Source organism: Parasutterella excrementihominis YIT 11859 (genome assembly GCF_000205025.1).
Taxonomy (GTDB): Bacteria; Pseudomonadota; Gammaproteobacteria; order Burkholderiales; family Burkholderiaceae_F; genus Parasutterella; species Parasutterella excrementihominis.
This window is the reverse complement of sequence record NZ_GL883754.1, coordinates 1-57,671: the sequence shown is the minus strand read 5'-3', so window position 1 is coordinate 57,671 and position 57,671 is coordinate 1. Positions and strand designations below refer to the sequence as shown.

The 57,671-nt window shown below is 48.9% G+C and carries 48 protein-coding genes (1 of these 48 running past the window's edge); 33 read left to right on the top strand and 15 right to left on the bottom strand.

Annotated features, from left to right (window positions below; genetic code table 11):
• Positions 1 to 627: the 3' portion of a chorismate synthase gene (aroC, locus tag HMPREF9439_RS10210; protein ID WP_008864798.1), read on the top strand. Its footprint begins 447 nt before the window's first position; only the last 627 of its 1,074 coding nucleotides appear in the window; its start codon lies beyond the left edge, outside the window; the stop codon is at positions 625 to 627.
• A gap of 45 nt (positions 628 to 672) precedes the next feature.
• Here aroC and HMPREF9439_RS10205 read toward each other — a convergent pair whose 3' ends face one another.
• Positions 673 to 2,106 carry an alanine/glycine:cation symporter family protein gene (locus HMPREF9439_RS10205; protein ID WP_008864797.1) on the bottom strand — a complete coding sequence of 478 codons (1,434 nt, stop codon included), beginning with the start codon at positions 2,104 to 2,106 and terminating at the stop codon, positions 673 to 675.
• Positions 2,107 to 2,497: 391 nt separating this feature from the next.
• On the opposite strand from HMPREF9439_RS10205, the gene leuC reads away from it, so the two are divergent.
• From leuC to purF, 10 genes are all read left to right on the top strand, one after another.
• Positions 2,498 to 3,934: a 3-isopropylmalate dehydratase large subunit gene (leuC, locus tag HMPREF9439_RS10200; RefSeq protein WP_008864796.1), complete on the top strand. Its 1,437-nt coding sequence runs from the start codon at positions 2,498 to 2,500 to the stop codon at positions 3,932 to 3,934.
• Between the two features lie 11 nt (positions 3,935 to 3,945).
• Positions 3,946 to 4,593: a 3-isopropylmalate dehydratase small subunit gene (gene leuD / locus HMPREF9439_RS10195; RefSeq protein WP_008811072.1), complete on the top strand. Its 648-nt coding sequence runs from the start codon at positions 3,946 to 3,948 to the stop codon at positions 4,591 to 4,593.
• Between the two features lie 25 nt (positions 4,594 to 4,618).
• Complete coding sequence (leuB, locus tag HMPREF9439_RS10190; protein ID WP_008864795.1) at positions 4,619 to 5,689, top strand: 3-isopropylmalate dehydrogenase; 1,071 nt, start codon at positions 4,619 to 4,621, stop codon at positions 5,687 to 5,689.
• Between the two features lie 39 nt (positions 5,690 to 5,728).
• On the top strand, positions 5,729 to 6,856 hold the full coding sequence (asd, locus tag HMPREF9439_RS10185; RefSeq protein ID WP_040603610.1) for an aspartate-semialdehyde dehydrogenase: 1,128 nt from the start codon (positions 5,729 to 5,731) through the stop codon (positions 6,854 to 6,856).
• Between the two features lie 6 nt (positions 6,857 to 6,862).
• Positions 6,863 to 7,642, top strand: a complete 780-nt coding sequence (truA, locus tag HMPREF9439_RS10180) for a tRNA pseudouridine(38-40) synthase TruA (RefSeq protein WP_008864793.1) — start codon at positions 6,863 to 6,865, stop codon at positions 7,640 to 7,642.
• Positions 7,643 to 7,740: 98 nt separating this feature from the next.
• The gene (gene accD, locus HMPREF9439_RS10175) at positions 7,741 to 8,613 is read left to right on the top strand and encodes an acetyl-CoA carboxylase, carboxyltransferase subunit beta (protein WP_008811076.1); all 873 of its coding nucleotides are present in this window, start codon (positions 7,741 to 7,743) and stop codon (positions 8,611 to 8,613) included.
• A 42-nt stretch (positions 8,614 to 8,655) separates the two neighbouring features.
• Positions 8,656 to 9,942 carry a bifunctional tetrahydrofolate synthase/dihydrofolate synthase gene (gene folC, locus HMPREF9439_RS10170; protein ID WP_008864792.1) on the top strand — a complete coding sequence of 429 codons (1,287 nt, stop codon included), beginning with the start codon at positions 8,656 to 8,658 and terminating at the stop codon, positions 9,940 to 9,942.
• Between the two features lie 18 nt (positions 9,943 to 9,960).
• A complete protein-coding gene (locus HMPREF9439_RS10165) occupies positions 9,961 to 11,169 on the top strand; it encodes an SPOR domain-containing protein (RefSeq protein WP_008864791.1) in 1,209 nt (402 codons plus the stop codon).
• Between the two features lie 2 nt (positions 11,170 to 11,171).
• On the top strand, positions 11,172 to 11,684 hold the full coding sequence (locus tag HMPREF9439_RS10160; RefSeq protein ID WP_008811079.1) for a CvpA family protein: 513 nt from the start codon (positions 11,172 to 11,174) through the stop codon (positions 11,682 to 11,684).
• 33 nt (positions 11,685 to 11,717) lie between these two features.
• Positions 11,718 to 13,217, top strand: a complete 1,500-nt coding sequence (gene purF / locus HMPREF9439_RS10155) for an amidophosphoribosyltransferase (protein WP_008864790.1) — start codon at positions 11,718 to 11,720, stop codon at positions 13,215 to 13,217.
• 55 nt (positions 13,218 to 13,272) lie between these two features.
• On the opposite strand, the gene HMPREF9439_RS10150 is transcribed toward purF, so the two are convergent.
• From HMPREF9439_RS10150 to HMPREF9439_RS10120, 7 genes are all read right to left on the bottom strand, one after another.
• A complete protein-coding gene (locus HMPREF9439_RS10150; protein WP_008811081.1) occupies positions 13,273 to 14,865 on the bottom strand; it encodes an AAA family ATPase in 1,593 nt (530 codons plus the stop codon).
• Between the two features lie 342 nt (positions 14,866 to 15,207).
• Entirely contained in the window at positions 15,208 to 15,552 is a 345-nt protein-coding gene (locus HMPREF9439_RS10145) for a cytochrome c3 family protein (RefSeq protein ID WP_008811082.1), read from the bottom strand.
• A gap of 57 nt (positions 15,553 to 15,609) precedes the next feature.
• Positions 15,610 to 17,142 carry a flavocytochrome c gene (locus tag HMPREF9439_RS10140; RefSeq protein WP_008864789.1) on the bottom strand — a complete coding sequence of 511 codons (1,533 nt, stop codon included), beginning with the start codon at positions 17,140 to 17,142 and terminating at the stop codon, positions 15,610 to 15,612.
• A 139-nt stretch (positions 17,143 to 17,281) separates the two neighbouring features.
• Entirely contained in the window at positions 17,282 to 18,766 is a 1,485-nt protein-coding gene (locus HMPREF9439_RS10135) for a flavocytochrome c (RefSeq protein ID WP_157645885.1), read from the bottom strand.
• A gap of 28 nt (positions 18,767 to 18,794) precedes the next feature.
• Positions 18,795 to 19,421 carry a response regulator transcription factor gene (locus HMPREF9439_RS10130; RefSeq protein WP_008864787.1) on the bottom strand — a complete coding sequence of 209 codons (627 nt, stop codon included), beginning with the start codon at positions 19,419 to 19,421 and terminating at the stop codon, positions 18,795 to 18,797.
• Between the two features lie 7 nt (positions 19,422 to 19,428).
• Positions 19,429 to 21,315 (bottom strand): sensor histidine kinase, encoded by a 1,887-nt coding sequence (locus HMPREF9439_RS10125; protein WP_008864785.1) that lies wholly within the window; start codon positions 21,313 to 21,315, stop codon positions 19,429 to 19,431.
• Positions 21,316 to 21,483: 168 nt separating this feature from the next.
• Complete coding sequence (locus HMPREF9439_RS10120) at positions 21,484 to 22,125, bottom strand: hypothetical protein (protein WP_008864784.1); 642 nt, start codon at positions 22,123 to 22,125, stop codon at positions 21,484 to 21,486.
• Between the two features lie 307 nt (positions 22,126 to 22,432).
• Here HMPREF9439_RS10120 and HMPREF9439_RS10115 point away from each other — a divergent pair, with 307 nt between their 5' ends.
• The 3 genes from HMPREF9439_RS10115 to HMPREF9439_RS10105 are packed head-to-tail and all read left to right on the top strand — an operon-like array spanning position 22,433 to position 28,634.
• On the top strand, positions 22,433 to 23,608 hold the full coding sequence (locus tag HMPREF9439_RS10115; RefSeq protein WP_244862438.1) for an efflux RND transporter periplasmic adaptor subunit: 1,176 nt from the start codon (positions 22,433 to 22,435) through the stop codon (positions 23,606 to 23,608).
• Between the two features lie 11 nt (positions 23,609 to 23,619).
• Positions 23,620 to 27,123, top strand: coding sequence for an efflux RND transporter permease subunit (locus tag HMPREF9439_RS10110; RefSeq protein WP_008811089.1), 3,504 nt, complete (start codon positions 23,620 to 23,622; stop codon positions 27,121 to 27,123).
• Positions 27,120 to 28,634 (top strand): efflux transporter outer membrane subunit, encoded by a 1,515-nt coding sequence (locus tag HMPREF9439_RS10105; RefSeq protein ID WP_008811090.1) that lies wholly within the window; start codon positions 27,120 to 27,122, stop codon positions 28,632 to 28,634. Before HMPREF9439_RS10110 ends, HMPREF9439_RS10105 begins: the two co-directional genes overlap by 4 nt.
• A 509-nt stretch (positions 28,635 to 29,143) precedes the next feature.
• On the opposite strand, the gene HMPREF9439_RS10100 is transcribed toward HMPREF9439_RS10105, so the two are convergent.
• Positions 29,144 to 30,115, bottom strand: coding sequence for a LysR family transcriptional regulator (locus tag HMPREF9439_RS10100; RefSeq protein ID WP_244862437.1), 972 nt, complete (start codon positions 30,113 to 30,115; stop codon positions 29,144 to 29,146).
• Positions 30,054 to 30,977: a LysR family transcriptional regulator gene (locus HMPREF9439_RS10095; RefSeq protein ID WP_008811092.1), complete on the bottom strand. Its 924-nt coding sequence runs from the start codon at positions 30,975 to 30,977 to the stop codon at positions 30,054 to 30,056. The genes HMPREF9439_RS10100 and HMPREF9439_RS10095 overlap by 62 nt, the downstream gene beginning before the upstream one ends.
• 102 nt (positions 30,978 to 31,079) lie before the next feature.
• Between HMPREF9439_RS10095 and dcuC the strand changes: the two genes are divergently transcribed.
• Positions 31,080 to 32,345, top strand: a complete 1,266-nt coding sequence (gene dcuC / locus HMPREF9439_RS10090) for a C4-dicarboxylate transporter DcuC (RefSeq protein WP_008864780.1) — start codon at positions 31,080 to 31,082, stop codon at positions 32,343 to 32,345.
• A gap of 10 nt (positions 32,346 to 32,355) precedes the next feature.
• Positions 32,356 to 33,624: an amidohydrolase gene (locus HMPREF9439_RS10085; protein ID WP_008811094.1), complete on the top strand. Its 1,269-nt coding sequence runs from the start codon at positions 32,356 to 32,358 to the stop codon at positions 33,622 to 33,624.
• Between the two features lie 79 nt (positions 33,625 to 33,703).
• Here HMPREF9439_RS10085 and HMPREF9439_RS10080 read toward each other — a convergent pair whose 3' ends face one another.
• Positions 33,704 to 35,509: an FAD-dependent oxidoreductase gene (locus HMPREF9439_RS10080; RefSeq protein WP_008864779.1), complete on the bottom strand. Its 1,806-nt coding sequence runs from the start codon at positions 35,507 to 35,509 to the stop codon at positions 33,704 to 33,706.
• A 317-nt stretch (positions 35,510 to 35,826) separates the two neighbouring features.
• On the opposite strand from HMPREF9439_RS10080, the gene HMPREF9439_RS10075 reads away from it, so the two are divergent.
• Positions 35,827 to 36,432, top strand: coding sequence for a DUF2939 domain-containing protein (locus tag HMPREF9439_RS10075; RefSeq protein ID WP_008864778.1), 606 nt, complete (start codon positions 35,827 to 35,829; stop codon positions 36,430 to 36,432).
• 273 nt (positions 36,433 to 36,705) lie between these two features.
• Complete coding sequence (locus HMPREF9439_RS10070) at positions 36,706 to 37,419, top strand: fumarylacetoacetate hydrolase family protein (RefSeq protein WP_008864777.1); 714 nt, start codon at positions 36,706 to 36,708, stop codon at positions 37,417 to 37,419.
• A 62-nt stretch (positions 37,420 to 37,481) separates the two neighbouring features.
• Here the strand turns inward: HMPREF9439_RS10070 and HMPREF9439_RS10065 are convergent, their stop codons facing one another.
• Together HMPREF9439_RS10065 and mltB are read right to left on the bottom strand one after the other, a co-directional pair.
• Entirely contained in the window at positions 37,482 to 37,670 is a 189-nt protein-coding gene (locus HMPREF9439_RS10065; protein WP_021867523.1) for a hypothetical protein, read from the bottom strand.
• Positions 37,671 to 37,805: 135 nt separating this feature from the next.
• Entirely contained in the window at positions 37,806 to 38,933 is a 1,128-nt protein-coding gene (mltB, locus tag HMPREF9439_RS10060; RefSeq protein WP_008864775.1) for a lytic murein transglycosylase B, read from the bottom strand.
• A 245-nt stretch (positions 38,934 to 39,178) separates the two neighbouring features.
• Here mltB and HMPREF9439_RS10055 point away from each other — a divergent pair, with 245 nt between their 5' ends.
• From HMPREF9439_RS10055 to HMPREF9439_RS10020, 7 genes are all read left to right on the top strand, one after another.
• Positions 39,179 to 41,710 carry an ATP-binding protein gene (locus HMPREF9439_RS10055; RefSeq protein WP_008864774.1) on the top strand — a complete coding sequence of 844 codons (2,532 nt, stop codon included), beginning with the start codon at positions 39,179 to 39,181 and terminating at the stop codon, positions 41,708 to 41,710.
• 9 nt (positions 41,711 to 41,719) lie between these two features.
• A complete protein-coding gene (locus HMPREF9439_RS10050) occupies positions 41,720 to 42,427 on the top strand; it encodes a response regulator transcription factor (RefSeq protein ID WP_008864773.1) in 708 nt (235 codons plus the stop codon).
• A gap of 484 nt (positions 42,428 to 42,911) precedes the next feature.
• Entirely contained in the window at positions 42,912 to 44,195 is a 1,284-nt protein-coding gene (locus tag HMPREF9439_RS10045; RefSeq protein WP_008864772.1) for a hypothetical protein, read from the top strand.
• 57 nt (positions 44,196 to 44,252) lie between these two features.
• Positions 44,253 to 45,479, top strand: a complete 1,227-nt coding sequence (locus HMPREF9439_RS10040; RefSeq protein ID WP_008864771.1) for a hypothetical protein — start codon at positions 44,253 to 44,255, stop codon at positions 45,477 to 45,479.
• A 28-nt stretch (positions 45,480 to 45,507) separates the two neighbouring features.
• A complete protein-coding gene (locus tag HMPREF9439_RS10035) occupies positions 45,508 to 46,509 on the top strand; it encodes an asparaginase (RefSeq protein ID WP_008864770.1) in 1,002 nt (333 codons plus the stop codon).
• 253 nt (positions 46,510 to 46,762) lie between these two features.
• Positions 46,763 to 47,695 (top strand): histone deacetylase family protein, encoded by a 933-nt coding sequence (locus tag HMPREF9439_RS10025; protein ID WP_040603607.1) that lies wholly within the window; start codon positions 46,763 to 46,765, stop codon positions 47,693 to 47,695.
• Between the two features lie 3 nt (positions 47,696 to 47,698).
• Positions 47,699 to 48,979, top strand: a complete 1,281-nt coding sequence (locus HMPREF9439_RS10020; protein ID WP_008864767.1) for an MFS transporter — start codon at positions 47,699 to 47,701, stop codon at positions 48,977 to 48,979.
• A gap of 97 nt (positions 48,980 to 49,076) precedes the next feature.
• Here HMPREF9439_RS10020 and HMPREF9439_RS10015 read toward each other — a convergent pair whose 3' ends face one another.
• Together HMPREF9439_RS10015 and HMPREF9439_RS10010 are read right to left on the bottom strand one after the other, a co-directional pair.
• The gene (locus tag HMPREF9439_RS10015) at positions 49,077 to 50,726 is read right to left on the bottom strand and encodes a formate--tetrahydrofolate ligase (protein WP_008864766.1); all 1,650 of its coding nucleotides are present in this window, start codon (positions 50,724 to 50,726) and stop codon (positions 49,077 to 49,079) included.
• A 294-nt stretch (positions 50,727 to 51,020) separates the two neighbouring features.
• The gene (locus tag HMPREF9439_RS10010) at positions 51,021 to 51,662 is read right to left on the bottom strand and encodes a hypothetical protein (RefSeq protein ID WP_008811108.1); all 642 of its coding nucleotides are present in this window, start codon (positions 51,660 to 51,662) and stop codon (positions 51,021 to 51,023) included.
• Positions 51,663 to 51,719: 57 nt separating this feature from the next.
• On the opposite strand from HMPREF9439_RS10010, the gene HMPREF9439_RS10005 reads away from it, so the two are divergent.
• The 8 genes from HMPREF9439_RS10005 to rplS all read left to right on the top strand — a co-directional run bounded on the left by HMPREF9439_RS10005 (position 51,720) and on the right by rplS (position 57,587).
• Positions 51,720 to 52,130 carry a YqaA family protein gene (locus tag HMPREF9439_RS10005; RefSeq protein WP_021867517.1) on the top strand — a complete coding sequence of 137 codons (411 nt, stop codon included), beginning with the start codon at positions 51,720 to 51,722 and terminating at the stop codon, positions 52,128 to 52,130.
• A gap of 189 nt (positions 52,131 to 52,319) precedes the next feature.
• Positions 52,320 to 53,510 carry a nitronate monooxygenase gene (locus HMPREF9439_RS10000; RefSeq protein WP_008864764.1) on the top strand — a complete coding sequence of 397 codons (1,191 nt, stop codon included), beginning with the start codon at positions 52,320 to 52,322 and terminating at the stop codon, positions 53,508 to 53,510.
• Between the two features lie 187 nt (positions 53,511 to 53,697).
• On the top strand, positions 53,698 to 54,450 hold the full coding sequence (locus HMPREF9439_RS09990) for an electron transfer flavoprotein subunit beta/FixA family protein (RefSeq protein ID WP_008864762.1): 753 nt from the start codon (positions 53,698 to 53,700) through the stop codon (positions 54,448 to 54,450).
• Between the two features lie 10 nt (positions 54,451 to 54,460).
• Positions 54,461 to 55,390, top strand: a complete 930-nt coding sequence (locus HMPREF9439_RS09985) for an electron transfer flavoprotein subunit alpha/FixB family protein (RefSeq protein ID WP_008864761.1) — start codon at positions 54,461 to 54,463, stop codon at positions 55,388 to 55,390.
• A 186-nt stretch (positions 55,391 to 55,576) separates the two neighbouring features.
• On the top strand, positions 55,577 to 55,837 hold the full coding sequence (gene rpsP / locus HMPREF9439_RS09980) for a 30S ribosomal protein S16 (protein ID WP_008811113.1): 261 nt from the start codon (positions 55,577 to 55,579) through the stop codon (positions 55,835 to 55,837).
• A 17-nt stretch (positions 55,838 to 55,854) separates the two neighbouring features.
• Entirely contained in the window at positions 55,855 to 56,379 is a 525-nt protein-coding gene (gene rimM, locus HMPREF9439_RS09975) for a ribosome maturation factor RimM (RefSeq protein WP_008864760.1), read from the top strand.
• Between the two features lie 8 nt (positions 56,380 to 56,387).
• The gene (gene trmD / locus HMPREF9439_RS09970) at positions 56,388 to 57,137 is read left to right on the top strand and encodes a tRNA (guanosine(37)-N1)-methyltransferase TrmD (RefSeq protein ID WP_008864759.1); all 750 of its coding nucleotides are present in this window, start codon (positions 56,388 to 56,390) and stop codon (positions 57,135 to 57,137) included.
• A gap of 81 nt (positions 57,138 to 57,218) precedes the next feature.
• Positions 57,219 to 57,587: a 50S ribosomal protein L19 gene (gene rplS, locus HMPREF9439_RS09965; RefSeq protein ID WP_008811116.1), complete on the top strand. Its 369-nt coding sequence runs from the start codon at positions 57,219 to 57,221 to the stop codon at positions 57,585 to 57,587.
• The last annotated feature ends 84 nt before the right edge of the window (positions 57,588 to 57,671 follow it).

The following is a 57,671-nucleotide window of genomic DNA, read 5'->3' as shown; positions in this document are numbered from 1 at the left end:
AATATAAAGATTCGCGCTTGTCTGATTAACTTGGGCGGGATCCCGCTGGAAGTTAAGGATTGGACGGCGCCAGACAACAATCCCTTCTTCACCGCAGATCCGGAAAAAGTTCCTGAATTGGAAGCTTGTATGGATGAGCTTCGTCGGGCCGGAGACTCTGCCGGAAGTGAAATCTATGTTGAAGCACAGGGTGTTCCTCCCGGACTCGGAGAACCCGTTTACCGAAGACTGGATGCTTGTTTAGCCTATGCCTTCATGGGTTTGAATGCGGTAAAAGGTGTTGAGATCGGAGACGGATTTGAAGTTGTAGGCAGTCGAGGAAGTCTGAACGCGGATCGTATGGGTACGCAATACGAAAACGGCTTTGCTAGCAACCATGCGGGCGGCATCTTAGGCGGAATTTCCACAGGGGCCCCGATTACCGCTCGAGTGGCGATAAAACCGACGCCTTCGATTCGTCAGGAAATGTCGACGCTGACCGTCGACGGCAAAGATACGATCGTCTCGACTAAAGGCAGACATGACCCGTGTGTCGGTATTCGTGCGACACCGATCTTAGAGGCGCTGACAGCTTTAGTATTGATTGATCAAGTAATGGCTCAAAGGGGCCAGTGCGGCAGAATTTGAGCTTCTAAAAATAGAAACGGGACCTAAACGGTCCCGATTTCAAACTTAATTGGCCTTTCTGCGGCGATCTTCGTCTCGCGGCCAGCAGTGAACGCCTTTCTTGTCGGGAAGAATTCTGGGATCAAAGATCGGATCCAAAATGCCTCTGCGTTTCTGCGCGTTGTAATCGCGTAAAGCCGCAATGGCGTATTTGCCGAGCATGAAGATAGCAACCAAGTTCACGATAGCCATCAAAGCCATGAACAGGTCAGCCAAATCCCAAACTAATGAGAGTGAAGCGACTGAACCAACGAAGACCATCACGACAACGAATACTCGGAAAATCGGCATCGCATATTTGCTCTTAGAAATGAACGGCATGTTCATTTCGCCGTAGAAATAGTTGCCGATAATGGAGCTGAAGGCAAAGAACAGCACGATGACGGTCATGAAGAAGTTTGTCCATTCACCGAGCTGGCCGGCAACGGATTTCTGAACCAGTGCAATACCTGTCAGCTTGGAACCCATCATCCATTCCGGAGAAAGAAGAACCAGCATTGCGGAGGCAGTGCAGACAAACAGTGTGTCGAAGTAAACGCCCATTGCCTGGATCAGACCTTGTTTTACCGGGTGAGAGGCGTCCGCTGCTGCGGCAGCATTCGGAACCGCACCCATACCGGCTTCGTTCGAGAAGAGACCGCGTTTAATACCGGTCATCAAGGCAACACCGATGGCAGCACCTGTGATGGAGTCAAAGCTGAAGGCCTTGGTCACGATCATGAGCAGAACGCGAGGGATTTCCGTGATGTTCATGCAGGTCACGACAAAAGCAAGCAGCAGGTATGCGCCGGCCATGAAAGGAACCATAAAGCTGGCAACCTTGGCGATACGGGTCATGCCGCCGAAGATCACTAAGCCGGTAAGAACGGCAAGGATCATTCCGGTGTAAGCGGGCTTAAGTCCCGTCGTGGTTTCAATGGACAGAGAAATCGTATTGGCCTGGACGGAATTGAAGATTAAGGCATAAGTGACGGATATCAACACGGCGAACACACCGGCCCAGAAAGGCGAACCTAAAGCGTTCTTGATGTAGTAAGCAGGGCCGCCCATGAAACCCCCGCCGGGTTTCTTTACCTTATAAATCTGAGCCAGTGTGGACTCAATAAATCCGCTGGCTGCGCCTAATGTGGCAATGACCCACATCCAGAAGATGGCGCCTGGACCGCCGGTAACGACAGCGATAGCAATACCGGCAATATTGCCGACGCCGACGCGGGAGGCGGTGGAAATACAAAAAGCCTGGAAGGGAGAGATGTGTCCTTCAGGCCTTGGAGTGCGGGACCCTTCCAGAACACAGCGGAACATTTCTCTGACGTTGGTAATCTGGACAAAACGAGTGCAGAAGGTGAACCAAAGGCCGACGCAGATCAGAAGTCCGATCAGGACGTAGGACCAAAGGACGTTGTTTAAAGAAGAAACGATTGAGGCGAACCAGTCCATTTGATAGTGAAATTAAGCGATTGGAAACGAGAGCGCTCAAGACGTACCTGGTTTGCTTATACTGAGCTCAGGGCCGGATGTTTTTTATCATGGCGGCTGTATTGACATCTAAGAGATCTCAAAGAAGAAACCGAGTAGGACTTTTACGTTCCGCAATGCGGAAAAGCACTGCAGGACAAACACTCAGCCCTCCATTCTAATTGCTCATACCATCCGTCAACGGAAGGGTGCGAAAAAAATCGCAAAAAAATTAAAAATTTCGGAATTCGTTAGCGTCTCGGTGAAATTGCTGACCGAAGACAGTCAGAAAATCTTACAGATTTTTATTCGCCGTGCTTTTCGGTGGCATACTCAAAGAATTACTTCAAAAATTTAGTGATACCAGTAAGAAATGAGAACACCGGAATCTCCTAAAACACTCTACGACAAAATCTTTGACGAACACGTCGTCCGAATGGAAGAAGACGGCACTGCAACCCTCTACATCGACCGTCATCTGGTCCACGAAGTGACCAGTGCCCAGGCTTTTGAGGGACTGCGCATGAACAACCGTCCTTTGTGGCGCAAGAGCTCGATTGTGGCCACAGCCGATCACAACACACCGACGACCGGTTGGGAAGCCGGAATGGAGGGCATTACTGATCCGATCTCCAAGCTGCAGGTCACGACATTGGATGAAAACATTCGTCAAAACGGATGTGCGGCGTTTTTCCCGTTCCTGTCCCGCGGACAGGGCGTCATCCACGTTATGGGACCGGAAGAGGGTGCAACGCTTCCCGGCATGACTGTCGTTTGCGGTGACTCTCACACGAGCACCCACGGAGCTTGCGCAGCAATTGCCTTCGGTATCGGAACGAGTGAAGTTGAGCACGTGATGGCAACCCAGACGCTGCTCACGAAGAAAATGAAAAACATGCGCGTGCATGTGGAAGGCAAACTGCAGCCCGGCGTTTTTGCTAAGGATCTTGCGCTCTACATTATCGGCAAGATCGGAACGGCCGGCGGAACAGGGTGCGCCATTGAGTTTGACGGCCCTGCAATTCGTGCGCTCTCTATGGAAGGCCGCATGACGCTCTGCAATATGGCCATCGAAGCCGGTGCGCGCTGCGGGTTAGTCGCCTGTGATGATAAAACGATTGAATACATGAAGGGCCGTCCTCTGGCTCCGGAAGGCGAGCTTCTGGATCAGGCCATCGAATACTGGAAGACACTTCATTCGGACGAAGGCGCCAAGTTTAGTATCGAAGTCAACCTTCAGGCAGAAGACGTCGTTCCGATGGTCACATGGGGAACTTCTCCCGAGATGGTCGCACCGATCACCGGCTGCACACCGATTCCCGAAGATCAAAAAGATCTCGTCAAACGTGAGGGCTGGGAACGCGCTTATCAATACATGGATTTGAAGCCCGGTACACCGATGACTTCGATCGCTCCGAACAACGTCTTTATCGGTTCTTGCACGAACGGCCGTATTGAAGATATTCGAGCCGCTGCTTATGTGGTGCGCAAGCTTGGTAAGAAAGTGGCTCCTACGGTTAAACAGGCTCTGGTGGTTCCGGGATCCGGACTCGTCAGAGAGCAGGCCGAGGATGAAGGGCTGGACAAGATTTTTATTGAAGCCGGATTCCAGTGGCGCCGTCCGGGCTGCTCGATGTGTTTGGCGATGAATGCCGACCGCTTAGAGCCGGGCGACCGCTGTGCCTCAACCAGCAACCGAAACTTCGAAGGGCGCCAAGGCAATAAGAGCCGCACGCATCTTTGCTCTCCGGCCATGGCCGCTGCGGCAGCCATCGAAGGTCATTTTGTTGATGTGCGCAAACTTTTCTAAGAGAGGCAGAAATGGAAAAATTCACAGTTCTTCAAGGCATTGTCGCTCCCTTAGACCGCTCTAATGTCGACACCGATGCCATAATTCCGAAACAGTTTTTAAAGTCAATTTACCGCACCGGTTACGGTCCGAACCTTTTTGATGAATGGCGTTACCTCGATAAAGGCGAACCGGGGATGGATCCTGCCACCCGCAAGATCAATCCGGATTTCGTTTTGAACCAGCCTCGCTACCAAGGTTCCACGATTTTGCTGGCGCGCAAGAATTTCGGTTGCGGCTCATCCCGCGAACACGCGGCTTGGGCGCTGACGCAGTATGGCTTCAGAGTGGTCATCGCACCGAGCTTTGCCGATATTTTCTACAACAACGCATTTAAGAACGGTTTGCTCCCGATCAGTTTGCCGGAGTTTGTGGTTGACTACTTGTTTGATGAAATCAAAGCAAACAACGGCTATCAGCTCTCCGTCGACCTGGTCAACCGCGTTGTGATTGAACCCAACGGCAAACGCCATGAATTCGAAGTTCCTGAATTCCGCCGTTATTGCCTGCTGAACGGCTTGGACGATATCGGCATCACGCTGCAGCACGCTGACGAAATCAAGGCATTTGAACAGCAGCGTCTGAACCAGAAACCCTGGCTCGCTAAAACAATTTATTAATCAAACCTAAGAGAAGAAAACCAATATGAAAAAAATTGCAGTTCTCGCCGGTGACGGCATCGGTCCCGAGATCATGGCCCAGGCCCTTAAAGTTTTAACGGCGCTCAAGCTTCCTCTGGAATTTGAGGAAGCCTTAGTCGGCGGTGTCGCTTACGCCGCTTTCGGTCATCCTCTTCCCGCTGAAGTCGTGGAACTCGCTAAGAAGAGCGATGCCGTTCTTTTCGGTGCAGTCGGTGACTTCAAATATGACAATCTGCCTCGCTATCTCCGTCCCGAACAGGCCATCCTCGGCTTAAGAAAAGCTTTAGGCCTTTTTGTGAATCTTCGTCCGGCCATTTGCTATCCGGAACTCACAGCTGCTTCTTCCCTGAAACCCGAACTTGTTTCCGGTCTGGATCTTCTGCTCGTTCGCGAACTCACCGGTGACGTTTATTTCGGCCAGCCCAGAGGCAAACGTATCAGCCCGGACGGTGTTTTTGCAGGTACTGAAGAAGGTTTTGACACGATGCGTTACGCTGTTCCCGAAGTTGAAAGAATTGCCCACGTCGCATTCAAGGCCGCGATGGGCCGCAGCAAACACCTTGTCAGCGTAGACAAGGCCAATGTTCTGGAAACTTCCCAGGTTTGGCGTGACACCATGATCAAGGTCAGCAAAGAATATCCGGAAGTCACTCTCGAACACATGTACGTCGATAACGCAGCCATGCAGCTTGTTAAGGCTCCGAAGAAGATCGATGTGATGGTCACCGGCAATCTTTTCGGCGACATCCTTTCTGATGAAGCCGCTATGCTTACCGGTTCCATCGGTATGCTGGCTTCTGCCGCTTTGAACGAGAAAGGACAAGGCCTCTTCGAACCTTCTCACGGTTCTGCACCTGACATTGCCGGCCAGAACATTGCAAATCCTCTAGCCCAGATTTTGTCAGCGGCCATGATGCTTCGTTATTCTTTAGGAATGGAGGAAGCAGCAGTCCGAATTGAAAATGCGGTTAAGAAAGTTCTTGCTCAGGGATACCGCACGGGAGACATCCGCAGCGAAGGCTGCAAGCTTGTCAGCTGTTCTGAAATGGGAGATGCGGTTGTCGCCGCGCTCTAAAGCAAAGTGAAGCACTACTCGATAGGAGAAACACAAATGTTGAAGTTAGGTATGGTTGGCTGGCGGGGAATGGTCGGCTCCGTGTTGATGGACAGAATGAAGCAGGAAGACGACTTTAAGTTTGTCAGCACCACATTCTTCTCTACCAGTAACGCCGGTGGCAAAGCACCGGAAGTCCCTAATTCAGATCCTATTCTTAAAGATGCCAATGATCTGGACGCATTGGCAGCCTGCGACGTAGTCATTTCCTGCCAGGGCGGTGACTGGACAAAAGCTCACTTCAAACCGCTTCGCGATAAAGGCTGGAACGGCTACTGGATTGATGCCGCTTCCACGCTGCGTATGGAAAAAGACGCCATCATCGTTCTCGACCCCGTGAACATGGACGTGATTCAGAAGGGTTTGCGCGAAGGCGTTAAGAACTACATCGGCGGCAACTGCACGGTCAGCCTGATGCTGATGGCCTTAGACGGTTTGATCCGCGCTGATTTGGTTGAATGGATTTCTTCCATGACTTACCAAGCCGCTTCCGGCGCCGGTGCTCCCAATATGCGCGAACTGCTCGAACAGATGGGTGCTCTTTACGGCGTTGTTGCCGAAGATCTGAAGGATCCTCGCTCTGCCATTCTGGCCATCGACCGCAAAGTTACCGAAGAACTTCGTTCTACCGACTTCCCCGACAAAGCTTTCGGTGTACCTCTTGCCGGCAGCCTGATCCCCTGGATCGACAAAGAAGTCGAACACGGACAGAGCCGCGAAGAATGGAAGGGCGGTGCCGAAGCTAACAAGATTCTGGGCAAACCCGCTATCGGAGAGCCCGGATGCATGCCCGTTGACGGTTTGTGCGTTCGCGTCGGATCCATGCGCTGCCACTCTCAGGCTTTGACGATCAAGCTGAAGAAAGATGTTTCCTGCGAAGAAATCGAAAGACTTCTTGCTGAAGCCAATCAGTGGGTTAAAGTCATTCCGAACCGCAAAGAAGATTCTATTCATGAACTGACTCCGGCCAAGGTCTCCGGAACGCTTTCTGTTCCTATCGGCCGTATCCACAAACTGAATTTCGGTCCGGAATACGTCACTGCCTTCACAGTCGGCGACCAGCTCCTTTGGGGCGCTGCCGAACCGCTGCGCCGCATGCTGCGTATTCTCGTTGACTTCAAAGCCTAATTGCCGATGAGAGTCGCATTAGGACTCGAGTACGACGGCCGTTCTTTCGAGGGCTGGCAGACCCAGCCTTCCGGACAAACAGTCCAGGATTATCTCGAAGCGGCCGTTGTTCAGTTTACGGGTGAAAAAGTTAAAGCCGTCTGTGCCGGGCGCACAGACGCCAATGTTCATGCCACGGGTCAAGTGATCCATTTAGATACGGGAGCCGACCGTAAGGAGATTTCTTGGGTTCGCGGCTTGAATTCTTATCTGCCGACGGAATGTGCGGTTCGCTGGGCGAAAGTCGTCCCGGACGAATTCCATGCGAGGTTTTCCGCTTGCAGTCGGACTTATGAATACTGGATCGTCAATGAGCCGGTTCGTTCTCCGATTCTTTCCGGCAGAACCGGCTGGGTCTTCCGTCCGCTCAACGAAAAGAACATGGAAGCCGCAGGCCAGTTCTTGGTCGGCGAACATGATTTCTCCAGTTTCCGTGCCGCAGGGTGCCAGAGCAAGACGCCGGTGAAAAATATTGAATATCTGCATGTCATTCGTCTCGGACGATTCATCAAGATTCGTGTCAAGGCAGACGCCTTCCTTTATCACATGGTTCGAAATATCGTCGGCTGTCTGGTTTACGTAGGCACGGGCGCCAGAAGTGTTGATTGGATGGGAGAAGTTTTGGAAGCAAAAAGCCGACAGGCGGCCGCTCCGACTTTCTATCCAACAGGACTTTATCTGACCGGCGTCGGCTATCCGGAAATCTTTGGCCTGCCTCAGCACGGAGCTTCGCCGTTTCCCGGCTGACAAATTTTTGTTAACGAACTCAATGAGTTTGAGTTCATGCAGAGCGGCTGGATTCGATTAGAATCAGTAGATTCAGTAAAAAGAAACTAATTTGCACTATGAGTTGGCTCGATAAAGTGCTCCCGAAAATCAGTCGGAGTAACGGCGAAACTGCCAAAAAAGATATTCCTGCAGGCGTGTGGACAAAGTGTTCCAACTGCGGAACGACGCTTTACGCTCAGGAGCTTCGCGACAACCTTAACGTTTGTCCGAAATGCAACCATCATATGCGCGTGAGTGCTCGTCAGCGTTTGGATATGATTCTCGACCCTGAAAATCGTCAGGAAATCGGTGCGGAAATTCGTCCTGTCGATCCGCTTGGATTCGTGGACAGCAAAAAATATCCTGACCGCGTTAAGCAGGCACAGTCTGCGAGCGGAGAAACCGACGCTTTAGTTGTGCAGTCAGGCACCATCCATGCTATGCCCGCTGTCGTTGCCGTCTTTGAATTCGGTTTTATGGCCGGTTCCATGGGCTCGGTTGTCGGAGAGCGCTTTGCTCGTGCTGTTCAGGCCGCTATTGATAATCAGGCAGCATTTGTCTGTTTTACCGCTTCCGGCGGCGCTCGTATGCAGGAAGGTCTTTTCTCTCTGATGCAGATGGCCAAGACAACCGGAGTTATCGCTAAGTTGGCAGAACACAAACTTCCGTTCATTTCTGTCTTAACCGATCCGACGATGGGCGGCGTGTCTGCAAGCTTTGCTTTCATGGGCGACGTCGTTATGGCTGAGCCTAAGGCTTTGATCGGCTTTGCCGGCCCGCGCGTCATTGAACAAACCGTTCGTGAACAGCTTCCGGAAGGATTCCAGAGATCCGAGTTCCTGCTGCAGAAGGGCGCCATCGACATGATCGTCGATCGTAAAAACTTAAAGATGGAAATCGCAAAACTCATTGCACTCTTCCAAAAAGAGTCTTTGGACGCGATTGAGTAGCATTCTCCGGACCGCTTCGGCGGTCTTTTTAGTTTATTCACAATGAAATTTGAGACTTTGGATGCGTGGCTTCATCACATTGAGGGTTTGCACGCACAGGCAATAGATTTAGGCCTTGACCGCATGGAAACCATGCTCAAGCGTCTGGACATCCGCTTTAAATGCCCCGTGTTTACCGTCGGAGGCACCAACGGTAAAGGCTCTACCTGCGCTTTTATTGAATCGGCACTGTTAGCCGGCGGCTATTCCGTAGGTGTCCATACTTCTCCGCACTTGATCCGCTTCAACGAAAGAGTTCGAATTAACGGAAAAGACGCTAAGGACGAAGAACTGATTCGTCAGTTCGAGAAGGTCGAAGCCGCTCGCGGCGAGATGACGCTGTCGTACTTTGAATACACGCTGCTCGGCATTCTTCTTCTGTTTGCGGAAAAAGATCTTGATGCCGTGGTGTTAGAAATCGGGCTCGGCGGACGTCTTGACGCTGTCAACACGGTTGAGCCTTCCGTCTCCGTCATTACGAGCATCGGAATTGACCATACGGCTTATCTCGGAACTACCCGTGAATCTATTGGCTGGGAAAAGGCTCACATTTACCGTTCGGGCAAGCCGGCTATCTGCGCTGACGCTAATCCTCCGATTACGGTTGAGCAGTACGCCGATAAAATCGGTGCCGAACTCCTGGTTATCGGAAAGACCTTCAGGTTTGAGCACAATCACGGCGATAAGACCTGGAATTTCTTTGGGTCAAGGGGCGAGCTCAGGAATTTGCCGTTGCCGACGATGCCCGGCGAACATCAGCTGAACAATGCCTCCGGAGCTTTCGAAGCCCTTCAATGCATGCAGGGAAAACTGCCGCTTAAGCGTGAAGCATTTGAATCAGCTCTATTGAATACTCGTATTACCGGACGCTTCTCTAAAGTCAGAAATGCACCGGAGGTCTACTTAGATGTCGGACATAATCCCCATGCGGCCAAAGAATTGGCAAAGACGCTGAGTGGGCTTCCGAAGGCAACACGTCAGGTTGCGGTCTTCGGGATGCTTTCTGATAAGGACCGCGCGCAAGTCTGCCGGATCATGGTTTCGAGCTTTAACAAGTGGTATTTGTCGGATCTGCAAGGTCCGCGAGGCGGAATCGCACAGGATCTCTGCGCTATGCTAAGTGAAGCAGGCGTTCCTCAGGAAAAAATTCAGACTTTCAAGACCGTCGAGGAAGCTCTTCAGAGAGCCATCGAAGAGGCGCACGAGACTGATAGAATAGTCACCTTCGGTTCCTTTTTAACAGTGGCTTCAGCTATTGAATATTTAAAGGAAAAAGTCGGACGAAATTAAAAAGAAAGGAAGAGCAGTATGCCTTTTTGGAAAAAGAAAGAGCCCGAAGTTCCGCTGCCTCATGTGGAACCAGGGATGAGCGCCCCGCAGTCTTCGGAGCCCAACCCTATAAGGTTCTCCGACGAACCGCAATTCGGCACGGTGCATCCTTCGCAAACTGCTGTTCCTCCGACTCGTGTCCGCCAGCCATCTGACGGTGAATTCGCAACGCATCCGTCGGCGATCCAGACTCCGGTGACCTCTTCTCAAAAGGAATCTTTTGCAACGGTCAGACCGACTCCGGCTCCTGCGCAGGAGATGCCGCTTCACATAGAAGAAAATCCTTTTGCCTCGGCTCCTGCCGCAAAAGAATCTCCGACTGAAGTCAAACTCGATCTGGAAACCGCTTCTCATGCCGCCCCTAATGTTGAGTCTGAGCCTGCCGCACCGCAGCCCGAAAAGCGCAGTTGGTTTAAACGTGCGCCTAAAAAAGACGAGCAGCAGCTCGAAGAAGAGGAGCTGCGCCGTCAGAAATGGATTCATGCACGCCGAAGATTTGTTGGTACCCTGATGCTTCTGATGGCTGCGGCGATTGCGATTCCTATTCTTTTTGATAAGGAAGCGCCGCCTCCTGCCGTCACGATTCCGCTTCGGATACCGAAAGAAAATTCTGTTGATGTCACCAAGATCACCGTTCCGCCGGCTCCGGCGCCGGAAGAGGGCGAAGAACCGAAAGAAGCGCCGAAGGTTCCTCCCGTCCCGTCTGTGAATTCCGGTAAAGACCAGGCCGCTGCCGTCGCGCCTTCCGCTTCCGGCAATACCGCCGGTAAGGCTCCTGAAGCCAAGAACGACACTGCGGAAGCTGCTAAGAAAGCAGCAGAAGCCAAGAAGGCCGCAGAAGAGAAGAAGGCAGCCGAAGCTAAAAAGTTAGCTGAAGCCAAGAAACAGGCAGAGGCTAAGAAGCAGGCCGAAGAAAAGAAAGCTCAGGAGACTTCCGCTCCCAAACTTACCAAGGGCCAGTACTTTATTCAGGTGATCGCGCTTTCTAACCAGAATCGTGCTCAAGGCATTGTGGACAAGATGAAGAAGGCCGGAGTGCCTGCCTATCTTTCCCCGATCCAGGCTAAGAGCGGCAGGATTTACCGCGTGCAGGCCGGTCCTTTCAAATCTGCTAAAGAAGCTGAAGCTGCTAATGCCAAGCTCGGTTTGGCAGGTTTGAATACAGGTAAAGTCCAGTCAGTGAGGTAAGTGTGGATTTTTCTTCCTTAGGTCTCGGAGAGCTCGACTGGGTCTTCGTTGTTATCATCCTGCTCTCCACACTTCTTGGGGTTTCCCGCGGCATGGTTCGCGAAATTTTTGCCCTGGTAGGCTGGGTAGCAGCTTTCTTTGTTTCTCTTTATTGTTCTGCCGATTTGGCAGCGATCCTTCCGTTCCAGGCCCACATGGGCCTCATGACAAGGACTTTTGTTTCCATTGTTTTGATTGTGATCGGATGCGTATTTCTGGCCGGTTTAGTCGGTAAAATACTGCGCAGTATTCTCGCCTCTGTTTCTATCGGAGCAGAGGATAGGCTTTTGGGGTGTTTGTTCGGTTTTCTACGCGGATTACTCATTGTCGGGCTGCTGGTCTTTCTCGGCGGAACGACCGAGTTCTTTTCCAAGCAGCTTTGGTGGAAAGATTCTGCGCTGGTGCCGGCGTTTGAGAAGGGCATCACATGGTGCGCTCCTTACATTCCCGATAGTCTGATGGAATTACGTAAATAAAACTTAACCTTTAATCCTCGGAGTTAAATACAAATGTGCGGAATAGTGGCGCTGTACGCTTCCGGTCCCGTTAACCAGAGGCTGTACGATGCACTCCTGCTGCTGCAGCACCGCGGTCAAGACGCCGCCGGTATCTGTACGGTTGAAGGACGTCATTTCCATATGCATAAAGGCATGGGCCTTGTGCGTGACGTTTTTAGAACTCGCAATATGCGAGACTTGCTCGGTAACTGCGGTATTGGACAAGTACGTTATCCTACTCAGGGAAATGCAACGGCTGCGGATGAATCGCAGCCTTTTTACGTCAATGCACCCTTCGGTATTGTTCTGGCTCACAACGGCAATCTGACAAACGCCGAAGAGCTGGCTCAGGAACTTTACGAACTGGACCGTCGTCATATCAATACGACCAGCGACTCCGAAGTGCTTCTGAACGTGTTTGCTAATGAGCTGGCGCTCGCCACTCAGGGTCATCCGCTGGATGAAGAAGCCTTGTTCAAGGCAGTTTCCGGTGTACATAAACGCGTGAAAGGTTCTTATGCCGTCGTCTGCATGATCGCCGGTCACGGTGTTGTGGCTTTCAGAGACCCGTACGGCATTCGTCCGCTTTGCTACGGCACAACGCTCGGAGAAGACGGAAAGAGCGAATATATGATCGCCAGTGAATCCGTGACGCTGGAAGGCAGCGAATTCCAAATTCTGGGTGACGTCCATCCGGGAGAAGCCATTTGGATTGATGAGAACGGCGACCTGCATAAGAAACAGTGCGCAGAACACCCGGTCTATTCGCCCTGTATTTTCGAGTATGTCTATTTGGCTCGTCCCGACTCTCAGCTCGACGGCATTTCCGTTTACGAAGCTCGTCTGAGACTGGGCGAAAACTTGGCAAAAGAAATCAAAAAATCGATTCCTTTGGAAGATATCGATGTGGTCATGCCAATCCCCGATTCTTCTCGTCCTGCCGCAGCTCAGTTAGCTAAGGCTCTGAATCTTCCTTACCGCGAAGGCTTCATCAAGAACCGCTACGTCGGCCGCACCTTCATCATGCCCGGCCAAGCTGTACGAAAGAAGAGCGTTCGCCAGAAACTGAACGCCATGGCGATTGAGTTTAAGGATAAGAATGTTCTGCTGGTGGATGACTCCATCGTTCGCGGAACGACAATTAAGGAAATTGTTCGCATGGCTCGCCAGAGCGGTGCGAAGAAAGTCTTCATCGCTTCCGGAGCTCCTCCTGTTCGTTATCCGAATGTCTACGGTATTGATATGCCGACAACGGCAGAACTCATTGCCGGCGACAATCGTCCTACCGAGCAGATTCGTATCGAAATCGGCGCAGATGCGCTTGTGTACCAGACGATCGAAGGAATGAAAGAAGCCGTCGGCGGATTAAATCCCGAGATCAAGCGCTTTGACTGCTCCTGCTTTGATGGAGACTATGTTACCGGCGATATCACGCCTCAGTACATTGCAGAGCTTGAGAAAAAGCGTTTGGAAGCAAAAGCAGAAGCGAAAAAAGCCGCTTCTGATGATTGATTTCAAAAGCAGTAGTTAAAGAGAAGGCCGAGGAACAGAATTCTCGGCCTTTTAGTTAATCGCATTGGCTGAATTCGATAAACTTTCTTTTTTCCAAAGAAAAGACCAAGGCAACTCGCAGTATTTGCTCTTCTAGCTCTTGAAGGCCGTATTCCTTTCTTTGTAACTGCAAAATAGCTTCTTTGAGAAGCTCTTTGCCGTCGTTTTCGGAATTGCAAACTTTGAATTCGAAAACCCAGTAACGAACACCGACTTTTACCTCGAGGTCACTTCTTCCTTTCGCGTTATGGTGCTCGACTATCGGGTTCAATCCGGCACCAGAAAAGAATACTTGAACGAAAGCTCTAACCGATGCTTCATCTCTTATCGGATACTTTTGATAATCGATAGAGCCGAAAAGCTTGTTTAAGAGATGGAAGATATCCTCAATATTCTCAGATGCAAGTCGGTGCGCTATGTTGTCAGCACCAACCTGTTCAACAGTATGCCCTGCTAACAAACGCTCTGTATATAGTTGTGCCATCGAGGTCTTAACTTCCTCGTTAGGATAACCAACGTAGGCAGTAGTTCCAACTATATTTTTTAATGTCAAATATCCGGCTTGAGTCAGGAGAGCCACATCAGATAAAGTTTTGATGTCGGAAGAGCTGGTAAGTTCAGTTAAAGCAATGCTTTTCAGTTTTCCATATTCTTCGGGATGCCGAAGGGCATGGGACTTCAAATATTCCAGCAAAGCATATGGGCGCCCGCCGCTTTCAAACCAGTAGTTCTTAAAACCTCTTTCAGGTTCTGCGAAAAAGGAAAGAAGTGACCATGGAGCAAAAACTTTTTTGCTGACAGTTTCTTCAAAACAGAAGCCGTCGTATTGGGAAACCAACTTGTCTAATAATTGGTCAGACTCAATACCTAACGCTTTTGCAGAACGATCTAAATAATTTTTAAAATATTCCACAACCTCTTCGTGGGTATAACCAAGAAGACTGCCATAGCGAGGAGATAACGAGATATCGGTAAGTGTGTTCAGTTCAGAAAAAATACTTGTCTTATTAAATTTTGTAATTCCCGTCAAGAATAAGAAGCGAATTACGCCCTCATAATTTTTAAAGCTGGCATAAAGGCGAGAAAGTTTTTTTCTAACGAAATCAAAAAGTTCTGGATTGTTCATACAAACTGTCAAAGGAGCGTCGTACTCATCAATGAGGACTACGACGGAATTTGACGGCTGTAGCCCAAGCCAGTAGATAAAAGAAGAGAATCCTCCGAAATTTGGCTCTTTTGAAACTGTAATTTCATTCTGAGCCATCAAGATCGCGAAGTATTCGTCCAGGAGAATAGAAAACTCTTCTTCTGTTGAGAAATCCTTCAGGTTGGAAAAATCTAATCGGATAACTTTGTAAGTTTTATCATTCCAAAGTTTCTCAATTGCTAGGCCTTTGAAATCTCGCGTTCCATGTTTGAAAAGTGATTCGAACGTAGAGACTAAAAGTGACTTACCGAAACGTCTAGGTCGGGCAAGAAAAACTTTTTCAAAAGTTGTAATAAGTTCATAGAGCAGATTAGTCTTGTCGACATAAATCTTTTCCAATTCTCTTAACTTATGAAAATCTGACACACCTAACGGTAGTTGGGAAAAAATTTTGCTTTCCATACCATCCTCTTAACCTAACCTTGAGGCGACACCCTTCGGTAGAGCTGCACCGGAAAAGACGCGGATTTATCTATCACCTTTACTTCAAGGCTAACCTGAATAAGTCTAACAAGCAATAAGTTACAAAGAAAAAGTCTCGGACGTCATACAAGTCCATGGTTCCTAGGAATTGGATTTTTATATTAAGACAACAAAGATTTCATAGGAAGTTGAGTCAATAAGTCAGCTTTTCAAGTAATTTAGCAAGAATTCAAAGAAAAACTAGCAGAAAAATAAAAAAGGTCGAAGACCCAAACATCTTCGACCCTAAAAAAATTGACCAAGGAGAATTAAACAGACAAGTTACGGAACCTTAAACCCGAAGTTGTGACACTGCTCACAATAGTTTTCGGTTTGGCCGTGCTGCACGTGGCATAACACGCAATCCAGGTCTTTACCATAGTGAGGTGAAACATGCGGATTTTGTGGTTTAACATTGGCTGTTTTTGCAGCAACTGCGTTCGGATCATGGCAGACGATACATTGAGTCTTGTCAGGATCTTTAACTTCATTGTTGGCACCATGGCACTGCTGGCATTGGACGCCTCTTGCAACGTGACGGTCCGCCCCGAAATTGCCGGCAGCGTAGCTCGGCAGTGAGAGAATACAGCCGAAGGTAAGGATCAAAGTTAGAACGGATCTGATCATTTGTAGCTCCTTAGGCAAGCCGAATCTCCGGCTTGCCTATGAGGGGTTTACTAAATCTTACTGTTTGGCGACAGACTGACCGGCAATGCGGCCGTTAACCAAGCAGTCAAGAATAGCGTTGCAGCCTAAACGGCAGTCGCCGTGAACACCGCCGCAAGCTTCACCGGCAGCGTAAAGCCCGGGAATCGGCTTCAGATCGCCGGCGTCAAGGGCTTGACCCTGCGGATTGGTGACGATACCGCCCATGCAGTGATGGATCTTAGGCATAAGTTCTGCAGCGTACCAGGGACCGGTCTTCATCTCTGTGCAGTCGGCGTTATAAGTCTTGCCCAGAGAGTCAACTTCAATCTTGTTGCGGACGTTTGCGTTGTACTGATCTACTTCTCCTTTGAGGACATCATAGGGTGTGCCATAGTACTTGGCGACAGCCTCCAGGGTGGGGAATTCGAGCAGGCCCTTTGTTGCCATCAGCTTGGGAAGCGTTCCGGGGCGGTTCTTTTCAAGCTGCTTGGCACCGCGGACATCCGTTAAAGAAATGCACTTGTGGCCGATATTGTTCAAAGCGATAATTGCATCAGAGCGGACTTTTCGGTTGCCTAATTCATTGATGAAACGTTTTCCGGTGTTGACGTCAACCCAGATGCCGTAAGGAGCGGCACATGTCTGAGAGAACTGCCACATGTTGCCCATGCTCTTTTCATAGGGGCTGCACCAGGGAACAACCTGAACGCGGTCGGCTTGAATCATCAAAACACCGTTTCTTGCTGCTTCCTTCCAAAGTTCACCTGTAGCACCGCGATGGTTAGTAGTATCGAATTTATCAGTCAGTTTCGGATCCTGAACTTGGCGATAGGCAATATCGGCGCCGAAACCGCCATGGCAAAGAACAACACCCTTGTTGGCCTTGATGAGCTGGACGGTACCGCTCTGAGGATTCGGGAAACGGTATCCTTTGCGAACCTGAAGTCCGAGCACGCGGCCGGTTTCCGGATCTCTAATAATTCTTTCAACGTAATTGCGAGTACGCAGCTGAGCGCCGAGTTCTTTGCATTTTGCGAGTTCGGCATTCACAAAGCCGGCGCCGGAACCTTCTTCGGAAATCACGGAACGAGGATATCTGTGACCGCCGTCCTGAGTAATGATCGGACGGAATTTAACGCCGATTTCATTAACCAGCCAGTTGTAGTTATTCAACATGTTATCGGCCAGGACCTGAATTTTTTCGGGGTAGTTGAAGCCCAGGCCTGCTGCGAAGGTATCGGCCTTCCACTGTTCGACGGAGTCCGGGATGTTGGCTGCTTTTTGCTGAGGGCAGCCCACTGCGGTCATTTCTCCGCCGTTGATGATGGAGTTGCCGCCATGAGTCGGCATTTTTTCAAGAATGATAACTTTAGATCCCGCCTTTGCGGCTTCGTAGGCTGCGGCTAAACCAGCAAAGCCGGAACCTACAACGATAACGTCAACTTCTTCGTCCCATTTCTGAGGAACGGGAGCGGGGTTGGCAGATGCCTTGGCTGCGAAGGCAGACGAGGCAAGAGCTGCAACGGAGGCACCGAGAAGGTTGCGGCGAGAAAATTGAATGTTCTTCATTTGTTTCTCCAAGTGAGTTGAGGAAGAATGTTTGTTTAACTTCTGGAGTCATTGTGCACTTGGAGGTGTCCTGGGACTTTTGACAATCGTCAAACTTTCTTCTTTTTTGTGTCCCGGGACAATTGATAATAATCAAAGGTTAATCATTTTCATTCTTCGAATGAGTGTTTTCCAGGATGTGAAGGCCGGCGGCTCGGCCTCCCACAAGAGCATCGATGAGACTATGGCATGGAATTCTGCTGCGTCCGAAAATGCCGCCGGTTGCTTCTCCTGCCGCATAGAGGTTAGGGATGATTTGGTTTTTGTTGTTTAATACCTGCATACTGAGGGTAGTTTTTATGCCGCCCATGCAGTGATGAACCTTCGGCCTGATTTCAACAACAAACCAGTTCGTTCCATTTAACGGAAAAGTGTTGGAAAGATTTCTTTGGAACTCATCAATTACCGCGTTGTTAACGCAGGTATTGTATTTCTCAACCGTCTTGACGAGTTCGGTATAAGAAATACTGCTGTTGACAGCAAGAGCTTCCAAGCTCGGAAATGAGCGAATGATTCCACGAAGTTTTAATTCTTCGGTTGCTTGAAGATCGTCCGGTTGGTGTTCAATTGCGTTCTGAGTCGTAATCCCGAAGATTCTGTGCCCGTTTTTGATTTCTTCTAAAAGCCGCTCCGATCTGAGTCGCTGAGAGCCTCTTTCGTTAACGAAACGCTTCCCCTTGTTATTGACCCAAATACCATAGAACGCTGAGTATTGCTCGATGAAAGGCCATGCATCTCCCAGCCCGATTTCGTCCGCACTAATCCAGCTCAGCGCCTGAATTTGATCTAAATCTACCGTCTTGATTCCTAGTCGCATGGCCATTCGAATGGATTCGGCGGTTGCACCCGGTTGGTTTGTCGTGGCTAATAGTTTTCCCATCGACGGGTTGACCATTTCCCTAAATTCCTCGTCGGCTCCGAAACCGCCGAAACACAGAACAATGGCTCTTCGGGCCCGAATTTTTATCTGAGTGCCCGAGGCCGGATCAGGAAATTTGTAGCGAGTACGTACAAGAAGACCTTGAGCTTCACCGTTGGGTCCGAAAAATATGTCTTCGACCAGACTGTTATTGCGGATCTGAACTTTAAGGTTTCTGGCGTACTCAATACCCGATGAAAATAGAGCAAAACCTGATCGAGGAATGCTGAGCAGCCCCCTGGGAACGCTTTGTCCTTCGTCAAACTGTAATTTGTCAGGATTCCAGCGGGTACCCCATTTTTCCTGAGTCCATTTCCATGTGCTTAAGGCATTTTGCGCTAAGAAACGAACTCTTTCCTTGTCAACAGTCTTGCCTGCGCGTATTAAGTCCTCCGCCATCATCTGCGGGGAATCTTTTATTCCCATTTTTAACTGGACAGGGGATCCCGGAACGGCAACGTCGCCCCCGCTGATCACTGTATTGCCGCCGAGAGAATTCATTTTCTCCAGCATGAGAACGCTTAGACCGCCTTCTGCAAGCGTTGCTGCGGCGGCTAAGCCGGCAGCCCCGCTTCCGACCACGATCGCATCCACGGTCAAATCCCATTTGGGATTCTCTTCGGCATGCGTTGTAGGGCAACAAGTGCCAAACAAAAGAAATTTCAAGAGATCTCTGCGGTGGAACATGGTTAGCTTAATCTTTAAGAATGCTTCGTATTTTTTGCATGAACAGACTGATTTCAGCCGGAGTATTGAGCTGAAGTTTTTGCCGGATATGAACTTTATAGTTCCTGACGGTTTTGCTTGAAACCCCTAACTTTCTGGCAATATCTGAGTTGAGGAACCCTTCTGCGACCAGAAATGCGACCTCTTTTTCCTGAGGCGTAAGATTTTCATAGAAGGAAACCAATTCTCCGGGGGTGTAATTTTTAAATAGCTGATCTGCCTGGCCGTCCGTACCAAGCGTAGAGGAAACAGCTTTTAAAAGTTCCGAGACACCGGTTGCCTTCCTTAAGAAATTCACGGCCCCATGCTTCATGGCTAAAACTGCGCTGTCCACGTCTCCGTGTCCGGAGAAAAAGATGATGGGAAGACGGGAACCTCTTTTGTTTAGCTCAGTCTGAAGCTCGAGCCCGGACATCCCTTCCATTTTCAGGTCAAGAACAATGCAGCCGGGAACGGATATGGCATCTTCTCGTAGCATTTCTTCTGCACTGCAATAGGTAACGCAGTTCCAGCCGTTTTGTTCCAAAACTTCTTTTAACGTCGTACGGATGCTTTCATCGTCATCTACGACCCTGATTATTAACGAATCAAACATATTTTCCTTAGGCCGAAGTGTTTTTAAGTACAGCAGAGGCGGCGGACTGAGACGCTGAAATGAGCTCTCTGTCCGCGCTTCTCAACGTAATTGTGGTAATCAAGCTTCTTGTCTTAGAAAGGGTAAATGCGATTTTTCCTTCGTTTTTTTCGATCAAGGAACAGACAATGTCGAGTCCGAGTCCAAGTCCGTGTGCCTTAGTGCTCACTCGGGACTGCGAGGTGATATTGTCGAAAGCTGCCTTTGTAAGAGGAGAGCCGTTATCAGTAATGGTTAGAACCACGGAATTGTCTGTGCTGTATTTTAATGAGCAGAAAATCATTGATTTTTGCTCAGTGCTAGATGCCTCAAAGGCATTTTTCAAAAGATTGTGGACGACGAGCTCGAGCTCAATCTCATCGAAATGAACATAAACCGGGCCGCTCTTACAATGGTTCTCAAACTTCACATCAGCTTTCTTTGCGTAGACTTCACAAGCTTCTTTGGCAGCCCGCAATAGATCCGAGACGGTTTTCCTTTGTTGATTCGGTTTGGAATAACTTCTTACCTTATCGACAATTTTGCCGGCTTTCAGAGCCTGCGTTTCGATGGATTCCAGCTGCTCCTCAATCGATTCAAGTTCGTCGGAATCGACGGAAGTATTGTTCTCAAGTGCAGAATCGATCCTGCTGCGAAGCATATAGGTAATATTTTGAATGGCAGCAAGAGGGGTGTTTAACTCGTGGGCAACGATGCTCGAAAGCTGACCGACCAGGGAGCGTTTTTCCAAGAACTCTATCCGCTCGGCCCGTTTTTGGGCTTTTCTTTCGGCCAATCGCTGGTTGACAAGCGAGCGTCTTAACTGGTGGGTCCGTTTCTGAACGGTTTTCTCTGTCATCCAGCCGTGCGTCAGAAGCGCAATAATCAGGATAAAGATGACGAAAAAAACGGGCCAAAAGATATCCCATGTTCTCTTGAGTGTCCAGTGCCGCAGGTATTCATAAGAGCCGATTCGGAGCTGCTCGGACAGTTTCTCAATACTGCTCATGTTGGCGGGGGCTGTCCATCTTTGTCCCCAGGAGTCCGGGGGCATAGAAAAGAGCGCTGCCATAATTTCGTGTACGGTTTCTGCAGGCAGTTTTGTATTGGCTACAAGGGTCGGACCGGGATAACTTTCAGAAGACTTCAAAAACGCAGGCCCCGCGTAAGGCCCGGAGAGGACGCGAATGTCTTCCAGAACGTTGGCTGCATTTGCCTTTTTGATGTCTTCTATGAGACCTGCACGAATAAAGCCCGCTGAAGCTCTCCCTTCCGTAACTTCTCGAATGACATTCTTTTCGTTCAAATCTCCTAAGAAATAAACGTGATCCTTTGTGAGTTTGTCCGTATCGGTACCTAATTTTTCGAGCTCCCTGAGACAGGCTAAGAAGCCCTGCACGGAATGTTTGTTAGCTGATGCGATGGGAACGTTTGAAAGCTCACTCAGTGACTTAATCGGACTACTTCTCTTAACAATGACGGCACAGGCGGTACCGGCATCCGGATCGGGCGCTTCTCTTGAAACCATTGTCATCAGCAGACGATGCTGACGAGTTTTCTCATCAATGAGGTAGCCAGAAGGGAAAACGGCTAAATCAAGTTTTCCTTCATCGAAAGCCTTTTCGATGTCATCCACAGAGATCCATTTGGCTTGGAAAGAATAGGTAGGAATTTTCCAATTTAAGTAGTTGAGAGATTGTTCTAAAAATCGGGAAGCTGACCATGGATGAGACACCAAAGGAAAACCGATGGTTATCGGCGCCTCTGAGGCAAAGACCCTCCAAGGAAAAAGGGCGCAGCAGAAGACCAAGGAGGCGATGAAATATTTTCGTTTCCTTTGAAAAGCGGCGTTGCAAAATTCGAAACAAAAAGGCATCACTGCGGTTCAACTGAGGTCAATACGTTTATTTGGACTCAAGTCTAAAGAGAAGAAACATCAAAGAATATTGGTGATTCAACTGAAAGAGAAACTCTGTGTCGTATTAACCTCGGCCGAGACCGAAAGTTCCCTGTGGGTAGCAAGCTGAAATCTGAAAGAAACTCTCTACTGCAAGAAATCGGCTTCTCGATATTGCCTTGACACGGTGTCAGAAGGAACCATAATTGCGTAAATCGCCTTGCGGTCCACAGAGACTTCCTTGATTCTCAGCATGACTTCACTGCCGACCCTAAGGTGACGCGTGTGCCGCATGTTTAAAAGAAAGATCAGCGTCTCATCCATCTTGAGATAGTTCTCGGAAATCTCACTCAGTTTCCCGTGAAGGATGCAGCCGTCGCGCGCCACTTCATTCCAGTCCGGGGATTCTTCCCCGGCCATCTGAACTATTTCGAGAGGAGTCATGATTCGAGCGGGGCGGCGCAGAAATTGCTGAGCTTTTGCGACGGTATTGGGTAATGGCAGTCGTCGCGCAGTAGAAGGGTTTCTTTCTCCGGCAGATATGCTGGGTGCGACAGGTGAGGCCGTACCTGTCTTCGGAAAGGATAAAAAGATCGCGCTAAGCGCTAACGCACGGATTCCGAACGTCGGATCCAACTGGGCAACGAGGGATTTGTGAGGTTGAAGAGACTCATGTTTTGGCTGAATTTCAGCCGCAGAGAGTTCCCGAATCTCGGGCGCTTCCCAGGCTTGAGCAATCGATGCGAGTAGAAGAGCCGGCAGCAGAGAGAATACTTTAAGTTTTGTCATATCAGCTCCTTGCCGATGGTTCGAACTTTGTTCTAATAATTTGTCATTTTTATTTCGAACAATTCAATTTTAGATCTGTACACGGCGATTTGTTAGACAATTTTCTAGGGGTTTTCATCTTCGGGTTTTCCTGTTGTTATTTTGTGAAATAAGCCTGCCTTTAGTCTTGAAATGAGCGAAGGACAACCCTGTCAGGTTCTCTGCCTAGGATACTTACTAAAGTTAGTTACATATTTACTTCCCGTGCTTACAAAAACCAGCTTTGTAGCTTTTTAAGCGACACGGGGTGCTAGAAAAGAGGTACAACGTGACAATCAATCATTTCAGCCGATATTCGATGCTGTCAGCCGCCGTGCTTTGCGGAGTTTTAGCTCTAAGCGGATGCGATAAAGATAAAGAAGGATCTGCGGCGAGAGGCCCGAGCCCGGTTTCCGTTGTCAAAGTAACACGGCATGATGTGCCGGCGGACATGACCTGGGTCGCAAAAACTGAAAGCTCTCGAGCGGTTGAAATCTATAGTCGTGTCAACGGATTTTTGGATGCCAGAAAGTACACCGAAGGCGGCATGGTGAACGCCGGCGATGTGCTTTTTCTGATGGACAAGAAGCCCTTTGAAGTACAGCTCTCCGAAGCACAGGCATCTTTGGATTCGAGTCTTGCAGCTCATGAAGTAGCAAAAAGAAATTTGAATCGTATTCGTCCTCTCGCGAAGCTGAAAGCGCTGAGCCAGACTGATTTGGATCAAGCAATAGGTGATTTTCAAACCACGGCAGCTGCAGTTTCCAATGCTAAAGCTCAGGTGGAAAACGCAAAACTTAATCTTTCTTACTGCACGATCACTTCTCCTGTGACGGGTTACGCCAGCTCTGCACTCCAGACGGATGGTACCTACATCAACATGAGCAACGCACATTTGGCGACTGTTTACACCATGTCTCCGATGTGGGTAACATTTTCCATGTCGGAAAACGAAGAAGCGAAGATTAATCAGGAAGTCAAAGAGGGTATCCTCCGCCGTCCTGAAAACCATGACTACGAAGTTCAGCTCGAACTGGCCGGCGGAGAAATTTATCCGATTACCGGCCGCGTGACTTTCTCGTCACCGAATTTCAACCCGAGTACAGGTACGTTTGAACTCCGTGCTTCTTTCGAAAATCCGAATAATCAATTAAGGCCTCAGCAGTATGTGCGTGCCATCGTGAAGGGGGCGACCTATGTTAACGCGATCGTCGTGCCTCAGGTCGCCGTGCAGGAAGGGAGCAAAGGGCATTTTGTCTGGGTTGTTACCAAGGACAACAAAGCTCAATTTCGTCCTGTCGAAGTCGGCAGCTGGATCGGAAACGACTGGCTGATTAAAAACGGTCTGGAAGAAGGGGACAAGGTTGTGACCGAGGGTATGATGCTTTTGGCTAGCGAAGCTCCGGTAAAGATTGTCAAAGAAGTGGACCAGAAACCTGCTGCTGGCGACAAGGCTAAGAAGTAAAGGGGGTCGGTATGTTTTCGAACTTCTTTATTAAGCGACCGATTTTCGCCATCGTCGTATCGCTGGTGATTGTGATTTCCGGCCTGATTTCCATGTTCCAACTGCCGATTGAGCAATATCCGAACATGGCACCGGTACAGATTATGGTTACAGCCAGTTATCCGGGAGCCGATGCGAAGACCGTGGCCGAAACCGTAGCGGCCCCGATTGAAACGCAGGTTAACGGTGTTGACAACATGATATACATGACGAGTTCCTCGTCATCTACCGGCACTATGATGCTGACCGTTTTCTTTGATATCGGAACGGATCCGGATATTGCCCAGGTGCAGGTACAGAATCGTGTCAATATCGCACAGCCGTACCTGCCGAGCGAAGTAATCCAAAACGGCCTTCAAATTGAAAAGCGCTCTTCTTCAATTCTGATGTTGATCGGTATTTACGGCAAAGGCGACCGTTATAGCCGCGATTACATTAATAATTACGCCAATGTTTATGTTGTAGATGCTATTAAGCGTGTTAAGGGCGCCGGTCAGTCTGCTGTGATGGGCAACGCCAATCAGGCCATGCGTATTTGGCTTAATCCGGACCGCATGGCATCTTTGGGCATTACCACCTCTGATATCAACTCCGCCGTTGCAAACCAGAACAAACGATTCGCAGCCGGTAATATCGGTGCGGCTCCTGCGCTCCCCGGAACTATCCAGACTTTCCCGGTCATTGCTCCGTCTCCCTCGGTTGATCCGAAAGGATATGAAGATATCATCATCCGCTCGAACCAAGATCAAAGCGCCATTGTTCGTCTAAAGGACGTAGCGAGTGTCGATTTGGGGTCTCAGAGCTATGATGTTTCTTCCAATATGAACGGCTTACCGACGAGTTACATTGCGGTTTACCAACAGGCCGGCGCCAACGCGCTGGATGTGGCGAAAAATGTTCGAAAGACATTAGAGCAACTCAAAGCAAACTTCCCAGAAGGCTTAGATTACAAGGTCGCTATCGACACGACAGAGTTTGTTCGAATTTCTATCGATGAAGTAATTAAGACGCTGTTTGAAGCAGTGCTTCTTGTTATCGGCGTGATCTACATCTTCTTGCAAAGCTTTAAATCCACAGCAATTGCGTGCACGGCCATTGTGGTCGCTTTGACTGGTACTTTCGTGGGAATGCTGGCGCTTGGGTTCACGATCAACCTGCTGACGCTGTTTGGTTTGGTGTTGGCGATTGGTTTGGTGGTGGACGATGCCATCGTGGTGGTGGAAAACGTCGAACGCAATATGTCCGAAAAAGCCATGAATCCGATCGATGCAACCATTCTGGCTATGTCGGAAGTCTCCGGCCCGATTATCGCGACGGTTTTGGTCTTGGCCAGTGTGTTCGTTCCGGCAGCCTTTATGGGCGGCACCACCGGTATGCTCTATAAGCAGTTTGCTATCACGATTGCGATCTCCGTTTCGATTTCCGGCTTCGTCGCTTTGACGCTGACGCCGGCCCTTTGTGCTGCTTGGCTCTCCCATGAAGAGCCGAAGACTCACGGCTTCTTCTTCCGTTTCAACCAATTGTTCGGACGCTTGACGGTGAAGTACGGGGAATGGACGAGAGCTTTGTTCCGCAGAACTTTGCTTGTCATTATTTTGTTCGCGGGAATGGGCGTTGCTATTTTTCAGATGTTCCGAGTGCTCCCGACCGGTTTTGTGCCAAGTGAAGACCAAGGCTACGTTCTGGCAGCTATTATGCTTCCTTCCTCTGCCAGCTTGCAGCGCTCAACAGAAGCCATGGATGCTATTGAAAAAGCTTTGGATCCGGTTAAAGGGATTGAAACCAAGAACTCCATCGGTGGTTTTTCTCTGCTCGACGGAGGAGTGAAAACCAATGCCGGTACGTTCTTCATGACTTTGGCTCCGTTTGATGAGCGCTATAAGAATTCTCAAACGGCTAAAGAAATGAGTGCCGATGCGATCATGCAGCAGATGCAGTATCGCGGCATGGCCTCACAGATGCAGGCGTTGGTCGTTCCGATCAACCCGCCGGCGATTCCGGGATTAGGTACGACAGGTGGTTTTGAATTTTGGATTCAGGATACCGGTAGCGGGACGCCTCAGCAGTTAGGTGATGTGCTGAACAATTTTTTGCAAAAAGCTCGTCAGCGTCCGGAACTTACCGGTTTGACCAGTACTTACAACGCCAACAACCAACAGCTCAAAATTAACTTTGATCGTGATAAGGCCCAATTGTTAGGTTTGAGTACTGCAGACGTCTTTAACACGCTTCAAAGCCAGTTTGGCTCAGCAATTTCCAGTCAGTTTAGCCAGTTCTCACGCGTTTGGTTCGTGATTATGCAGTCCGAACCGAAGTATCGTGCAAAACCGGAAGACATTGACAAACTTTACGTTCGCAACAGTAACGGGGAAATGATTCCGCTGAGTGCCGTTATTACGACGGAGTACACGAACGGCGCAACCTCCTTACCGCACTACAACGGTTTCCCGGCCGCTCAGGTGATCGGTAATGCCGCGCCTGGTTACTCTTCCGGCCAAGGTATGAAGGCCTTGGAAGAAGTGGCGGCCGAAGTTCTTCCTCCGGGCTACACCTACGGCTGGACTGGAATCAGCTACGAACAGCAAAGTTCCGGATCTTCTTCCGCAATTGTGTTTGGTTTCGGTTTGCTGCTGGTATTCCTGGTGCTGGCTGCCCAGTATGAAAGCTGGGCGCTTCCGGGTTCAGTCATCTTGGCGGTGCCGTTCGGCGTCATCGGTGCGCTGCTGGCGACATGGGCTCGCGGTCTTGAAAACGACGTTTACTTCCAGATTGGTATGCTGGTGATGATCGGCTTGGCGGCGAAGAACGCAATTTTGATTGTGGAATTTGCGGTTGAACTGAGACATAAAGGCATGGACTTGGTGCGCGCGGCTATTGATGCCGGAGAGCTTCGTTTCCGTCCGATTATTATGACGTCCTTGGCGTTTATCGGCGGTACTATCCCGTTGGCCGTCGCAACAGGCGCCGGCGCTGCTTCCCGTCACTCTCTGGGAACCGGTATTGTGGGCGGTATGATCGGTGTGTCGACGCTGGCTCTGCTGTTTGTTCCAATTTTCTATGTCTGGTTTGAAGGCTGGGCCGAACGCTCCGGAGCGAAGAGCGCTTTGAAACTGGCCGCTAAGCTTTCCTCTAGAAATATTCCGATTACAGACAAGCTTCGTACTGCCATTCTGCGCGGCCCTGGCACCGTTTATGATCCGAATGCAACCGTGAAGGTTTCTCCTTCAGGAGAGTTAACGGTGATCAACTCTCCGGGCTTTAATCCTGAAGGGGTCGAAAATCAGGATATCGGAATCGGAGATCTGACATCGCAGGAGCAGAAGGCGAATGTTGAATCCGCAGACAAGCTGACTGACCTCGAAAGAGAGAAGAGCGTCAAAGAGGATAAGACAGAAATCACGAAGGAAGTTCTATCTGCAAACGAAGTCTCCCAGAAGACAGCCGATGCCAAGAACAATAAAGGAGAGGGCAAATGATAAATCGGCGCACATTTTTAGCCGCGGCGGTCAGCGCCGCAGTGCTGACCGGCTGCGCAGTCGGTCCTGACTATGATCGCCCTTATGTTCCGGTGCCGAAGGATTACCGTCACATCCAGAGCGAGGAAGCGGATCTCGGCCTCTTGAAAGCAAGGTGGTGGACAGAATACAACGATCCTAATTTGGACTTCTTCGTCTCCAAAGCCATTGCCAACAATCGAACATTGCAGCAGACCATGGCAAACGTCGAGAGGGCAGCGGCTCAGCTTACCGTGGCTCGATCCAATCTTTTTCCGCAGCTTAACTACTCGGGCGATCTCGGAAAGTCAAAAGCAAGCTTGAATACTCCGACCGGGGCGGCAATGGGAGATAAGCCGATCAAAAGTTATGAAACTCTTGCCTCGGCCTCTTGGGAAATCGACTTGTGGGGCAAGATTCGGAGGCAAACTGAATCTGCTCGGGCAACTCTGAGAGCCACGGAAGCGGCGCATCGCGCGGCAATTTCATCGGTGATCGGCTCTGTGATCAGTACTTATCTTTCTATTCTTACGACGGAAGAGCAATACAAGATCGCCGTAGAGACAGCGGAAAGCTATCACAAGACTTATCAGCTCTTCCTCCTGCGATTTAAGCATGGCAATGTTTCCGAGATGGAAGTTGCTCAGGCTTGGTCGCAGTGGGAAAGCGCGATGGTGCAGATTCCGCAGATTCGGCAGAACAATACGGAATTAAAGAATTCGCTGTCCGTTCTTACCGGAGTGCCGGTTGACGATTTTCCGAAATTCAAGACGCTAGATGAACTGAACGTTCCGGCAGTCGTGGCGGGAATTCCCAGTCAGCTGCTGGAGGAACGCCCTGACGTGATCCAGGCCGAAGAGCAGCTTAGGGCAGCTAATGCCGATATCGGAGCCGCTAAGGCGTTGTACTTCCCGTCTATCTCACTTTCCGGAGGCCTCGGCTTTTCCAGCGATCAGCTGAAAGAACTGTTTAAAGGTCCGTCCAAAGTTTGGCAGTACGCCGGCAATATCAGCGGTCCAATTTTCCATTGGGGCGCTGTAACCGCCGGAGTCCGCAGTGCCGAGGCGCAGCAAAAAGCGCTTTTGGCCGCTTATCAGCTTGCCGTATCTACTGCATTTGCAGACGTGGATAATGCACTCAGTCGGCGCCAAAACGTGATTGAAGAGCTGCGCAGCAAACGCAGCCTCGTCATGAGCTTGGAAGACTACTCGCGCCTTGCTAACGCTCAGTATCAAGGCGGTTACACGGGATATTTCACTGTCCTGCAGGCAGAACAATCTTTACTGCCGCAGCAAATCTCTCTAGCTGAAGTGAAGTCTCGGGCTTTGAATTCGGTTGCGCAGGTATATCAGGCGTTAGGGGGCGGATGGATTGACCAAGCCTTAATCGAGGAGCAGCAAGCGATTCGAGAAATCGAAGAGGCGGAAAAACTCAAAAAACAACCCATTAAACCAACAACGGCGCAGCCGATGCAGAAATCGGCTGACGGCTAGCCTGCAAAACTAGACGCGGCAGGTCCGCAATAATTTCTTATTTAGAAGTATAGAAAGCGGTGGGTAGGATTAACAGCCCACCGTTTTTTACTAAGGCAAAAAAGAAAAAAATCCGACGCCGCGCAGGCGCCGGATAAGCAAATGAGTTTTAAATGAAGGAGCTCTGCCGTGACATAGGAGGAAAACACGGCGGCTGCAACCTCATCTCATGCAACACCAAAATCTTTCATCCCCTTCAAATGAAAGACTGTGAAGACCCAAACGGATGTCTTCAGCGCGGTAATCTACACTCATTGTCCGAACAATGCCGTCATAAAATGTGTTAGTTGTGACGTTTTGTGTCGAACAGCCCCCCTTGAAAGAAAATGAAAACTCTTTCGAATTATCAAGGTGTTCAGTCTTGTTCAATCATAAAAGTTAAATCAAGTTCAGCTTGGGATGATTGAATTTGATTCAGATTTTTTTTGAGAGTTAAGGAAATGCTGAAAGGGAGGGACCTATTTCTTCGGTTAGTCCGTTTTTGTTAGCGTCGGATGGAAAGTTCCAGTCTTCCTTAAAAACTGTATAAGTTTCTCCAGAGCGGAAATTTTTCGGCCGGGATGCTTTAGAAGCCAAACGGGTGCGTTCGGAATATGCCAATTTGGAAGTAAGTGACGCAACTTACCGTTTTTTGCTAAGGGCTCGGCGGCCCAAAGCGGTATGCGGAGGGCAATACCCAAACCTTCAACCGCGGCACTGATCATAGCTTCATTAGAATTAATTCTTATTTGAGGCTCTACGGTAATGGTTATGCTTTGGAAAGGCCCCTGCAAGAGGACTTTTTCGCTTTTTGAGTGGATTAGCGGAAGTTTTTCTAACTGAGTCGGATCAGAGATCCTTTTGTTTTGCGCAATGAAGTCAGGAGAGGCAAAAATTCCATATGAAATGCTTGCGATATCGTATGCAATCATCCTGACATTTGGCAATGTTTGGAGGCAAACTATGAGATCAAAATTTTCAGGCTGAATATCGTTGATGTTTTGGTAACTGTTGATTTCGATGCGTGTGTGATTAGAAGATTGGAGTTTTTCAAACTCTGCGAGAGGCTTAGCGATAAGCCCTGTCAATGCCCCGGGAACGGCAAGACGGATAGTCGAAGATCTGATTGAAGTATTTTCAGTTTCAGAGAAAGCAGTATTGATGTCATGAAGAATTTTTATGGCTTCTTTGTATTTTTGAGCGCCTAGCCATGTCGGACGAACACCGGAGCGGGATCTTTCCAGTAATGGTTCCTGTAGCAGATGTTCAAGTTTTGTAATTTCTCGGCTGACAACGGCAGCGTCGGTGTTGGCAGCGGCAGAAGCCGCAAGAATGCTTCCTTTTTCAACGGTAAGTATAAAGAGCTGCCATTGACGCAGTGTTGCCCTATGTTCAGAATTATTAGAGACCATGATCGAAGACGAGTTCAGGGTTTGAACGCCATTTTTCAGCAATGAAGTCACACAAGGCTTCCACAGCTGAGGATGGTTTTCGGCCGATGGGAAGAAGCAAGCTAACAGGAGACGGCTCAGGCTCCCAGTCGGGCAGAACGTGTATGAGTAATTTGCGTCGGACTAATTCCATGGTGTCATACCTGAATGCATGAACACTTATTCCGGCGTCAAATAATGCGGCTGTCCTTGCCGCTGTATGATCTTTTAGTCTAAGTTTGGAGTGGATCGGAACGATGACGCGCTCATTGTCTTTCAGGAGAACTAAGGGCGCTCCGTTGACTAAATCATTGCCGCCTAAAAGTTCATGAAATTCTAAATCCTCCGGAGTTTTCGGTACTCCATGTTTTGCCAAATAGGCCGCCGATGCAACCATCATACGGCGCATTTCACCGAGTTTTCTGATGACGGCATTGGAACATGGATAAAGCCCGTGATTGATTCTGATATCACACTCCGGAGGAATGATGTGCATTGGACCAAGAGTCAGCGTTAGGTTAACAAAAAGTTCGGGATTTCTTCTTTGGAATGCAGTGATCCATGGAATGAGCAAACCATTGCCGATAGCGTTGGGCGCTGAAATTCGGATTGATCCGCTGATGCTCCCTTCGGGTCGAGAGACAGGGGCTGAAAGTTTGTGAAATCGCTCTAGGAGGGGTTGAATCTTTTCTAAGAAAAGGCAGCCTAAAGGTGTCAACTCGCTGCCGTTTTGGTTTCGGATAAAGAGCTTTCCAATGGATGTTTCAAGTGAAGAAATGCGGCGTGAGACGGAAGCTTTTGAAATATGAAGCTGCTCAGCGGTTTTTCCGACACTGTTAAGTCTTGCGAGAACAACGAAGGTTTCAAGGGTTTCAATTGTGTCAAGGTTACGCATGATGTTCCGTTTAGATCAAAACGTTGTCACTCTTTGATATCTTACCGTAACGCAATCCAATCTTCACAATGGTGACATAACGATAACCCATAGGAGAAGATTATGACTTGGACTGTCTGGGCAGCCATTGTTATCGTCATTTTGACAGTGGCAGCTCTTATCAAACGCTATGAGACACGCTTGGTTCTGTTAGCCTCCGGCTTTCTTATGACCTGTTTGTCTTTAGATCCGATGCAAGGTCTGAATGCATTTGCAAAATCTATGACAAACAGCGGGTTGATCATGGCAATTTGCTCTGCGATGGGCTTTGCTTTTGTCGTTCAAATGACCAAATGCGATGTTCATTTAGTGAAGCTTCTGTCGGCTCCGTTAAGTAAGCTTGGTTTGCTGCTGATACCTGCTGCTACGGCAATTACCTATTTCATCTGCATCGCGATTCCTTCAGCGGCCGGGTGCGCGGCGGCCGTGGGTCCGACAATGATTCCCTTATTACGCCGAGCCGGCGTCAGCCGTCCCGGAACTGCCGCCGCTATCCTCGGAGGGACGTTCGGATCCATGCTTTCTCCCGGTCTTTCTCACAATGCCTATGTAGCAAAGATGGCGAATCTGGATGTTATCCAGACAATCGGCGTACACATGAATTACACGTTGGTATGCGGCGCCATCTCGATGATAGGTGTGACGATTATGTGCATCTTACTGGGCGACTATAAGCCGGGCTCGGTTTCCGAAACTGAATTAAATGAGGAAAGTGAGGTTCAGCGTGTGAATGTTTTGAAGGCCTTAGCTCCGCTGGTTCCAGTTCTGATTTTGGTTACAGGGAATTTATGGCTTCCCGCCATAAAAATGGGTGTAGCTCAAGCCATGCTTGTGGGAGCTATTTACACGTTGGCGGTTACTTTGGCTGATCCTCAGTCTTTCTCTAAACGCTTTTTTGCGGGCATGGGCAACGGCTATGGTGAAGTTCTCGGCATCATTATTGCTGCCGGTGTCTTTGCTGCCGGTTTGAAAGCGTCGGGCCTTATCGCAGTCTTCATTGAAGTTCTTCGAGGCTCGAATGAGATCGCTCGTTGGGGCGGCTCACTTGGGCCTTTTGTGATGGGTGTTATTACCGGTTCCGGAGACGCAGCAGCATTTGCATTCAATGAAGCCGTTACACCCCATGCACCGAGTTTCGGCATGACCGTTCCGACTTTAGGAACAATGGCCGCTTTGGCCGGAGCTCTTGGAAGAACTATGAGTCCGATATCCGGTGTCGCTATCGTGATTTGCGGTCTGGCCGGGGTCAGCAATCCAATTGAACTTACAAAACGTCTGGCAATTCCGATGATCATTGCCGTCATCTTTGTCGCATTAGCGATGGTTTAAGGAGAACAACATGGATTACATCAAAAACGCAGTCAAACTGAGACGAGAACTGCATCAGATACCCGAACTCGGTTGGGGTGAATTTTGTACTACAGCAAAAATTTTGGAGACAATCGAACCGCTTGGCTGGAAGACGTTTGTCGGCGTTGAGCAGATCGGTCTCGATGCTGTCATGGGCAGGCCGGAAGATTTTGTGGAAAAAAGCAAAAAGAGGGCACTGGAAGAAGGTGTCGACCCGACGCTCATTGAAAGAATGCACGGATATACGGGCACCATTGCGGAATTAGACACAGGCAGACCGGGCCCCGTCACAGCTTTGCGTTTTGATATCGACTGTGTCGGTGTCGAAGAAACGGACTTAAAGGATCATCTTCCCAATAAAGAGAATTTCAGATCCCGTCATGCAGGAGTTATGCATTCGTGCGGCCATGATGGACACACGGCAGTCGGATTGACCATGGCGCAGTGGATTGTCGATCACAAAGATCAGTTGTGCGGAAGAATTAAATTGATTTTCCAGCCGGCCGAAGAAGGTGTGAGAGGAGGAGCGGCTCAAGCGGCTTCCGGCCTCTTAGATGACGTCAATTATTTGTTAGGTGCGCATTTGGCAATGATGTGTCCCACCGGAGAGGTTTGTGTGTACCCCGAGGGCGTATTGTGCACAACTAAGTTAGATGTTCGCTTTAAAGGTCGGCCCGCTCATCCGACAATGAGTCCGCATCTTGGTAGGAATGCTTTGGCTTGTGCCTGTACTTGTGTATCCGAGCTTCTTGGAATGGCACGCCATGGAAAAGGTCTAGGATGCATTAACGTAGGAATGATGCAGGCCGGTGAAGGAAGAAACGTTATTCCGGTACATGCTCAGGTTCAATTAGAAGTACGCGGAGAAACAGCGGAAATCAATGATTTCATGGTCGATCAGGCCAATCGCATTGTTAAAGGCACCGCTTTGGCTTATGACGTGGACTATGAAGTTGAAAAAGTCGGAGAGGCCGGTGAACTCAATAACGATCCTGAGCTTGCTTCTTTAGTGACGGAAGTTGCAGGAAGTCTGCCGAGTTGCGAACGAGTTGTCCAGCATAAAAAGTTAGGTTGTTCCGAGGACTTTACGATGCTTGCAACACGTGTAAAAGCTGCCGGAGGAAAGAGTGAGTTCTTCGTTGTAGGAGCCGACAGAACAGCAGCTCACCACCAGAGAGAATTTGATTTTGACGAAAAAGGACTTGAAACCGCATTTGGAATTTTCAAAGGATGTGTGTTGAAACTTAACGGAATCTAATTCTCTAACTCACCTCAAAACCACAAGAAACGGGCCCAATTTTGGGCCCGTTTTAGTACTTGCTAAGTATTAGAGGAGATTACTTGCGGGATTTTTTGATGGCGGCAGTTGCACCGTCTGCGGCATCCACACCGGAGATGATGGCCCAGGAGTTCATCATAGCGGTCATAGAGTCGGCGCCGTTAGCACCACCAACTACGCAGCCAGCTCCGAAGAGACCGGGGATGGGCTTACCGCCTTTCCCTAAAATCTGCATATTTGCATTGGCTTTCAAGCCGCCCAGTGTTGTGGCAAAACGAGGCTTCTGTTCAACAATGTAATACGGAGCTTTAATGAGCTCTTTCGGATCTTTACGATTGAACTGAGTGTCTTTGCCGGCGCTTGCCATTTCGTTCCACTGTTTGACAGTAGCTTCAAGTCCTTCAGGATTGATACCCATGACTTTAGCCGCTTCAGCCAGATTATCCGATTCAACCATCACCGGTTTCCCGTTGTTCTTAATGGCAAGCCATTTACGAAGAACAGTTTCGTCCGGAACCAGTTTGTCTTCAATGCTCTTAGCCAGATAACGGTCATAGCCTGTTTTATCCATGACTAAGTACATAATCTTGTCGGGCTGAGCTACGGTGATATCTGTGAGTTCTCCTAAAGAGGCGCGCTCATTGATGATACGTTTACCCTGACTGTTGACATAGATTGCACCGGTATCATTGACCGTAGCCGTGGAACTGGCAGTCGCTGCAAGGCCGTGGTTCGGAACGGTCTCAACACCCTGCGGATAGACTTTTACAAGATCCATATTTATGTTTTGCGCGCCGAGTTTTCTGGCCATTTCGTAACCTTGACCGGCATCACTGTCTAAACCGTAGAAAAGGTAGCCTTTCAAAGTCTTCGGGAGCATTTCTGTCTTGGCGCCAAAACCGCCGGAGGCTAGAATGGTTTCTTTAGCGTTGATCGTGATCTTGTCCCCATCGGCGTTGACAGCCTGAACTCCGTTAACGCGGCCTCCCTTGTAAATTAAAGAGGTGGCGCGAGTTTCCATCAAAATTTTGCCGCCGTGGTCCGTAAAGATACGGGCCATTGTTCTGATGAAATTAGGAGAGCGACCTGTTACACCAAGTTGGCGTGAGGCAGAGTGGTCAGGGTATTGGGTTGCCGCAGGACCGTAAGGAATCTTGAGGTCGTCAATCAGCCAGTCGACGACTGAACCTGCTTTTTCAGTGACCATTTTGACTAAAACCGGGTCATTTCGATTCTTGCCGACATGCATGATGTCTTTATATGCGAGTTCCGGAGAGTCCTTGGTTTCTTTCATGACATCGCGTTGATAGCGGGAACCAGTCGCAATTAAGGTTCCGGCATTCAGAATCGTGTCGCCGCCGAGGTACGGCATTTTTTCAATCAGAATGGTGGGATTTCCGTTCAACTGAGACCGAACCGCTGCAGCCATTCCGCTGGCGCCGGAACCGACAACGACAACGGCTGTCTTGTAGCTAATATCAATGTTGGAAGCCGACTTCTTAATCGGCGCCTTGTAGAATTCGTTCGGAGTACCGCCCGCGGCCTTAACCGCGTTTGTCGCAGCAGCTTGAATTGCCATGGAAGACAAAGTGGCACCGGCGACGTTATTTACCCGCAGGGACTGGCGGGCAACGATTTCGGACGGAATGCGAGCAATTGCAGCATCTCCGATCATTGCGGATTCGCCGGATTTTACGACTTTAACATTTGTGATCTTTCCTGCTTTGATGGTTACGGCAACGGTTACGGGACCGTTTTTGCCGTTGGCTGTGCCTTCAAACGTACCGTCCTGAACAGCGGCCTGAGCGTAGGAAGCAACGGCCAAAGAAACGGCGGCAGAAGTCAGCAATGTTTTAAAAATCATTGAGTTATCTCCTTTTCATATGAGGTTGTTAATCTGTGTCGAATTGTAAATGTTTTAGATGAAAATAGATAGAATTTCCTACGTAGTTTCACCTAAAGACCGGGGATAAGCTTCGGAGAATGCGATTAACTTATTAAAAATATAAGAAAAAATTTTTCATCTTTTCGGATTAATATTTTTTGAGTGCGGTGAAAATACAAGTCAATCTTGTGAAAAATACTTTTTAGCAATCCTATTTTGAGGTGATTAGGAGAGTAGGGTTTATACCTAATATAGTATTTTTATTTGGTCTGTAAAGCTCGTCTCAGGTGTTGTCAATGCAGTTACGTTCAGAAGGTTCATCGATTCGATTCGTTGCAATTAGTTTGCTTATATTTACCGCAGCTAGTTTTATCGGATATTGGTATTGGAGTCCGTATTACGCTGCGGATCAAATCAAAAACGCTATCGAGTCCGGAGATACCGCAAGGATGAGTAAATTTATCGATTTTCCGAAGGTTCGCTTAAATATACAACGGCAGATTAATAATCAGATTGATCTAAAACTTCGGGAGTTTCAATCTCAGCCGGTAACGACAAAGAACCAAATCGATCTCTATTCTTTTCAGCTTGTTGACCGCTTAGTTCGAGATCTGGTTACGGAAGAAGGAATCGCAGCCTTAATCAGCGGAAAAAATAAATTAACTCGGAATTCTTCTTTGAATCCCAATGACGGTTTTAAAAACGTTCATCTTCAAGCAAAAGTCGCTGATAAGGGTATGTTAGGAGTGGACGTTGAAAAGAAGTATGGAGACAGTGTCAATCGCTTTTATGTTACTTTGAGCGGGAAGAACAGGCCCGACGATAAGGTTCTTATAACCCTGTCTAGAGAAGGTTTTTTCTTTTGGAGAGTTACAAACGTGCTTCTGCCGTTCGGGACGTAACTTACATCTCTTGAAAAATTCTTAACTCTGTGAAATGGCCGGAACCCTCTTTTAGTTGACCTAATTTCTTTTCCTCGGCTTGACGTCAGCATTGAAAGGAACCAAACTAAGTTTGCTGTTGAGGACACTCCGAAACGAACGAAATCTGTTTTGGGCGCAAAGATGCGAAAGAGGTACGATTTTCCCCTCTATGTAGCCGCTCTCCTAAGGTAGTTAGGATGTGCATTGAAGTTCATCTTCAGCGTAACCGTAAATTTTTTCTAAGGAAGTTGAATGCCGTTTGTATTTGCTCAAGCTTGTGTTCCGGCGGTTCCCGTTTGGGGCGAGAAGGACCGATATTTTCCTGTACATCGTGTTTACGCTATTGCCGGCAACTACGCGGATCATCTAGCAGAAATGGGGCGCGTTGAAAGGGCTGAACCGGTGTTTTTCACAAAGCCTTCTGACGGCCTTGTTGTTTGCAAGGAAGGAAAAAGCGTAGAGATTCCTTATCCTCGAGAAACGAATTCTTTTTGTCTTGAGGTGGAACTCGTCGTTGCGATCGGCAAAACAGCACCTGAAACTGGTTTCATTACGCCTGAAGAAGCAGAAGAATATATTTTCGGTTACGCTGCAGGCGTCGAGTTCACGCGCCGCAATTTTCAAACAATCGCTAGAGAGAACCGCCAACCTTGGGAAAAGGCAAAGTGCTTTGACAACTCAGCATTAATTACCGAGATCAGAGAAAAGCACCGAATGCCGGATATGGATGCGGCAACGCTCTGGCTCTATGTCGATAATCAGGAACGACAACGAGGCAACACAAGTCAAATGATGCACAGCATCCCTGAACTTGTTTCCGAGGTTTCTAAGTATTGGCGACTGACAGCGGGGGATCTAATTTATACGGGGACTCCGAAAGGGAGCGGACCGATTGAAATCGGACAATCCTTTGAAGGCGGCGTAAACGGCGCGGGAAAATTTTCCGGAAAGGTTTTTGGTCGCTAAGACAAGTCTTTGAAGCAGGAAAGGCTAGTTTCGAGTTTTCTAACTAGCCTCTTCTAGAGATGTCAGGAACACACTTTGCAGAATTTTTGTATTCCTTTATCGCTATAAGTAATTGCTTGATTTCCTCTGCGGATGGTTACGGTAGTTCCGGTGTATCCGATAAGTTCGCCAACTTTGCTGAAGAGCATAACGCCGCGCTCGTTATAAACGTTAACGCTATTGCCACGCTGTACTGCACTTCCAATTGCCATCTTTTTCCCCCTTGTCTTCTAACATTCCGAGAGTTCTCTAAGACTCCTGTACGGAATATTCTAGTTCGGAGAGGTAAGGAAAGAAACTAAAGATTATTACCGGAAGAAATCGGTGTTACGGTTTCCTTGATTCCTTTAAATTCCGCTCGACTGCGGCTTAAGATGCGGCGGAAGAAGCTTCTCACCATCGATCAAACCTCTCTTGCCCATCATCTCTGCAATTGCAGAGCCTAGCTCAGCCACAGCACCGGCGTAGAAATAGCTGCTGTTGTAGCGAAGAACTGCTGTGAAATTTTTTGTACCGACTCTATAAAGTTTTTCAAAGTCCAAGGATCCCGGAAGATAAAACGGATAGTCAACAATGAAGACCGGCATATTTCCTGCAAAATGTTCGTCATTGTCCAGCGGCTTCACACCGTTGCTTATCAATTGATTCCAAGTAAAGCGGGGATTGGTGCCGCCCCCGAACTTAGCCGCTTGAGCCGGTGAAATATCCGCCTCAATTAACATGGGCAGCCCTTCTACCCATCCGTGTTTGCTCAGATAGTTGGCAATAGAGCCGATCGTGTCAGCGGTGGAATGATTGATGTCGATTTTTCCGTCACCGTCAAAATCCACGCCGAATCGTTTGATAGAGCTTGGCATGAACTGCGGCAAACCGACGGCACCAGCATAAGAACCTTGTACATCAAAAGGCTTAAGGTCATTTTTGTAAAGGATGACTAAAAATTCTTCCAGCTCTTTCTTAAAGAAGTCGGCTCTGCGTTTGTAGTCAAAACTCAAGGTGACCAAAGAATCGAGAACCTTCCAATTGCCCGTATTTTCTCCATAACGTGTTTCCACGCCGATGATGCCGATAATAACGGCAGGGTCAACATGATAAATCTCACGGGCACGCTCCAAGGAAGTCTCATTGTCTTTCCAGAACTGAACACCTAAATTCAAGCGGTGAGCTCCGAGAAAGATATTTCTGTACTTTTCCCAATCTTTGCGGGTGTCTTTTGTACCGGGCTTGGTACGCTTCGGTGTCATCAGACGCTCAATTTTGGGCTGATAAGTGGCCTGATCAAGAACGGCAGCGACCCAATCCTGGTTGAGTCCGCGGCGACTGCAGACGTCTTGAATGAATTTTTTAACTTCAGGCCTTTTGCTGTAGGGCAGAGCTTTTTCGGCGGAAGTGGAGGACATAGATTGGGCCAAAGCCAACCCGGAAAAAGCGGCGAGCCCTGAAATACCTGAGATAAGAATTGATCGTCTGAGCATAAGCGCCTCCTAAGTCCTAGTTAGATTACCCGAATTTTTTCCGAATTGTACGGGCATGGTGTAACGGTCGGAAGAAAAAACGGACTTCAGCAACATTGCGTGACAACAACGGTCCTAATCGGCCTCCTTAAGTGAGTTTGGCATTTTGAGTTCCGGTAAGTTTTTACTCAACAACTACAATAGCGGCATACAAATCAGTCAAAACAAACAACCACAGAATCTTTTGATTCTGTCCCAGAGAGAACATGGCTTCAAACACTTCAAATTTTGTCGTCCCTCTTCCGCCGGTGGTAAAAGTTGAGGTCGAAGAGCAGGTCGTTCCTAAAGACTTTCGAGGTTATCTGACGCGAGCTTTGGCCTGGACGGCCTTGATGCCGCTATTTATGCTTGCCTTCATGCATTTCTCCCAATTAACGCACACTGCGGCGGTCATTGACGACCAGCAGATAATGAGAACGCAGCAATTTGCAAGAAGCATGAGTGCACGGTTTGTGAGTATCGAAACTTTTTTGAACACGGCATCTGACATGATTTCAGAGTCCATTGGTTCTAAAGTTATTCCGGTCTCACGCCTAAATAAGCTTGCAGAGAAAATGCCTTACCTCACTTCGCTTAAGCTTATCTCAGACACTGGGAGCGTGGACTTTCATCATGGTGAAAGCTCTGTCTCAACGGCTGAATTAATGTCCGCCTTTGCCGGCAGCGAAGTTAACGTTCGATCGTTTCAAAATGAAATTTGTTTTGGTTCGCGTATCCCGGAAGCTGATTCTTACGACCGTTCGTATCTTTTGATTGGCTGTGAGCCGAAGGAAGATATCGCTGCCATCTTCGAACGATCCGTTGGCGCTGAACCTTATTCTTTACAAATATTTGATTCAAAACAAAAGGAAATTTTCTTTACTTCTCTGAACGACAGCGGCAATGTAAGACCGCAAAACTTATCGTCGGAATTTGTGAAAATTTCTGAGCAAATGCTTGGGGCGCCTACACCTTTGTGGCGGACAAATCAAAAACGTAATGACTCAGCGGTTCTTTCAATTGCCGAGATTCCGGATACGGATTGGCGTGCGGTGTTTTCTCAGCGCGTGACATTTCGAGACAAGCAGCTCCTTTCCTCACTGCTGACTTCAGGCGTCTTTCTTGTTTGCGGTGCACTGCTTGCTCTAATTGTCGGAACCTTCTTGGGATTTCGTCTTACAAATTATGTCCAAACCTTAATCGACCAAATCAACGCCTTCAAGAAGGACGGTTCCATTAAGAAACCGGACCGATCTTTTCTTGCAAATGCGCCGATCGAATTGAAGTTGCTTTCGGTCCAGTTTGAAAAGCTGGTTCGGCAGGTTCAATCGACACAGAAGAAATTAGAAGAATCGAACTTAGATTTGACACATCAGGTCAACCTGCGAACCCGAACACTCAATCAGAGAAATCAAGAGCTCAGGGCCCTCCAGTTTCTCTTGGCGCCGCTTCAGGATGAGCCGCATGTTGTGATAAAGCGGACCGTCGAGAGCTTCCGTCTAATCCTCGGACTTAACCAATTGGATTTCGTCGATGAACCGGAAAGGGGTCGTCAGGATCTAGCCAGTTTGCCGGTTAAACTCAGCACGGGAGTTTTAGGATATTTAAGTTTCGAGCGGCCTGACTACACTCAAGAAAATCGAGTCAATACCTCGCTTCAGCGTTTGGCAAATTCGATTGCCATTGTGTTAGAGAACAAAGAGATGTTTTCTTCAGTGAAAGCTTCTCAATCCCGCTTCAATGCCCTACTGGAGTCTATGACGGAAGGGGTGGTACTGATCGGAAAAACCGGCAGTTTGCTGTATTCCAACAAGACAGCAAGAGAGATTCTTTCTATTGCGCCCGGAGACGGTATCGCCAAAGTCGAGAACTATATAGAGGAACACTTTAGAAAGGTTTATTTGGCAGACAGTCCGAATAATCCACAGGATTTCTTTGCGGGCCCCACTCGATATGTTAGTAAAGTAGATTCTGATTTTTTCATTGAAGCTTCCGGTTTTTTAGTGCCGGAATTTCATGGCTATGTTGGCCCGAGAATGGGTTTGCTCCTTCGAGATATTTCGGAAGAAGTTTCCATGGAAAGAATGAAGCGCAATTTGATCTCTGTTGTCGCGCATGAACTAAAGACTCCGGTCACTACGCTAAGACTTCAAAGTGAAACGCTGCAGCGCCAAATTAGATCCGGAAAACTTTCGGACTCTCAGCAGCTTCTGACAGAGATGCTGGAGGAAAGCGAGCGTCTGCAAAACTTGATTTGCGACTGGCTGGATGTTTCCAGACTTGAAGCAGGATCATTGGTGATTAAGCCGAAAGTGCAGACTGTTACCGCAATTTTGAATAAAGCAATGAAGAGCGTTCATCTTCATTTTCCTCACTTGGAGGTTTCGCTGAAAGTTGAGCCGGAAGCTGAATGTGTTTTGGCAGACAAGGATCGTATGACCCAGGTCTTTGTGAATATTTTGGAGAATGCTGCCCGCTACAACGACAAGGAAAAGCCTACGTGTAATGTGAGGTCGGAAAAAATTGATGACTCTGTGGTTATCAGCTTTTCTGATAACGGTATAGGCGTGTCCGAAAAACATCTCTCTAAAATTTTTGATTCTTTTTATCAAGTCGATATGGGTTCGGGACGGAAAGTCGGGGGGACCGGGTTAGGCCTTTCGATTTGCCGCGGTATCATGGCTGCCCATGGCGGAAAAATCTGGGCCGAACAAAATCCCAAAGGTGGAACAGTCTTTAAAATCTCCTTGTCGCTGTAGGAGGGAAGTATGCATCGTCCTTTAATCTTGATCGTTGATGACGAAAGCAAGATCCGCCGTCTTTTGGCTCAAAATTTAGAACTCGAAGGATTTGACGTTCAGACGGCTTCCGACGGAGCTCAGGCACTGGAGGTTTACAACAAGTCGGTTGAGAAACCCGATTTGATTTTGCTTGACTTAATGATGCCTGAAATTGACGGCATGTCCATGCTCAAGAGACTGCGCAAATCATCTGATGTGCCGGTCATCATTTTGTCGGCGAAAGACGAACGTCCCACGGTCATCGAGGGCTTCCGAGAAGGAGCAGACGACTTCGTCTCGAAGCCTTTCTACATTGAAGAACTGATGGAAAGAATTCGAGCCGTGTTGAGACGAGGAAAAACCAGATCACTTGTCCACGCCCCTCAAAGTCAGGAACTTATTTGCGGTGCGCTGAGACTGTTGCCCGGCCCGCGTCAATGTTATGTCAAAGACGCGCTCGTCAAACTGACGGACAGAGAGTTCAGGCTGCTCTTAGAGCTTGTGAAACATCCCGGAGAAGTCATGACCCATGAACGGCTGCTTCGAGCTGTGTGGGGCGACGAGAGCATCGGAGAGGTCCAGTATCTTCGTGTTACTTTTGCAAGGATTCGAAGAAAGCTTGAACAATGTGGGTTGGACGGCGGCGTGATTGCGGCTTATTCCTCCGTGGGATACCTAATTACAGAACCTGATTGACTTCCTCCGCGCCATAAATGAAGAGGATTCCTGCCGCTTCTCCGACAGCCGTGGCTTAATGTCGAAGTTGCCTCGGAGGTTTCTGCTTCAGCGAGATTGCCCAAAGGAGTACAGCTTGGTTTTTGCTCGTTCTCCCAAAGGAGATACGCGCGTGGACACAACCGTATACTCCTTCAGGTCTCACATCTCTCCACAGACTTGACTTCGGGACAGGCCGCCCCTAGATCTGAAAAGATAGGGCTGGTTTAGCCTATCCAGTCCTTTGGACCGGGCCCTTATATCGCCGTCATAAATGACAGTGTTTTACGGGCATACCTGATAAAAAGCTCTTAGTACAAACACGGATCACTTGTAATTTTTCTGCAATATATTTGCTGACAATTGCAATCGCTCTGTTACAGAATGTTGCGAACATTATCTCGTAGAGTTTTTTCTACGCGCGACTCCGAGAGAGTCTGCGTCTCAAATCAAGAGGAGATAGATAATGACAACTCAGATGATCATAGCCCAGTGCTTGATGGTCCTGACGTTGGTGATCATGATTACAGGCATGACGCCGATTTACATCACAGCCATCACAGGTGCGGCTATTTCCGCGATTGTTGCGGGCTTCCCGCTAGCCGGAAGCGCTCCGATGACAATTGCAAAGATGATTAATTCAGGTTTGAATCCTGTGATTGCCGACATGACCGGTATCTTGCTGTTCATCGGTATCATGCAGGCCACTGGCTTCTTGGATGTTATCGTAAGAGATATCGTTCTTTGGGGCAATAAGCTCGGCGGCGGCCCCGGAGTTTGCACGGCCGGCGGTATTGCAGCAGGCGTGATCGGCGCACTGACAGGGTTCACACAGCCTGTGATTACCGCCGTGATTACCGGTCCGGCTGCTGTTAAGCTCGGTGTTGACCCAAATAAAGTCGCCGGTATTCAGGCCCATGCAGGCCACATCGGTAATTTAGCAGGTTTTACACATCCGACTCAGGTTGCAATCCTTGCAACTGCCGGTATTGGCTACGGCTTGTTCAACGTTCTCGGTCTAATCGCTGCTCTCTCTATTTTCTTGATGTCCTACATCCGCGTGATCTATGACATGCATAAGAGAGGCGTTACGGTCAGTGAAGAAGACAGAATCGCCGTTATGGACGAAATCAAAAATAAAGAATATAAGACGACATCTGGAAAAGCATTCTTCCCGTTCTTAGTTCTCTTAGTCGGTTTCATCTGCGGTCTGCCGATTTTCCTGGTCGGTCTGGTATCCGCTCTCGTCGTTATGATCCTTGCTCACAAGGATATGAAGAGTGCAGAACAGACGATGATGCAGGGTGTCGGCTTAATCGCGACACCGTTGGTTGCAACGATCGGTTTCCTGTTTATGAGCACCGTTATTAAACAGATTGGTCTCGTTGACACGATTTCGACATTTGCTTCTCCGATGCTTTCCTTCTCTCCGGTTATTGTCATGTTCTGCGTGGCTTTCGTAACCGGCTTCATGACTCAGTCTTATGCAGCCTCTGTTGCTGTTTTGGTTCCGTTCCTTCAGGTTGTGCTCGGTACCGGAGCTGACCCGTTTGCAGCAGCTTTCGCTGCCGCTTCCGGCGCTTCTCTGATTCAGTACTTCCTTACCGGCGGCCCGGTTGCTGCTCTGGCTACCGTTATTCCGGTGGTTCCGGGATCTAACCTCAAACAGGCTAACTTGTTCCAGCGGCCGTCCATTCTGTTCGGTTGCTTGGTTGCCTTGATCATCACCATCCTTTTGATGATCTTCTAATTAGTCTGTGAATCTTCAGGTTCGGTGTTAGCCGAACCCGAACTCATCGGTTAACTCATGAAAACAAATATATCCTTATCTGCCGCACCATTCGGAGTCATCGGCGTTGTTGGTCATGCCGGATGCGGACACGCCAATAGCCACCTGGGTTTTATCCAAGACGATTCTGGGGGTCTGAGCGCAGTGCTTGGTCTTCTGCGAGAAGCAACTGGCTTAAGTCTTGAAATTGCGGAGTGCAATGTCCATACGGGTCTTGAGGATGCATATTTTCAAGTTAAGACAGTTTCAGGCGGAGAAGGCATAGGCACGGCAAGACGCGGCATTACAGCTTCAGAGGCACGTCTGGCATCTCATTGTGTCGGAAAGCAGGCCGTTTGTTCGCAAGCGATTGCGGTGGATTGCTTCGGAAGGGTCTTAGGTCAGGGCGCTATGGAAGTACCTGTTGCCTTGCAAACTGCGATTGCTAATGCAGCGTTGGATAGCTTTGTGAAAGCCTTCTCTGACCAATTCATCATCAAAGAAGAGGACCTGGAAGGAAACTGCGGAAAGATTCTTGGAACGGTTTTGGATATTCACGGTGTTCCGGTATCGGTCATGGCGCTTTCAAATGCGACCATAGGCGGCATTGGTCCTAATGAGGATATTGAAGGAAACGTTAACTTATACGGAAAGAAAGACTTATCTGAAAAACTGCATTTGGATCGAATCCCTTCCTTTGTCATTGAAGGCAAGGTCTGTGCAGAACCGCTTTCATCCGTTATCAAGGAACCCACATTCTTAATCAGAGCTTTCCCCGGGGATGACAACACTGTTGCCGCAAAAGCCTTATTAAAGGCCGCACAATCTCTGGGCCTTTCGGTGGAGTATCGTCCGGAACTGCTTGGCAGAAGTGATACCGCAATGGAAGATCTGACGCGTCAGCAAGGCAGAAAGATTATTGAATTCGGAGAAAGGCTGAGCAAAGCTTCTACTGCTCAGGAAAAAGTCCGAATCGCTGCCGAACTGAACGAATTTTGCAGTCAGGAGTTAGGCGGCATCACGTTTATGAGCAATGACGTTCACAAAGTCATGGGCGGGGTCGGTTGTATTCCGGGAACTTCTGCTGTAATGAGCCTCTTTATTAGCCGAGAGCAACTCCAAAAACAAGTTCTTCCGACCTTAGAGTCGGAAGACGTTAAAAATTACGACCGAATCATCTGCGCTGCGGTCGGATACTTGAATGAAAATCTTGGGCAGGCAAACGAGGAACTCATTGCTGCTCAGGAAAAGTATGGAATGATCTGAAACTAAAAATTTTCAAAGGAGAAAAAGAATGTCGGATAAGAAAAAAGTCATAGTTTTTACTACCGGCGGCACCATCGCTATGAAGTTTGACCCGAAGGTCAACGGCCTGGTTCCTGCTGTCAGCGGCGCAGACTTGGCCGCCGCTGTTCCTGGTTTGGATAAACTTGCTGATGTTGAAGTCAGAGAGTTTTCAAATCATGCCAGCTGCGCGATGACTCCGCAAAAAATGTTTCAGCTCTCTCAAATGATTGAGGAAGCTTTGAAAGAAGAGGGCGTTGCCGGCGCTGTAGTGACCCACGGTACCGATACAGTTGAGGAAACCGCCTACATGCTCGACATTCTTCACAAGAGCGAAAAGCCTATTGTCTTAACCGCTGCAATGCGCGGCGCCGGCGATACCAGCCCGGACGGTCCAGCAAATATTTACTGTGCTGTCAAAACAGCGGCCAGCGAAGAAGCCAAAGGCAAGGGCGTAATGGTTCTGCTGAATGAAATTATTCATGCAGCCGGACAGGTCAGAAAGACTCATTCCGCTAACCCCGATACCTTTGCTTCTCCTTGGTGGGGCCCCATAGGTTACTGCGATGTCGATAGAGTTGTTTTCCGTCGTGCTCCCTTGGACAGACGTACTTATTCCCCCAAAGAACTTACCGCGCGCGTTGATATTGTTACCGGTCAGACAGGCATCGGTCGTGATTACATCGACTTTGCTGTTGCTCAGGGCTGCAAAGGCATCGTGTTAGAAGGATTCGGACGCGGAAATCTTCCTGCCATTGTGGAACCGGCGATAAAAGATGCAACAGATAAAGGTGTTGTTGTGGTAATTACCACTAGAACCCCGGGAGGTCGCCCTTACCAGGTCTATGCCTATCCCGGTTCTGTCACGGACAGCCGCAACAACGGTGCGATTCATGGCGGAGAATTTTCTTCTGCCAAAACTCGTCTCAAGCTGATGGTTCTGCTTTCCGAACGTCCCGAGCTGGCAAAGAAAGAAAATCGAGAAGAACTTGAAAGACTCTTAGACGTATAGCAAATTACCTATTGATATCCTTAATTTGTTTTATCCCTCCATAAAACAAAGTTTGGGCTGTCGATTTCTTCTACCAAGAGGAAGCCGACAGCCCTTTTTTGTGCACCCTAGACTTCCTATCACAGTTTTGGATTGAAAAAACAATTTTGCAACCTTCTGATAACCGTCGTTAATTCGATCATTGCCTTTCTGAAGGCTGTTAACGTCCCAAGAAATGGTTAAAATTGGAAAAAGGCTCAGAAAGAAGAATCCCATGGCTGACACCGCTTTTTATACTCACGGATTGTTTTTCAAACACAAGATGGGAAGCAACAATCCCGAATGTCCTAAGCGCCTGGAAAAAATCGAAGAGCTCATGCTGGCTGCAGGAACTTCTCAGTTCGTCGATCAAAAGACGCCGCCGATGGTGGCCGTGACCGACATGCTGGCTGCCCACGATGCTGACTATATTTCCTACCTCTCCCACAATTCACCTAAGGAAGGTCTGAATACCATCAGTGTTGACACTGCGATGAATCCGTATACCTGGGAGGCAGCGCAATATGCGGCCGGAGCCGCCTGCGCCGGCGTGGATGACGTTCTTTCAGGTCAATATAAGAAGGTTTTCTGCGCCGTCAGACCGCCCGGACATCACGCGCATAGGGACCATTCCGGCGGCTTTTGCTTCTTAAATAATGTAGCTATTGGTACGCTGCATGCCATCGGAGTTTACGGATTAAAGCGAGTAGCAGTCGTGGACTTCGATGTCCACCACGGGGACGGGACGAGCAATATTCTTGGAGGCAGGGACGATGTTTTAATTCTGGACGGATTCCAGGAAGCGCTTTTCCCGTATGCGCATATTCATCATGCGCCTCCGAATGCAATTTACACACCTTTCCCGGAAGGAACCGAAGGGATTGCGCTTCGTCGAACCATGGATGAAGTTTGGATGCCCAAGCTCAAGGAGTATAGGCCTGAGCTGATAATGGTTTCCGCAGGATTCGATGCCCATCGGGAAGAAGACCAGGCTCAGCTCTTAATGGTTGAACGGGACTACGCATTCTTAGGCCGCCGCCTGGCTTCCTGCAAATCCGAGATTCCGGAGTGCCGTGGTGTCGTAGCAGTCCTTGAAGGCGGATACAACACGTCTTCTCTGGCCAGAAGCTGCGCAGCCTTCATTCATCAGCTGGCTTGCACGGATTAGCCGATGGATTCCGGAAAGAACTTTCTTATGCCCGGCGTCTCTAAGCGGGAGGTCCTCGCTTGGGCTTCGTACGATTTTGCGAACTCCGGTTACACCACCGTTATTCTGACAGCGGTCTATAACGCGTTTTTTGTGTCGGTTGTCGCAGAAAACGCTGTTTGGGCCACGTTTGCGTGGACGCTGACGATCACGCTTTCTAATTTGCTGTCTATTGCTGTTATACCGGTGATCAGCGCGTTGGCAGATGCCAAGGCCAATAAACGATTTTGGCTTGCGGTGATGACGGGCATCTGCTGCATGAGCACCGCGACGCTTGCCTACACCGGTCCTGGGACTTTGGCCTCAGCGGTTTTTCTGATCGTGATTTCTAATACGGCATTCAATGCCGGTGTGTCGCTCAACTCAGCGTTTCTCTCGGAGTTGGCAAAGCCCGAAGCTTTCGGCAAGGTTTCCGGCTGGGGCTGGTCTTTCGGCTATCTCGGCGGCATCGTCAGTTTGGCTGCTTGCTTGCTTATTGTTTTTGAGGGACAGAAAGCAGGTCTTCCCGCCGATGTTTATGTGCCGTATACGGCAATGTCCACGGCGACTATTTTCTTTGTCATGGCTTTGCCGATGCTCTTGTATGTCAAAGAGCGTTCTAAACCTAAGAATATCTCCTTTGAAAAGACTTTCAAAAGAATCAGACAGGAATCGGTCGACAGTTTCAAACTTCTTAAACGTTATCCGGAATTCTTGAAGTTTTGTGTCTGTGGACTTTTCTACCAAGCCGGTATTGCCGTTGTGATTACGCTTTCAGCAGTCTATGCCCAGCTCGTTATGAAATTTACGACTGCTCAAACGATTACTTTGATTTTGGTCGTCAATATCACTGCGGCCATCGGAGCCTTTGTTTTCGGGTACGTTCAAGATCGGTTGGGGCACAAGAAAACTTTGGCGCTCACCATACTTTTGTGGATCATCATGGGCGTGATGGCAGCGTTCTCACATGGTCCAGTGAGTTTTTGGATCGCTGCCAATATTGCCGGCATCGCGATGGGATCGAGCCAATCAGCGGGCAGGGCAGTTGTTGCCGTTTTTGCTCCGGCAGGAGAACTTGCCCAGTTCTACTCTGCCTGGAACGTCGCCGTTTGGGGTGCCAATGTTTTGGGCCCGATCACATACGGAACAGTCACTTGGCTGACGTCCGGAGATCAAAGAACCGCAATCCTCGTGACGACACTTTTCTTTGTTATCGGACTTTTAATCCTTCGTCGTGTGCATTTGCCGTCTAAGACTGTTTGCTGATACCGCTTTTGCGGCTGACGGCATCTGGCTTAAATAATGTCCCAGAAAAGCAAAACGCTCCTAAAAAGGAGCGTCTTGCAAAACTAAAACCTAGGACTTAGCTTAATCCTGTGATCTTGCCGTCAACGACGTCGATGGTATATGCAGCCGGTTTCTTCGGCAAGCCGGGCATACGCATGATGGCGCCGGTCGTAACAACCAGGAAGCCTGCGCCTGCGTTCAGGATGACGCGCTGGACAGGAAGCGTAAAGCCGTGAGGAGCTCCTTTCAGGTCCGGATCGTGGGACATAGAGAAAGGAGTCTTAGCGATGCAGATAGGAAGCTTTTCAAATCCCATGTTCAAGGCTTTGATCTTGGCCAGGTCTTTCAGAGCGGCAGAAGAGTAAGAAACATCTTGTCCGCCGTAAACCTTGGTGTTGACGTCCTGAATCTTTTCTTCAATGGATTCGTCAAGGCTGTAGGCGTAGTTCAAAGGCTTAGAACCTTCTTTGACGGCAACCATCACTTCTCTGGCAACGTCTAACGCACCTTCGCCGCCTTTGGCAAAGCCGTCGGAAATCGCGAAGCGAACACCGGCAGCCAAGCATTCTTTGCGGACAACATCGATTTCTTCTTCGTTGTCGTTGGCGAAATGGTTCAAAGAAACGACGACCTGCTGGCCGAAACGCTTCAGGCTGACAATGTGAGCCTTGAGGTTGGGAAGGCCGTTGATCAGAGCATCCATGTTTTCCTTGCCGATTTCAGGCAAAGGAACACCGCCGTGCCACTTCAGAGCTCTTAAAGAAGTGACGAGGATCGTCGCGGCAGGCTGAAGATTGTTCATACGGCACTTGATGTCATAGAACTTTTCAGCGCCTAAGTCGCTGCCGAAGCCGGCTTCCGTGATTGCCCAGTCGGCAATCGTCATAGCAGCGCGGGTAGCGGCAACTGAGTTGCAGCCGTGAGCGATGTTGGCGAACGGGCCGCCATGAACGAAAGCAGGAACGCCTTCGATGGACTGAACCAAGTTCGGAAGCATGGCGTCTTTCAGAAGCGCCATGAGGGCGCCGGTAGCGCCTAATTCTTTGCAGGTATAAGCAGAGCCGTCGCGTTTCAGACCGACAACCAGGCGATCTAAACGGACGCGAAGGTCTTCTTCGCCGGCAGCTAAACAGACAATGGCCATGAGCTCGGAAGCAGCGGTGATGTCAAAGCCGGTTTCTGTAGGAATGCCGTTGGCAGAACCGCCGAGACCGGTGACGATGTTGCGAAGCATACGATCGTTCACGTCAAGAACGCGGCGCCATGTAATTTCTTTGAGGTCGACCTGACCCTGATGGCGGGCGTTGTCAATTAAAGCGGCCAGAAGGTTGTTGGCTGCAGTAATGGCATGGAAGTCGCCTGTAAAGTGCAGGTTGATGGATTCCATCGGAACGACCTGAGAGTAACCGCCGCCGGCAGCACCGCCCTTCATACCGAAGGAAGGTCCGAGAGAAGGTTCTCTCAGAGCCAGACATGCTTTTTCGCCGAGTTTCTTAAAGGCCTGAGCAACGGCAATGGAAGTCGTTGTCTTTCCGGACCCGGCAGGCATACCGGAAGTCGCCGTGACGAGAATAAGTTTGCCCTTGGCGTTAGAGGTGTCCAAAGCAACTTTGGCTTTGTCTCTGCCGTAAGGAATGAACTGGTCGTCGGAAAGACCGTATTCATGGGCGAGTTGATCGATAGGAATGAGCTTGGTTTGCTGTGCAATTTCAATGTCAGTCAGCATGTCTGTCCTTGATAGAAAGGTGTGAGTCGGAAACTTGGATAAAGTATCTAACCTGTTTGAACGCATTTTTGGGTGTCTGCGAACAAGGCTCCATTCTAATGGTAGACATCCTCTTACGTCCTAAAAACAAGAAGAGGAAAATCCGTATTTTTCCTTAGGCTGAACAACCTAACTAAAACGAGTTCGACCGCTTTTGAGAAGCGATAATTATTTCCTCTGCTTAATCAATTCGTTTGCGGAAAAGAAAAACCGAAGATTTTTAGGTCTTCGGTTGGCGGAAAAACTTTGTAAGAATTATTCAGCTTTTTTCTTTTCCTCACTCGGTGTCTCGGATTTGGCAACTTCCGCGTTCAAAACCTTAGGATCATGAGCGGCACGAGGTACGAATTCCGGATCAAACTTCGGATTGAGCAGGCGTTCTAAAGCGATACGGACACCGCGTGAATACTGGTAGTGGATCTTGCCGACTTGGAATTCCGAGGCGATTGTATGGCGCTGAGAGTCCAGTTTTTCCGGCATAGGCTCGGAAGCTTTAGGACCGTAAAGTTTGAACATCAGCAGAGCAGAAACGGCGTCCGAGACTTCTTTAGGGTTCTCGGGGTTTCTTTCGAGTGTCGACTCAATAACATTCCAATATTCATCGAAGTCCGGTTTGAAGCTCTTATGCAGCAGCTTAGTGCGGAGGGCCTCGATGAGTTCCTCATTCGGCTCGCCTTCCATCTTCAGCGTGCTGTTGCGAACGCCTTCTAAAAAGAGAGCAACCGAGAAGGGAATGTACTGTTTTTGAAATTCTTCCAGGCGTTTTTTTCTTCCGATAAACCAAGGAATGTAGAAATCCGTCGCTTTTCTCAGTGTTTTGAAATTTTCTTTGTAATAAAACTGAAAAACTTTATTAAGTCCCTCAATTTTGGCTTTAAGATCTGCGGACTGAGCCATGTTGTACTGTCGGTTTGTTAGAAAGATTTACATAATCTACACGATCTAAGGAACGTTTTGTCTTTTACTGCCTACCTTTGGACGCTATTTACGAGTGCATTAATCTCTTCTACCGTTTTACCCGGCGGAAGCGAGGCACTGGTCGTCTTCGGAATGCACGAATTTCAGACGCATTTATGGATCGTTGTCTTTGTCGCGACGGCAGGAAATACATTAGGCGCGTTAATAACCTATGGGATGGGGAGACTCATCCCGAATAAGAAGCAGGAAGCTAGAAGTCTGGAACTGCTAAAAAAATACGGACCGATAACACTGCTTTTTTCTTGGCTTCCTATCGTTGGCGACGGCTTCTGCCTCGGCGCGGGCTGGCTGAGAATTAACTTTTGGCGCTCTTTTTTGCTGATTCTCCTCGGTAAGTTCGTCCGCTACTTAGTTTTGGCTGCGGTTTCGCTGCATATGTTTTCTTAAGCTGGAAGACTCTAAAAGAAGATCGTTAATTCTTTGGGAAAAACACCTGCAGCCTCGAGTCCTTATACACCTAACTGTCTTGGTAAAACGAATCAAATTTTTAGGATATCTCCTTAAAAAATGAAGATTTTTAGAAACTAACACCCGCCTATATTGAATCTGCGTACTTTTGTAATAGGAGATTTTGGTATGCAGTGTTTGGACGACTTTCGTCTTTCTTTTAAGGGACGTGACTTTTTGCCGCTGATGGTCGGCGGAATGGGAACCAATATTTCGACAGCAAATCTCGTATTGGCGATTGAGAAGCTTGGAGGAATGGCCCATCTTTCTGACGCTATGCTGCCGGATGTTGCAGATCGCGAAATCGGAACACATTTTACAAAAGAGAAGACAATCCGATTCAAGTCAATGATTGAAGAAGCAGACAAGACGGAAGAAAAGTTCAACTTGGAGGCTCTGTCCAGGGTCTCAAAACAATATTTTTCCGATGTGATGGAAAAGGCAACCGGTAAGGGTCTGGTTCTTGTGAATTGCATGGAAAAGCTCACTATGAACGACCCGATCGCCACGCTGAAGGCTCGATTGAATGCAGCATTGGATGCCGGTGTCGACGGTATTACGATGTCTGCCGGTCTGCATCTTTCAAGCTTGAAACTGATGCAGGACAATCCTCGGTTCAATGACGCGCTTTTCGGATTGGTTGTCTCTTCGGCTAGAGCGCTGAACCTCTTCCTGAAACGCACGGCATTCATCGGACGCAAACTGGATTATGTGGTTGTTGAAGGTCCGCTGGCCGGAGGACATTTAGGTTTCGGCGAGGATTGGAGAAACTTCAAGCTGGAAGATATCGTTAAAGATGTCGTCAAGCTCGTGAAAGATACCGGACTAAACGTTCCTGTGCTCGGTGCCGGCGGAATATTTTCCGGGAAGGAAGCCGTTGACTTAATGAAAAAGACCGGCGCGTCCGGCATTCAAGCAGCGACTAGATTCACGATTGCTCAGGAAAGCGGTCTTCCCGATCCGGTCAAACAAGTCTATATCGACGCAAAAGACGAAGACGTTGAAGTCAACCATGCTTCTCCGACCGGATATCTCATGAGAATGCTTAAAAACTCTCCGGCGTTAACCGCCAATAATCGGCCGAACTGTGAGTCTTATGGCTATATGCTTTCGCACGGAAGTTGTCCATACCTTAAAGAGTGGCTGGAAAACTCGTCCGAGAAGACCAAATGCTGCTTGTGCACGAATATGCGCAATTACAAAGTGTGGACGTGCGGTACGAGCGTCAGCAGGCTCAAGACGACAACGGTTAGAGGTCAAGACGGGAAGTGGGTTCTTCCGACGGCCGAACAAATCTTCAACGACTATCGATTGGCCTAAACAAATTGATAATCAGGAAAGAGGCGCCAAAGTTTCGAGCGCTTCTTTCGCAAGATAAGCTCGGTTTCATCCTCAAAAGCTAAGCTCCCCTGTGCATGCAATTCGCTCAAAACGTTTTGCCTGAAAAAATTCAGCGAGGCTTCAATCGCTATAATCCACCGAATGTAATCTAACATTAGAGAAATAAATGAAAATTCTTGTCCCTGTCAAAAGGGTGGTCGACGCCAATATTAAGGTCAAAGTCGGACCTGACGGCAAACTCGACGTCGCTAACCTCAAACACTCGATGAACCCGTTCGACGAAATTGCACTCGAACAGGCCGTTCAAATGAAAGAAAAGGGCATTGCCAACGAAGTGATCGCAGTGTCCGTCGGCGATACAAAGTCTCAGGAAACATTGCGCACGGCCCTTGCTATGGGTGCCGATAAGGGCGTTCTCATTCAGACGGACAAGCCCTTTGAAGCAGAGCCTCTGAACGTTGCCAAGCTCATCAGCGCTTATGTCAAACAAGTCAATCCGGATCTGATCATCTGCGGTAAGCAGGCCGTTGACAACGACTCGAATCAAGTCGGTCAGATGATTGCCGCGATGTGCGAATATCCGCAGGCAACCCACGTTTCTGCTGCCGTGATGAAGGAAGGCAAACTCGAAGTCACACGCGAGATCGACGGCGGCTATGAAGTTCTCGATCTCACACTTCCGGCTGTAGTGACTGCTGATCTGAGATTGAACGCTCCGCGCTATGTCACACTGCCGATGATGATGAAAGCCAAGCGCAAGCCGCAGGAAGTCGTCCAGGCTTCTGCTCTGTGCCCCGAGCTTCGTGCGCACGTTGAAGTTGTCGGCTATGAAGCGCCTGCAGCTCGCAAAGTCGGCCGCAAAGTTGCCAACGTCGACGAACTCATCGACAAACTGAAGAACGAAGCGAAGGTACTTTAAGGAGCGAAACATGGCCGTTTTAGTTATTGCAGAACATAATCATGCCGCTCTGAACCCTGCGGTTTATTCTTTGGTCACCGCTGCTCAAAAGATCGGCGGCGACATCGACATCATGATCGCCGCTCAGGAAGGCGGAAAGCTCGCAGAAGAAGCAGCCAAAATCAACGGTATTCGCCGCGTGCTGCTTTCCGAGGCTCCTTACTTTGCCGAAGAACTGCCCGAAAATCTTGCCGCTTCCGTCTTAGAAGTGGCAAAAGAATATGATTACTTCCTTTTCGTCGCCAACCCTGCCGGTAAAGCAGCCGCTCCACGAGTTGCCGCCGTATTAGATGTTGCTCAGATTTCCGAAATCACGGAAGTCGTTGACGCCAAAACATTTAAGCGTCCGATTTATGCCGGTTCTGTCATTGAAACCGTGCGCGCGCTCGACCCAAAAGTTGTCTTAACGGTCCGCGCTACCGCATTTGATGCCGCTCCGACCGGAGAAGGCAAGGCCGAACTCGAAAGAGTCGTTCCCGCTTCTCCTGTGATTAAAGTCACTTTCGTCCGCAGCGAACAGGTCAAGAGCGATCGTCCCGATCTGCAGAACGCTAAGATCGTTTTAGCCGGCGGCCGAGGTTTGGTTGACGAAGCTGAATTTGCGGAAATGGGCAAACTGGCCGACAAACTCGGCGCAGCCGTCGGTACGACCCGCGCAGTGGTCGACGCCGGTATTGCTCCGAACGATTGGCAGATCGGTCAGACCGGTAAGATCATTGCTCCTGACCTTTACATCGGTTTCGGTATTTCCGGCGCCATTCAGCATATTGCCGGTATCAAAGACGCCAAAGTCATTGTGGCTGTGAACAAAGATCCTGAAGCTCCTATCTTTGATGTCGCCGATTACGGCTTAGTCGGTGATGCAATGACAGTGATTCGGGAATTGGAAGCAAAACTCTAGTTTTACGATACTAAAGTTCAGGCAAAAGGCGGTTGACAACAGCCGCTTTTTCGTTTGCACTGAGTAACAAAACAGATGCAACCCGTTTGTTTAATTGAAAAAATTAGGATAAAATCACGTGTTTTCAGGCGTTAGAAGCCTAATTTTTAAACTTTTTAGAATATAAATTTTTTGAGGTAACTTAATATGGTCGTTATCCGTCTGGCTCGCGGCGGCTCCAAGAAGCGCCCCTTCTACAACATCGTCGCGACCGACTCCCGCAACCGCCGTGACGGTCGTTTCAATGAACGTATCGGCTTCTACAATCCGATGGCATCCGGTGCTGCTCCCCGTCTTTCCATCAATGAAGCTTCTTTGAACGCTTGGGTTGCTAACGGCGCACAGATGAGCGACACCGTTGCTCGTCTCTACAAAGAATTCAAAAAGGCAGCTGCTCCTGCTGCTTAATTGATTTCTGACCGTTTGTGACTAACGAGAAGAATTCCGGCGCCGAGCCTATTGTGCTCGGCGCTTTGCATGGTGCCTACGGGCTAAAAGGCTGGGTTCGCGTCCAGCCTTTCCAGGGTACGTCTGCGCTTTTAGGTTCCAAACACTGGCAGCATGTCCTTCCTGACGGTGAAGTCAGACCCGTGGAACTTGAAAAAGCAAAACTGCACGGCGCCGGTATCGTCGCAAAATTCCAAGGCATCGATACGCCTGAGGATGCAGCGGCGCTTCGCGGTGCAGTGGCCCTTTACCGCAAGGATTTTCCTGAAGCCGAAGAGAACGAATACTACTGGGTCGATTTGATCGGATGCGACGTCGTCAATAAAGAAGGGCAGAGCATCGGCCAAGTTAAGGGCATGATCGACAACGGTGTTCACGACATTCTGAATGTCAAACGCGCCGACGGTAAAGAAGTTCTCATTCCTTTTGTTGAAGATTATTTGGCAGAAGTGAACGTTGAGGCGAAGAAGATCGTTGTGGACTGGGATCCGTCCTGGGATTAAACCGCATTATGCGTTTTGACATCGTCACGCTGTTTCCGGAAATGCCGCTTCTTATAGAGAAGTTCGGTATAACCGCTCGGGCTGCCAAGCTAGGACTTTGGCAGCTTAAGTGCTGGAACCCGCGTGATTTTGTTTTTGATGCGCATAAGACCGTAGACGATCGACCCTTTGGGGGCGGCCCGGGCATGGTTCTGTTGGCAGAACCGTTGGCTGACGCAGTGGATGCTATCCGCAAGGACGGCAACTACGGCAAAGTTATTGCGTTTGCGCCTTCCGGCAAAACGCTCAATGACGACAAAGTGCGTTCATTGTCCGAAGACAATCAGGATTTGATTCTGATTTGCGGCCGATACGAAGGCATTGATCAGAGGTTCCTGGATACCTATGTCGATGAGACCCTATCGATCGGAGACTACGTTCTCTCCGGCGGTGAGCTTCCGGCAATGGTGCTTATGGATGCAGTAATCCGTCAGCTTCCCGGCGCGATTAAGGATTTGTCGGCTTCCGACGAGTCTTTTTCTACAGGTCTTTTGGATGCTCCGCATTACACACGGCCGGAGGTTTGGCGAGATATGCCGGTTCCGGATGTGCTTTTGAGCGGACATCATAAAAACATCCGAGCATGGACACGCAAACAGGTGTTACAAATAACCGCCCAAACGCGTCCGGATTTGGTTAAAATAGCGCGCTCGAAGAATTTGCTGACCCGTGAGGATGAGCGAGTTCTGCGAGACATTAAAGAGAGTACGGAATCGTAAAACGTTCCGATTTTTAAAATCCATCCTCTCTGCAGTTGAAGAAATAACAGAGCTGCATGAAGATGGTCATTGGAGACAAAAATGAATTTGATTGAAACACTTGAAAAAGAAGAGATTGCCCGTCTTTCTGAAGGCAAAACCTTCCCGAAAATGAACCCTGGCGACACCGTTGTCGTTAACGTGAACGTCGTTGAAGGTTCTCGCAAGCGTGTTCAGGCTTTCGAAGGCGTGATCATCGCCATTCGCAACCGCGGTTTGAACTCTGCTTTCACCGTTCGTAAGATTTCCAGCGGTGAAGGTGTGGAACGTACATTCCAGCTCTATTCTCCGTTGATTGCCAGCATCGAAGTTAAGCGCCACGGTGACGTCCGCCGCGCCAAGCTCTACTACCTGCGCAATCTGTCCGGTAAAGCTGCTCGAATCAAAGAAAAACTGGTTCGCAAGGCCTAATCGGTATTCGGATCTCCGAATTAGAAAAACCTCGTCAGCTTCGGTTGGCGAGGTTTTTTGGTGTGCTCGGCATGAGCATTCTCT

Coding starts and splice junctions, on each gene's coding strand:
- leuC (WP_008864796.1), top strand. CDS start 2,498: ATGAGAACACCGGAATCTCCTAAAACACTCTACGACAAAATCTTTGAC.
- accD (WP_008811076.1), top strand. CDS start 7,741: ATGAGTTGGCTCGATAAAGTGCTCCCGAAAATCAGTCGGAGTAACGGC.
- HMPREF9439_RS10080 (WP_008864779.1), bottom strand. CDS start 35,509: ATGATTTTTAAAACATTGCTGACTTCTGCCGCCGTTTCTTTGGCCGTT.
- HMPREF9439_RS10110 (WP_008811089.1), top strand. CDS start 23,620: ATGTTTTCGAACTTCTTTATTAAGCGACCGATTTTCGCCATCGTCGTA.
- HMPREF9439_RS10140 (WP_008864789.1), bottom strand. CDS start 17,142: ATGAAGAACATTCAATTTTCTCGCCGCAACCTTCTCGGTGCCTCCGTT.
- trmD (WP_008864759.1), top strand. CDS start 56,388: ATGCGTTTTGACATCGTCACGCTGTTTCCGGAAATGCCGCTTCTTATA.
- HMPREF9439_RS10165 (WP_008864791.1), top strand. CDS start 9,961: ATGCCTTTTTGGAAAAAGAAAGAGCCCGAAGTTCCGCTGCCTCATGTG.
- HMPREF9439_RS10085 (WP_008811094.1), top strand. CDS start 32,356: ATGGATTACATCAAAAACGCAGTCAAACTGAGACGAGAACTGCATCAG.
- HMPREF9439_RS10020 (WP_008864767.1), top strand. CDS start 47,699: ATGGATTCCGGAAAGAACTTTCTTATGCCCGGCGTCTCTAAGCGGGAG.
- HMPREF9439_RS10120 (WP_008864784.1), bottom strand. CDS start 22,125: ATGACAAAACTTAAAGTATTCTCTCTGCTGCCGGCTCTTCTACTCGCA.
- rplS (WP_008811116.1), top strand. CDS start 57,219: ATGAATTTGATTGAAACACTTGAAAAAGAAGAGATTGCCCGTCTTTCT.
- HMPREF9439_RS10025 (WP_040603607.1), top strand. CDS start 46,763: ATGGCTGACACCGCTTTTTATACTCACGGATTGTTTTTCAAACACAAG.
- HMPREF9439_RS10045 (WP_008864772.1), top strand. CDS start 42,912: ATGACAACTCAGATGATCATAGCCCAGTGCTTGATGGTCCTGACGTTG.
- HMPREF9439_RS10125 (WP_008864785.1), bottom strand. CDS start 21,315: ATGCCTTTTTGTTTCGAATTTTGCAACGCCGCTTTTCAAAGGAAACGA.
- HMPREF9439_RS10105 (WP_008811090.1), top strand. CDS start 27,120: ATGATAAATCGGCGCACATTTTTAGCCGCGGCGGTCAGCGCCGCAGTG.
- HMPREF9439_RS10055 (WP_008864774.1), top strand. CDS start 39,179: ATGGCTTCAAACACTTCAAATTTTGTCGTCCCTCTTCCGCCGGTGGTA.
- rpsP (WP_008811113.1), top strand. CDS start 55,577: ATGGTCGTTATCCGTCTGGCTCGCGGCGGCTCCAAGAAGCGCCCCTTC.
- HMPREF9439_RS10015 (WP_008864766.1), bottom strand. CDS start 50,726: ATGCTGACTGACATTGAAATTGCACAGCAAACCAAGCTCATTCCTATC.
- HMPREF9439_RS10130 (WP_008864787.1), bottom strand. CDS start 19,421: ATGTTTGATTCGTTAATAATCAGGGTCGTAGATGACGATGAAAGCATC.
- HMPREF9439_RS10000 (WP_008864764.1), top strand. CDS start 52,320: ATGCAGTGTTTGGACGACTTTCGTCTTTCTTTTAAGGGACGTGACTTT.
- HMPREF9439_RS10040 (WP_008864771.1), top strand. CDS start 44,253: ATGAAAACAAATATATCCTTATCTGCCGCACCATTCGGAGTCATCGGC.
- HMPREF9439_RS10035 (WP_008864770.1), top strand. CDS start 45,508: ATGTCGGATAAGAAAAAAGTCATAGTTTTTACTACCGGCGGCACCATC.
- HMPREF9439_RS10095 (WP_008811092.1), bottom strand. CDS start 30,977: ATGCGTAACCTTGACACAATTGAAACCCTTGAAACCTTCGTTGTTCTC.
- truA (WP_008864793.1), top strand. CDS start 6,863: ATGAGAGTCGCATTAGGACTCGAGTACGACGGCCGTTCTTTCGAGGGC.
- mltB (WP_008864775.1), bottom strand. CDS start 38,933: ATGCTCAGACGATCAATTCTTATCTCAGGTATTTCAGGGCTCGCCGCT.
- HMPREF9439_RS10145 (WP_008811082.1), bottom strand. CDS start 15,552: ATGATCAGATCCGTTCTAACTTTGATCCTTACCTTCGGCTGTATTCTC.
- leuD (WP_008811072.1), top strand. CDS start 3,946: ATGGAAAAATTCACAGTTCTTCAAGGCATTGTCGCTCCCTTAGACCGC.
- HMPREF9439_RS10150 (WP_008811081.1), bottom strand. CDS start 14,865: ATGGAAAGCAAAATTTTTTCCCAACTACCGTTAGGTGTGTCAGATTTT.
- HMPREF9439_RS09990 (WP_008864762.1), top strand. CDS start 53,698: ATGAAAATTCTTGTCCCTGTCAAAAGGGTGGTCGACGCCAATATTAAG.
- dcuC (WP_008864780.1), top strand. CDS start 31,080: ATGACTTGGACTGTCTGGGCAGCCATTGTTATCGTCATTTTGACAGTG.
- HMPREF9439_RS10075 (WP_008864778.1), top strand. CDS start 35,827: ATGCAGTTACGTTCAGAAGGTTCATCGATTCGATTCGTTGCAATTAGT.
- folC (WP_008864792.1), top strand. CDS start 8,656: ATGAAATTTGAGACTTTGGATGCGTGGCTTCATCACATTGAGGGTTTG.
- HMPREF9439_RS10070 (WP_008864777.1), top strand. CDS start 36,706: ATGCCGTTTGTATTTGCTCAAGCTTGTGTTCCGGCGGTTCCCGTTTGG.
- leuB (WP_008864795.1), top strand. CDS start 4,619: ATGAAAAAAATTGCAGTTCTCGCCGGTGACGGCATCGGTCCCGAGATC.
- HMPREF9439_RS10050 (WP_008864773.1), top strand. CDS start 41,720: ATGCATCGTCCTTTAATCTTGATCGTTGATGACGAAAGCAAGATCCGC.
- HMPREF9439_RS10010 (WP_008811108.1), bottom strand. CDS start 51,662: ATGGCTCAGTCCGCAGATCTTAAAGCCAAAATTGAGGGACTTAATAAA.
- HMPREF9439_RS09985 (WP_008864761.1), top strand. CDS start 54,461: ATGGCCGTTTTAGTTATTGCAGAACATAATCATGCCGCTCTGAACCCT.
- HMPREF9439_RS10205 (WP_008864797.1), bottom strand. CDS start 2,106: ATGGACTGGTTCGCCTCAATCGTTTCTTCTTTAAACAACGTCCTTTGG.
- purF (WP_008864790.1), top strand. CDS start 11,718: ATGTGCGGAATAGTGGCGCTGTACGCTTCCGGTCCCGTTAACCAGAGG.
- HMPREF9439_RS10065 (WP_021867523.1), bottom strand. CDS start 37,670: ATGGCAATTGGAAGTGCAGTACAGCGTGGCAATAGCGTTAACGTTTAT.